At 61.0% G+C, this 56,690-nt stretch carries 52 protein-coding genes and 3 tRNA genes (1 of these 55 running past the window's edge); 18 read left to right on the forward strand and 37 right to left on the reverse strand.

The annotated features are described in order from the left end of the window. Window positions 1-48 precede the first annotated feature (48 nt). From nuoI to VL202_RS02835, 11 genes are all read right to left on the reverse strand, one after another. Window positions 49-540: an NADH-quinone oxidoreductase subunit NuoI gene (gene nuoI / locus VL202_RS02785; protein ID WP_325462653.1), complete on the reverse strand. Its 492-nt coding sequence runs from the start codon at window positions 538-540 to the stop codon at window positions 49-51. Between the two features lie 64 nt (window positions 541-604). Beyond that, window positions 605-1,648: an NADH-quinone oxidoreductase subunit NuoH gene (gene nuoH, locus VL202_RS02790; RefSeq protein WP_325462654.1), complete on the reverse strand. Its 1,044-nt coding sequence runs from the start codon at window positions 1,646-1,648 to the stop codon at window positions 605-607. Between the two features lie 21 nt (window positions 1,649-1,669). Beyond that, window positions 1,670-3,751, reverse strand: a complete 2,082-nt coding sequence (gene nuoG / locus VL202_RS02795) for an NADH-quinone oxidoreductase subunit NuoG (protein WP_325462655.1) — start codon at window positions 3,749-3,751, stop codon at window positions 1,670-1,672. A 103-nt stretch (window positions 3,752-3,854) separates the two neighbouring features. Further along, entirely contained in the window at window positions 3,855-4,457 is a 603-nt protein-coding gene (locus VL202_RS02800) for an NADH:ubiquinone oxidoreductase (protein ID WP_325462656.1), read from the reverse strand. 6 nt (window positions 4,458-4,463) lie between these two features. Continuing rightward, window positions 4,464-5,768: an NADH-quinone oxidoreductase subunit NuoF gene (gene nuoF, locus VL202_RS02805; protein WP_325462657.1), complete on the reverse strand. Its 1,305-nt coding sequence runs from the start codon at window positions 5,766-5,768 to the stop codon at window positions 4,464-4,466. Between the two features lie 11 nt (window positions 5,769-5,779). Then, window positions 5,780-6,934: an NADH-quinone oxidoreductase subunit E gene (locus tag VL202_RS02810; protein WP_325462658.1), complete on the reverse strand. Its 1,155-nt coding sequence runs from the start codon at window positions 6,932-6,934 to the stop codon at window positions 5,780-5,782. A 15-nt stretch (window positions 6,935-6,949) separates the two neighbouring features. Next, the gene (locus VL202_RS02815) at window positions 6,950-7,216 is read right to left on the reverse strand and encodes a hypothetical protein (RefSeq protein ID WP_325462659.1); all 267 of its coding nucleotides are present in this window, start codon (window positions 7,214-7,216) and stop codon (window positions 6,950-6,952) included. Next, window positions 7,216-8,406 (reverse strand): NADH-quinone oxidoreductase subunit D, encoded by a 1,191-nt coding sequence (locus VL202_RS02820; RefSeq protein WP_325462660.1) that lies wholly within the window; start codon window positions 8,404-8,406, stop codon window positions 7,216-7,218. Before VL202_RS02820 ends, VL202_RS02815 begins: the two co-directional genes overlap by 1 nt. A 60-nt stretch (window positions 8,407-8,466) precedes the next feature. Further along, complete coding sequence (locus VL202_RS02825; RefSeq protein ID WP_325462661.1) at window positions 8,467-9,069, reverse strand: NADH-quinone oxidoreductase subunit C; 603 nt, start codon at window positions 9,067-9,069, stop codon at window positions 8,467-8,469. Window positions 9,070-9,087: 18 nt separating this feature from the next. Further along, window positions 9,088-9,666: an NADH-quinone oxidoreductase subunit B gene (locus VL202_RS02830; protein ID WP_325462662.1), complete on the reverse strand. Its 579-nt coding sequence runs from the start codon at window positions 9,664-9,666 to the stop codon at window positions 9,088-9,090. Beyond that, a complete protein-coding gene (locus VL202_RS02835) occupies window positions 9,657-10,022 on the reverse strand; it encodes an NADH-quinone oxidoreductase subunit A (protein WP_325462663.1) in 366 nt (121 codons plus the stop codon). Before VL202_RS02835 ends, VL202_RS02830 begins: the two co-directional genes overlap by 10 nt. A 442-nt stretch (window positions 10,023-10,464) precedes the next feature. Here VL202_RS02835 and VL202_RS02840 point away from each other — a divergent pair, with 442 nt between their 5' ends. Together VL202_RS02840 and VL202_RS02845 are read left to right on the forward strand one after the other, a co-directional pair. Beyond that, window positions 10,465-10,728, forward strand: a complete 264-nt coding sequence (locus tag VL202_RS02840; protein WP_325462664.1) for a DUF982 domain-containing protein — start codon at window positions 10,465-10,467, stop codon at window positions 10,726-10,728. Between the two features lie 240 nt (window positions 10,729-10,968). Further along, entirely contained in the window at window positions 10,969-11,187 is a 219-nt protein-coding gene (locus VL202_RS02845; protein WP_325462665.1) for a hypothetical protein, read from the forward strand. 148 nt (window positions 11,188-11,335) lie between these two features. Here the strand turns inward: VL202_RS02845 and VL202_RS02850 are convergent. Together VL202_RS02850 and VL202_RS02855 are read right to left on the reverse strand one after the other, a co-directional pair. Beyond that, window positions 11,336-11,412: transfer RNA gene (locus tag VL202_RS02850), tRNA-Asp, on the reverse strand. A 52-nt stretch (window positions 11,413-11,464) separates the two neighbouring features. Continuing rightward, window positions 11,465-11,541: transfer RNA gene (locus tag VL202_RS02855), tRNA-Asp, on the reverse strand. 358 nt (window positions 11,542-11,899) lie between these two features. Between VL202_RS02855 and VL202_RS02860 the strand changes: the two genes are divergently transcribed. Next, window positions 11,900-11,975: transfer RNA gene (locus VL202_RS02860), tRNA-Val, on the forward strand. Window positions 11,976-12,213: 238 nt separating this feature from the next. On the opposite strand, the gene VL202_RS02865 is transcribed toward VL202_RS02860, so the two are convergent. From VL202_RS02865 to VL202_RS02885, 5 genes are all read right to left on the reverse strand, one after another. Then, window positions 12,214-14,982, reverse strand: a complete 2,769-nt coding sequence (locus tag VL202_RS02865; RefSeq protein WP_325462666.1) for a glycoside hydrolase family 2 protein — start codon at window positions 14,980-14,982, stop codon at window positions 12,214-12,216. Between the two features lie 117 nt (window positions 14,983-15,099). Then, the gene (locus VL202_RS02870; RefSeq protein ID WP_325462667.1) at window positions 15,100-16,428 is read right to left on the reverse strand and encodes an extracellular solute-binding protein; all 1,329 of its coding nucleotides are present in this window, start codon (window positions 16,426-16,428) and stop codon (window positions 15,100-15,102) included. Between the two features lie 63 nt (window positions 16,429-16,491). Beyond that, window positions 16,492-17,337: a carbohydrate ABC transporter permease gene (locus VL202_RS02875; RefSeq protein WP_325462668.1), complete on the reverse strand. Its 846-nt coding sequence runs from the start codon at window positions 17,335-17,337 to the stop codon at window positions 16,492-16,494. Further along, window positions 17,337-18,227 (reverse strand): sugar ABC transporter permease, encoded by an 891-nt coding sequence (locus tag VL202_RS02880; protein ID WP_325462669.1) that lies wholly within the window; start codon window positions 18,225-18,227, stop codon window positions 17,337-17,339. Before VL202_RS02880 ends, VL202_RS02875 begins: the two co-directional genes overlap by 1 nt. Beyond that, window positions 18,224-19,321, reverse strand: coding sequence for a sn-glycerol-3-phosphate ABC transporter ATP-binding protein UgpC (locus VL202_RS02885; RefSeq protein ID WP_325462670.1), 1,098 nt, complete (start codon window positions 19,319-19,321; stop codon window positions 18,224-18,226). Before VL202_RS02885 ends, VL202_RS02880 begins: the two co-directional genes overlap by 4 nt. 131 nt (window positions 19,322-19,452) lie before the next feature. Between VL202_RS02885 and VL202_RS02890 the strand changes: the two genes are divergently transcribed. Both VL202_RS02890 and VL202_RS02895 read left to right on the forward strand, forming a co-directional pair. After that, entirely contained in the window at window positions 19,453-20,478 is a 1,026-nt protein-coding gene (locus VL202_RS02890) for a LacI family DNA-binding transcriptional regulator (RefSeq protein ID WP_325462671.1), read from the forward strand. Window positions 20,479-20,606: 128 nt separating this feature from the next. Further along, on the forward strand, window positions 20,607-20,861 hold the full coding sequence (locus VL202_RS02895) for a hypothetical protein (RefSeq protein WP_325462672.1): 255 nt from the start codon (window positions 20,607-20,609) through the stop codon (window positions 20,859-20,861). Between the two features lie 42 nt (window positions 20,862-20,903). Here the strand turns inward: VL202_RS02895 and VL202_RS02900 are convergent, their stop codons facing one another. The 4 genes from VL202_RS02900 to VL202_RS02915 all read right to left on the reverse strand — a co-directional run bounded on the left by VL202_RS02900 (window position 20,904) and on the right by VL202_RS02915 (window position 26,823). Then, window positions 20,904-21,281: a CAP-Gly domain protein gene (locus tag VL202_RS02900; protein WP_325462778.1), complete on the reverse strand. Its 378-nt coding sequence runs from the start codon at window positions 21,279-21,281 to the stop codon at window positions 20,904-20,906. A gap of 160 nt (window positions 21,282-21,441) precedes the next feature. Continuing rightward, a complete protein-coding gene (locus tag VL202_RS02905) occupies window positions 21,442-21,840 on the reverse strand; it encodes a (R)-mandelonitrile lyase (RefSeq protein WP_325462673.1) in 399 nt (132 codons plus the stop codon). A 235-nt stretch (window positions 21,841-22,075) separates the two neighbouring features. Then, complete coding sequence (locus VL202_RS02910; RefSeq protein WP_325462674.1) at window positions 22,076-25,546, reverse strand: ATP-binding protein; 3,471 nt, start codon at window positions 25,544-25,546, stop codon at window positions 22,076-22,078. Then, window positions 25,546-26,823, reverse strand: coding sequence for an exonuclease SbcCD subunit D (locus VL202_RS02915; RefSeq protein WP_325462675.1), 1,278 nt, complete (start codon window positions 26,821-26,823; stop codon window positions 25,546-25,548). The genes VL202_RS02910 and VL202_RS02915 overlap by 1 nt, the downstream gene beginning before the upstream one ends. A gap of 206 nt (window positions 26,824-27,029) precedes the next feature. Between VL202_RS02915 and VL202_RS02920 the strand changes: the two genes are divergently transcribed. Continuing rightward, window positions 27,030-27,497, forward strand: coding sequence for a MarR family winged helix-turn-helix transcriptional regulator (locus VL202_RS02920; RefSeq protein ID WP_325462676.1), 468 nt, complete (start codon window positions 27,030-27,032; stop codon window positions 27,495-27,497). A 74-nt stretch (window positions 27,498-27,571) separates the two neighbouring features. Here the strand turns inward: VL202_RS02920 and VL202_RS02925 are convergent, their stop codons facing one another. The 7 genes from VL202_RS02925 to VL202_RS02955 all read right to left on the reverse strand — a co-directional run bounded on the left by VL202_RS02925 (window position 27,572) and on the right by VL202_RS02955 (window position 38,292). Continuing rightward, window positions 27,572-29,764: an esterase-like activity of phytase family protein gene (locus VL202_RS02925; RefSeq protein WP_325462677.1), complete on the reverse strand. Its 2,193-nt coding sequence runs from the start codon at window positions 29,762-29,764 to the stop codon at window positions 27,572-27,574. A gap of 223 nt (window positions 29,765-29,987) precedes the next feature. Then, complete coding sequence (gene hupB, locus VL202_RS02930) at window positions 29,988-30,260, reverse strand: DNA-binding protein HupB (protein ID WP_307229150.1); 273 nt, start codon at window positions 30,258-30,260, stop codon at window positions 29,988-29,990. A gap of 230 nt (window positions 30,261-30,490) precedes the next feature. Next, on the reverse strand, window positions 30,491-32,908 hold the full coding sequence (lon, locus tag VL202_RS02935; protein ID WP_325462678.1) for an endopeptidase La: 2,418 nt from the start codon (window positions 32,906-32,908) through the stop codon (window positions 30,491-30,493). 463 nt (window positions 32,909-33,371) lie between these two features. Further along, complete coding sequence (gene clpX / locus VL202_RS02940; RefSeq protein WP_325462679.1) at window positions 33,372-34,649, reverse strand: ATP-dependent Clp protease ATP-binding subunit ClpX; 1,278 nt, start codon at window positions 34,647-34,649, stop codon at window positions 33,372-33,374. A gap of 303 nt (window positions 34,650-34,952) precedes the next feature. Beyond that, a complete protein-coding gene (gene clpP, locus VL202_RS02945) occupies window positions 34,953-35,585 on the reverse strand; it encodes an ATP-dependent Clp endopeptidase proteolytic subunit ClpP (protein ID WP_062576369.1) in 633 nt (210 codons plus the stop codon). A 274-nt stretch (window positions 35,586-35,859) separates the two neighbouring features. Then, entirely contained in the window at window positions 35,860-37,419 is a 1,560-nt protein-coding gene (locus tag VL202_RS02950) for a phospholipase D family protein (protein ID WP_325462680.1), read from the reverse strand. A gap of 18 nt (window positions 37,420-37,437) precedes the next feature. Continuing rightward, complete coding sequence (locus VL202_RS02955; RefSeq protein WP_325462681.1) at window positions 37,438-38,292, reverse strand: endonuclease/exonuclease/phosphatase family protein; 855 nt, start codon at window positions 38,290-38,292, stop codon at window positions 37,438-37,440. Window positions 38,293-38,497: 205 nt separating this feature from the next. Here VL202_RS02955 and VL202_RS02960 point away from each other — a divergent pair, with 205 nt between their 5' ends. Then, window positions 38,498-39,745, forward strand: a complete 1,248-nt coding sequence (locus VL202_RS02960) for a cytochrome P450 (protein ID WP_325462682.1) — start codon at window positions 38,498-38,500, stop codon at window positions 39,743-39,745. A gap of 62 nt (window positions 39,746-39,807) precedes the next feature. Here the strand turns inward: VL202_RS02960 and VL202_RS02965 are convergent, their stop codons facing one another. The 3 genes from VL202_RS02965 to VL202_RS02975 all read right to left on the reverse strand — a co-directional run bounded on the left by VL202_RS02965 (window position 39,808) and on the right by VL202_RS02975 (window position 42,099). Beyond that, entirely contained in the window at window positions 39,808-40,152 is a 345-nt protein-coding gene (locus tag VL202_RS02965; RefSeq protein WP_325462683.1) for a cupin domain-containing protein, read from the reverse strand. Window positions 40,153-40,202: 50 nt separating this feature from the next. Then, window positions 40,203-41,483, reverse strand: coding sequence for an O-acetylhomoserine aminocarboxypropyltransferase (locus VL202_RS02970; RefSeq protein ID WP_325462684.1), 1,281 nt, complete (start codon window positions 41,481-41,483; stop codon window positions 40,203-40,205). A gap of 187 nt (window positions 41,484-41,670) precedes the next feature. Continuing rightward, window positions 41,671-42,099 carry a CoA-binding protein gene (locus VL202_RS02975; protein WP_325462685.1) on the reverse strand — a complete coding sequence of 143 codons (429 nt, stop codon included), beginning with the start codon at window positions 42,097-42,099 and terminating at the stop codon, window positions 41,671-41,673. A 241-nt stretch (window positions 42,100-42,340) separates the two neighbouring features. On the opposite strand from VL202_RS02975, the gene VL202_RS02980 reads away from it, so the two are divergent. Next, the gene (locus VL202_RS02980; protein ID WP_325462686.1) at window positions 42,341-43,177 is read left to right on the forward strand and encodes an EamA family transporter; all 837 of its coding nucleotides are present in this window, start codon (window positions 42,341-42,343) and stop codon (window positions 43,175-43,177) included. Window positions 43,178-43,234: 57 nt separating this feature from the next. Further along, a complete protein-coding gene (locus tag VL202_RS02985) occupies window positions 43,235-43,408 on the forward strand; it encodes a Txe/YoeB family addiction module toxin (RefSeq protein WP_325462779.1) in 174 nt (57 codons plus the stop codon). On the opposite strand, the gene VL202_RS02990 is transcribed toward VL202_RS02985, so the two are convergent. Then, on the reverse strand, window positions 43,391-44,221 hold the full coding sequence (locus tag VL202_RS02990; RefSeq protein WP_325462687.1) for an enoyl-CoA hydratase: 831 nt from the start codon (window positions 44,219-44,221) through the stop codon (window positions 43,391-43,393). The two genes, VL202_RS02985 and VL202_RS02990, sit on opposite strands and share 18 nt — an antisense overlap. Window positions 44,222-44,384: 163 nt before the next feature. Between VL202_RS02990 and VL202_RS02995 the strand changes: the two genes are divergently transcribed. The 3 genes from VL202_RS02995 to rpsI all read left to right on the forward strand — a co-directional run bounded on the left by VL202_RS02995 (window position 44,385) and on the right by rpsI (window position 45,977). After that, window positions 44,385-44,816 (forward strand): PaaI family thioesterase, encoded by a 432-nt coding sequence (locus VL202_RS02995; RefSeq protein ID WP_325462688.1) that lies wholly within the window; start codon window positions 44,385-44,387, stop codon window positions 44,814-44,816. A gap of 226 nt (window positions 44,817-45,042) precedes the next feature. Further along, entirely contained in the window at window positions 45,043-45,507 is a 465-nt protein-coding gene (gene rplM, locus VL202_RS03000) for a 50S ribosomal protein L13 (protein WP_325462689.1), read from the forward strand. Window positions 45,508-45,509: 2 nt separating this feature from the next. Beyond that, the gene (rpsI, locus tag VL202_RS03005; RefSeq protein ID WP_325462690.1) at window positions 45,510-45,977 is read left to right on the forward strand and encodes a 30S ribosomal protein S9; all 468 of its coding nucleotides are present in this window, start codon (window positions 45,510-45,512) and stop codon (window positions 45,975-45,977) included. 62 nt (window positions 45,978-46,039) lie between these two features. On the opposite strand, the gene VL202_RS03010 is transcribed toward rpsI, so the two are convergent. Beyond that, window positions 46,040-46,501, reverse strand: coding sequence for an Lrp/AsnC family transcriptional regulator (locus VL202_RS03010; protein ID WP_325462691.1), 462 nt, complete (start codon window positions 46,499-46,501; stop codon window positions 46,040-46,042). A gap of 122 nt (window positions 46,502-46,623) precedes the next feature. On the opposite strand from VL202_RS03010, the gene VL202_RS03015 reads away from it, so the two are divergent. Beyond that, window positions 46,624-47,415 (forward strand): phenylalanine 4-monooxygenase, encoded by a 792-nt coding sequence (locus VL202_RS03015; RefSeq protein ID WP_325462692.1) that lies wholly within the window; start codon window positions 46,624-46,626, stop codon window positions 47,413-47,415. A gap of 89 nt (window positions 47,416-47,504) precedes the next feature. After that, window positions 47,505-48,473: an agmatinase gene (gene speB, locus VL202_RS03020; protein ID WP_325462693.1), complete on the forward strand. Its 969-nt coding sequence runs from the start codon at window positions 47,505-47,507 to the stop codon at window positions 48,471-48,473. On the opposite strand, the gene VL202_RS03025 is transcribed toward speB, so the two are convergent. After that, window positions 48,467-50,155 (reverse strand): sulfatase-like hydrolase/transferase, encoded by a 1,689-nt coding sequence (locus VL202_RS03025; protein WP_325462694.1) that lies wholly within the window; start codon window positions 50,153-50,155, stop codon window positions 48,467-48,469. The genes speB and VL202_RS03025 overlap by 7 nt on opposite strands. A 293-nt stretch (window positions 50,156-50,448) precedes the next feature. Here VL202_RS03025 and argC point away from each other — a divergent pair, with 293 nt between their 5' ends. Then, complete coding sequence (argC, locus tag VL202_RS03030) at window positions 50,449-51,381, forward strand: N-acetyl-gamma-glutamyl-phosphate reductase (RefSeq protein WP_325462695.1); 933 nt, start codon at window positions 50,449-50,451, stop codon at window positions 51,379-51,381. A 132-nt stretch (window positions 51,382-51,513) separates the two neighbouring features. Here the strand turns inward: argC and VL202_RS03035 are convergent, their stop codons facing one another. Beyond that, window positions 51,514-52,611, reverse strand: coding sequence for a COX15/CtaA family protein (locus VL202_RS03035; RefSeq protein ID WP_325462696.1), 1,098 nt, complete (start codon window positions 52,609-52,611; stop codon window positions 51,514-51,516). Window positions 52,612-52,792: 181 nt separating this feature from the next. Between VL202_RS03035 and VL202_RS03040 the strand changes: the two genes are divergently transcribed. The 3 genes from VL202_RS03040 to VL202_RS03050 all read left to right on the forward strand — a co-directional run bounded on the left by VL202_RS03040 (window position 52,793) and on the right by VL202_RS03050 (window position 55,173). Further along, window positions 52,793-53,005 (forward strand): DUF2842 domain-containing protein, encoded by a 213-nt coding sequence (locus tag VL202_RS03040; RefSeq protein WP_325462697.1) that lies wholly within the window; start codon window positions 52,793-52,795, stop codon window positions 53,003-53,005. Between the two features lie 17 nt (window positions 53,006-53,022). After that, window positions 53,023-53,766 (forward strand): metallophosphoesterase family protein, encoded by a 744-nt coding sequence (locus tag VL202_RS03045; RefSeq protein ID WP_325462698.1) that lies wholly within the window; start codon window positions 53,023-53,025, stop codon window positions 53,764-53,766. A 138-nt stretch (window positions 53,767-53,904) separates the two neighbouring features. Further along, window positions 53,905-55,173, forward strand: coding sequence for a GNAT family N-acetyltransferase (locus VL202_RS03050; protein WP_325462699.1), 1,269 nt, complete (start codon window positions 53,905-53,907; stop codon window positions 55,171-55,173). Between the two features lie 15 nt (window positions 55,174-55,188). Here VL202_RS03050 and VL202_RS03055 read toward each other — a convergent pair whose 3' ends face one another. Then, a protein-coding gene (locus VL202_RS03055; protein ID WP_325462700.1) for an exopolysaccharide transport family protein crosses the window boundary here: on the reverse strand, window positions 55,189-56,690 show its 3' portion. 640 nt of this gene lie beyond the right edge of the window; the window shows 1,502 of its 2,142 coding nt (coding positions 641-2,142); its start codon lies off the right edge, out of view; its stop codon occupies window positions 55,189-55,191.

Below are 56,690 nucleotides of genomic sequence, written 5' to 3' on the forward strand. Positions count from 1 at the left end.
CTGAATGATGTCCGCCTTGGCTGCGGACGCAATCCCGGCGCAGCGGTCTCAGCGGTAAGGCGAGTCCATTGCGATATTGCGGGCGACTTCCTGCTCCCAACGGTCACCGTTGGAAAGCAGCCGGTCCTTGTCGTAGTAGAGTTCTTCGCGCGTCTCGGTGGCGAACTCGAAGTTCGGACCTTCGACGATCGCGTCCACCGGACAGGCTTCCTGGCAGAAACCGCAATAGATGCACTTCACCATGTCGATATCGTAACGAACCGTGCGGCGGGTGCCATCGTTGCGGCGCGGGCCGGCTTCGATGGTGATCGCCTGGGCCGGACAGATCGCCTCGCACAGCTTGCAGGCAATGCAGCGCTCTTCACCGTTCGGATACCGGCGCAGCGCATGTTCGCCGCGGAAGCGCGGGCTGATCGGCCCCTTTTCGAACGGGTAGTTCAGCGTCGCCTTCGGCGCGAAGAAATAGCGCATCGACAGGAAGAACGCGCCGACGAATTCCTTGAGGAACAGCGAACTGACGGCTTGCGAAAGACTTGCCATCATCAACCTCCAAACGTGCCGGCCTGGGAGACGCCGGCTGTTTTTGTGAAATGGTTTGCGAACATCAGGCCCACACCACCAGTTTCAGCGTAATTGCAACAATGAAGACCATGGCGAGTGACAGCGGAAGGAAGACCTTCCAACCCAGACGCATCAGCTGGTCGTAGCGATAGCGCGGCACGAAGGCCTTCACCATGGCGAACATGAAGAACACCATCGAAGCCTTGAGGACGAACCAGACGATACCCGGGACCCAGTTGAGGAACCAGACATCGACCGGGGGCAGCCAGCCGCCGAGGAACAGGATCGTCGTCAGCGCGCACATCAGGCAGATGGCGGCATATTCGCCGAGCATGAACATCATGTACGGGGTGGAGCCGTATTCGACCATGAAGCCGGCGACCAGTTCCGATTCCGCTTCGACGAGGTCGAAGGGCGGACGGTTGGTCTCTGCCAGCGCCGAAATGAAGAAGACGATGAACATCGGGAACAGCGGCAGCCAGTACCAGTCGAGGAAGGAACCCGGCAGGCCCATCATCGTACCGAGGCCATCGCGCTGCGAATTGACGATATCCGTCAGGTTCAGCGAACCGACGCAGAGCAGCACGGTGACGATGACGAAGCCGATCGAGACCTCATAGGACACCATCTGCGCGGCCGAACGCAACGCCGACAGGAATGGATATTTCGAGTTCGATGCCCAGCCGCCCATGATGACGCCGTAGACTTCGAGCGAAGAGATCGCCAGCACATAGAGGATGCCGACATTGATATTGGCCATCACCCAGTTTTCGTTGAGCGGCACGACAGCCCAGGCCGCCAGCGCCAACGTCACCGAGACCAACGGAGCCAGCAGGAACAGGCCCTTGTTGGCGCCCGCCGGGATGACCGGCTCCTTGAAGACGAACTTCAAAAGATCGGCGAAGGACTGGAAAAGTCCCCACGGGCCTACCACATTCGGTCCACGACGCAGTTGCACCGCCGCCCAGACCTTGCGGTCGGCGAGCAGGACGTAAGCGATGAAAACCAGCAGCGCGACCAGCAGCAGCAGCGACTGGCCGATCATGATGGCCGTTGGCCAGACATAGGTCGAAATGAAAGCGTCCATTGTCGTCTTATTCCTTCGCGCTCATTCCGCCGCAGCTTTGAAATTGTTGCGTGCCAAAGCCGAACATTCGGCCATGACGGCGGATGCGCGTGCTATCGGGTTCGTCAAATAGAAGTCTTTCACCGGAGACGCAAACACCGATTTGGCCATCTCACCGGCTTTTTGTGCGAGTGCGGCAATTTCACCGCTTCCAGCCGGGGCAATCATGTCGACATCGGCGAAATGCGGATGCGCCGCATAGAGCTTGCCGCGCAGTTCGCCAAGCGAATCAAATGGCAGCTTCTTGCCGAGTACGTCGGAAAGGGCGCGGATGATCGCCCAGTCCTCGCGCGCATCGCCAGGCGCAAAGCCGGCCCGGTTGCCCATCTGCACCCGGCCTTCTGTATTGACCCAGATGCCGGACTTCTCCGCATAGGTGGCGCCCGGCAGGATGACGTCGGCGCCATGGGCGCCCTCATCCCCGTGCGAGCCGATATAGACGGTGAAGCCGGCGCTCTTGCCGGAAAAATCCATCTCGTCGGCGCCGAGCAGAAAGAGCACATCCGTTCCATCAAGCATGTCGGCGGCAGTCTTGCCCCCCTCGCCCGGCACGAAGCCAAGGTCGAGGCCACCGACACGCGAGGCGGCGGTGTGCAGGACGGCAAACCCGTTCCAATCGGCGGTCACTGCGCCAACCGCGCCAGCCAGCCTGGCAGCGGCAGCCAGAACCGAGGCGCCATTGCCGACGGAGATCGCGCCCTGGCCGATGAGGATCATCGGACGCTCGGCCTTCTTCAGCACGCTCAGGAACTTGCCCTTGCCGGAAACCAGTTCGGCCAGCGAGTCCGTGCCAGCGCCGAGATACTCATACGAATAGCGCAGCTCGGCCTGTTCGCCGATCACCGCGATCGGGAAATTGGCCATGCGGAACCGCTTGCGGATGCGGGCATTCAGAATCGAGGCTTCGAAACGCGGATTCGAGCCGATGATCAGCAGAGCGTCGGCATTTTCGATGCCCTGGATCGTTGGATTAAAGAGATAGCTCGAGCGGCCAAGCGAAGGATCGAGGGCCGCGCCATCCTGGCGGCAATCGATGTTCGTCGAGCCGAGCGAGGACATCAATTCCTTCAGCGCATACATTTCCTCGACCGAAGAGAGATCGCCGGCGATCGCGCCGATCCGGTCCGGGCTCGTCTTTGCAACGGCAGCCTTGATAGCGGCAAAGGCCTCGTTCCAGCTGGCGGGCTGGAGCCGACCATCGCGTTTCACATAGGGACGATCGAGCCGCTGGGTCTTCAATCCGTCCCAGATGTAGCGGGTCTTGTCGGAAATCCACTCCTCGTTGATCTCCTCGTTGACGCGCGGCATGATGCGCATCACCTCGCGGCCGCGGGTATCGACACGGATCGCCGAGCCGACCGCGTCCATGACGTCGATCGATTCGGTCTTCCCGAGTTCCCATGGGCGGGCCTGGAAGGCATAGGGCTTGGAGGTCAGCGCGCCAACGGGGCAGAGATCGACGACATTCCCCTGAAGCTCGGAGGTCATCGCCTGCTCGAGATAGGTGGTGATCTCGGCGTCTTCGCCGCGGCCAATCAGGCCGAGTTCGGCAATGCCGGCGACTTCGGTGGTGAACCGGACGCAGCGCGTGCAATGGATGCAGCGGTTCATCACGGTCTTCACCAGCGGGCCGATATACTTGTCTTCGACGGCGCGCTTGTTCTCGGTGTAGCGGGTCGAATCGACGCCGAAGGCCATCGCCTGGTCCTGCAGGTCGCATTCGCCGCCCTGGTCGCAGATCGGGCAATCGAGGGGATGGTTGATCAGCAGGAATTCCATCACGCCTTCACGGGCCTTCTTGACCATCGGCGTGGTCGTGAAGACTTCCGGCGTCTCGCCGTTCGGGCCGGGGCGCAGGTCGCGCACACCCATGGCGCAGGATGCGGCCGGCTTCGGCGGCCCGCCCTTCACCTCGATCAGACACATGCGGCAGTTGCCGGCAACCGACAGCCGTTCATGGAAACAGAAGCGCGGAACCTCGGCGCCGGCTTCCTCGCACGCTTGAAGCAGCGTGAAATGATCCGGAACCTCGATCTCTTTTCCGTCGACTTTCAGCTTTGCCATCTTAGTCTCAATCCTGTCTTTCGTTCGCCAGCATCAGCGGCAAACAGATATTATTAGGCACGCCAATCCTTGGACGACGCCATCGCGGCGGCGCCCGAAACTCTCAGTTCCCGCCCTTCATCAGGGCCTTTGCCTGCTCGACCCAGCCGTCCCGCGCGATACGCCCGGAAAACCCCAGATGCTCGTCGAACCGCTGCATATCCTTATCGGTCCACAGCGCGACATCCGCGTAACGCCGCACGCCCATGCCGTTCAGGACCTGCTCCAGCTTCGGGCCGATGCCCGAAATCTTCTTCAGGTCGTCCGCCTTCGTCTCGACCACCCGCGTTGCCGCCTTTTGCCGCTTCGGCCTTGCGACCTTCACTGCAGGCTTGGCTTCCGGTTCGGGCTTGCGCACCGGTGTTTCCACGGGCGCTTGCTTTTCCGTTTCAGCCGACGCCGCCGTCTGTGCCCGTTCCGCCATACCCTGCATCGCCCCGAGCATGAAGCCGGCCACATGGCTGGTCATGCCGATACCGATCGCGGTGGCTGCCGCAAACGCCGCCGCCGGGTGCTGTATCAGCGGATGCAGCTGCACCTTCGGCATATCCTTCAACCATTCGACCATGCCGAATGGATCATTGCCGCCGCCGATCCCGGAAGCGAAGGCAGGACCGGCAGATCCTGCCTCTTTGTCCTTGTCCATTCCGTGATCGGGCTTGGCCATGTGCCCCTACTCCGCCGCCTGAAGCACCGCACCATGCGAGGTGGAGTTGCGGGTATATTCGTCGATCCGCGCTTCCATCTCCGGACGGAAGTTGCGGATCAGTCCCTGGATCGGCCAGGCGGCCGCATCGCCAAGCGCGCAGATCGTATGGCCTTCGACCTGCTTGGTCACATCGAACAGCATGTCGATCTCGCGCTTCTGGGCGCGGCCCTGAACCATGCGTTCCATGACACGCATCATCCAGCCCGTGCCTTCACGGCATGGTGTGCACTGGCCGCAGCTCTCATGTTTATAGAAGGCTGCCAGGCGCCAGATCGCCTTGATGATATCGGTCGAGCGATCCATGACGATGATGGCGGCGGTGCCGAACGACGATTTCACATCGCGCATACCGTCGAAATCCATCGGCGCATCGATGATGTGCTCGGCCTTGACCACCGGGCAGGACGAACCGCCGGGAATGACCGCGAGCAGATTATCCCAACCGCCGCGGATACCGCCGCAGTGACGCTCGATCATTTCGCGAAACGGCGTTCCCATCGCATCTTCGAAGGTCGCGGGACGGTTGACGTGGCCGGAGACCATGAACAGCTTGGTGCCGACATTGTTCGGGCGGCCGATGGCCGAGAACCAGCCGGCGCCACGGCGCAGGATGGTTGGCGCAACCGCGATCGATTCGACGTTGTTGACGGTCGTCGGGCAACCATAGAGACCCATATTGGCCGGGAATGGAGGCTTCAGGCGCGGCTGGCCCTTCTTGCCTTCCAGGCTTTCGAGCAAAGCTGTTTCTTCGCCACAGATATAGGCGCCGGCGCCGTGATGGACATAAATTTCCATGTCCCAGCCGTGCTTGTTGTTGGCGCCAAGGAAACCGGCGTCATAACATTCGTCGATCGCCGCCTGCAGCGCTTCGCGCTCGCGGATATATTCGCCGCGCACATAGATATAGGCCACATGCGCGCCCATCGCGAAGCTCGCGATCAGGCAGCCTTCGATCAGCGTATGCGGATCGTGGCGCATGATGTCCCGGTCCTTGCAGGTACCTGGCTCGGATTCGTCGGCGTTGACGACGAGATAATGCGGGCGTCCGTCGCTTTCCTTCGGCATGAAGGACCATTTGAGGCCCGTCGGGAAGCCAGCACCACCACGGCCGCGAAGACCGGAAGCCTTCATCTCGTTGATGATCCAGTCGCGACCCTTTTCCAGGATCTGCTTGGTGCCATCCCAATGCCCACGGCTGAGCACACCCTTCAGCGACTTGTCGTGAATGCCGTAGATATTGGTAAAAATGCGGTCTTTATCGTCGAGCATGGTTCACCTGTCTATCGCGGCTTCTTGCCGAAAACTCTGATGTATTCGGCTTCGCCGCCCTTGGCCAGCGCCGTGGCCTGCTTGATCCAGTCGTCGCGTTCGATGCGGCCCTTGAAGTTCAGATAGCCGTCCACCCATTCGCGCTCGGCTTTCTTCCAGCCTGCGACCTGCGCAAAGGTGAAGATGCCGAGTTCGTGCAGGGTGCCCTCAATCTTCGGACCAACGCCCGAGATCAGCTTGAGATCGTCAAGAGCGGCCGGCTTTTCGATGCCCGCGGGACGGTTCTTGTCCTCGAGCGACGGCTTTGCGACGGCAGCCGGCTTGCTCATCAGAGCAGCAGGCGCTGCCGCAACGGTCCCGGCATTGCCGCCTTCTGCCTTCGTCTCGCCGGCGATCTTATCGTTGGCGGCGGATTCGGACTTTGCCGTAACTGGGGTCTTTAAGCTTGGATCGGTTTCCGGAGCGTCAGTCTTTGCACGGCCGGCATTCGACGGCGGCACGCTGACGGCAGCTTCATCGGCAACCTTTTTGGCGCGCGGCGCAGCCGGCTTCTTTTCCGGTGTCAGAAGCGTTGTGGGACCACCGACAGGCGCGGAGAAGATACGGTCGATTTGCGGACCGGGCTTAACGTCGCCGCCCTTGCCTGCGTCGAAACGGTCGATGATGTATTCCAGTTGCGGAACCGTCAGGTCTTCATAGGTATCCTTGAAGATCATCACCATCGGTGCGTTGACGCAGGTCCCCTGACACTCCACCTCTTCCCACGACAGCGTGCCGGCTTCGTTGGGTGTCAGCGGATCGGGATGGATGCGCTTCTTGCAGAGGCTGATCAGGTCTTCCGAACCGCGCAGCATGCAGGGCGTCGTGCCGCAGACCTGGACGTGGGCGCGCGTGCCGACCGGCTTCAACTGGAACTGGGTATAGAAGGTCGCAACTTCGAGCACGCGGATATAGGGCATCGCCAGCATATCGGCGACACTTTCGATCGCCGCCTTGGTGACCCAGCCATCCTGCTCCTGCGCCCGCATCAACAGCGGAATGACCGCAGATTGCTCGCGGCCCTTCGGGTATTTCTTGATCGTGGCCTTGGCCCAGACCGCATTGTCCTTGCTGAACGCAAAGGCCGCTGGCTGGACATTTTCATCGGCTAGTCGACGAACGGACATTCTTCCGGCACCTTATCAGTTAATCGAACCACACCGCGATTTCGTCAGGGAGACGAATTCGCAGGCATAGGCCGACTGGTCTTTTTGCACAAATACGATGTAGCGCGTGCCATTTTGCACTGCAGCCTTGATTTCATACCCCCTGGACAGCAACTGTCCGAGGCTGCCGCCGGACGAACCGCCAGCAACATTCGGATCATCGGACTTCTGCTCGGCATCCTGCGCCAAGGCCGGTCCGCAAGCCGCCAGCAATCCCAACAATCCGAAGGCCGCCGCGCGCATCAACGATCTACCTCGCCGAACACGATATCCAGAGAGCCGAGAATGGCGGATACGTCCGCCAACTGGTGGCCGCGACAGATGTAGTCCATCGCCTGCAGATGCGCATATCCCGGGGCGCGGATCTTGCAGCGATACGGCTTATTGGTGCCGTCCGAAACGAGATAGACGCCGAACTCGCCCTTCGGGGCCTCGACCGCGGCATACACGTCGCCTTCCGGCACGTGATAACCTTCGGTGTAAAGCTTGAAGTGATGGATCAGCGCTTCCATCGAGCGTTTCATCTCGCCCCGCTTCGGCGGCACGATCTTGCCGTCGAGTGACGAGACCGGTCCGATCTTGGCATCGCCCAACAGGCGATTAACGCACTGGCGCATGATCTTGGCCGATTCACGCATCTCGATCATGCGGATCAGGTAGCGATCGTAGCAGTCACCATTCTTGCCGATCGGAATGTCGAAATCCATGTCGGCATAACATTCGTAAGGCTGCGACTTGCGCAGATCCCAGGCCGCACCCGATCCACGCACCATGACGCCCGAAAAACCCCAGGCCCAGGCGTCGTCCAGCGTAACCACGCCGATATCGACATTGCGCTGCTTGAAGATGCGGTTTTCCGTCAGGAGCTCATCGATATCATCAACGGTCTTCAGGAACGGATCGATCCACTTGCCGATATCCTCGACGAGTTCTTGCGGCAGATCCTGATGCACGCCGCCGGGCCGGAAATAGGCCGCGTGCATGCGCGATCCCGAAGCGCGCTCATAAAACACCATTAGCTTTTCGCGCTCTTCGAAACCCCAAAGCGGCGGCGTCAGCGCTCCGACGTCCATGGCTTGCGTGGTCACGTTCAGGAGGTGCGACAGGATACGACCGACTTCCGAATAGAGGACACGGATCAGCTGGCCGCGAATCGGAACTTCCGTCTTCGTCAGCTTTTCGACCGCCAGCGCATAGGCATGCTCCTGATTCATCGGCGCGACATAGTCGAGCCGGTCGAAATAGGGCACCGCCTGCAGATAGGTCTTGGTCTCGATCAGCTTTTCAGTACCGCGATGCAACAGGCCGATATGCGGATCGACGCGCTCGACGATTTCGCCGTCGAGCTCCAGCACAAGACGCAACACGCCGTGCGCCGCCGGATGCTGCGGGCCGAAATTGATGTTAAAATTCCGGACGTTATGTTCGTTCATGCCGCTTGCTCCGAGCCGGGACACCTTCACGATAAGCGTAGGTGCCGGCCTTCCTTGTTCTTACTGCTTTGCCTTCTCGTCGCCAGGCAGAACGTAGTCCGTTCCTTCCCAGGGCGACATGAAGTCGAAGTTTCGGAATTCCTGCTTCAGTTCGACGGGCTCGTAGACGACACGCTTGACTTCGTCATTGTAGCGAACTTCGACGAAACCGGTCGTGGGGAAGTCCTTGCGCAGCGGATAGCCTTCAAAACCATAGTCGGTCAGGATGCGCCGCAGGTCCGGATGGCCGGTAAAGAGGATGCCGTACATGTCATAGGCTTCCCGCTCGAACCAGTCGGCGCCTGGATAGACGGCGCAGGCTGACGGCACCGGCTGATCTTCGCCGGTCGCGATCTTAATGCGGATGCGCAGGTTCTGCTTCGGCGACAGGAGGTGGTAGACGACGTCGAAGCGCTCGGCGCGCTTGGGCCAGTCCACACCGCAGATATCGACGAAATTGACGAAGCCACAGCGGGCGTCATCGCGCAGGAACGTCAGGAGTTCGATCACGTCGTCGGCGGTCGTGGTCACCGTCAGCTCGCCAAAATTGACGGCAGCATCGGCAATCAGCGCACCGCGCGTTTCGCGCAGATAGGTTGAAAGGTCGTTCAGGGCTTCACTCATTGATCAGGTCCCCTGCCCTTACCGTTCGATCGTGCCGGTGCGGCGGATTTTCTTCTGCAGCAGGAGCACGCCGTAAAGCAGCGCTTCTGCCGTGGGAGGACAGCCCGGCACATAGATATCGACCGGCACCACGCGGTCGCAGCCGCGCACCACGGAATAGGAATAGTGATAGTAGCCACCGCCGTTGGCGCAGGAGCCCATCGAAATGACGTAACGCGGCTCGGGCATCTGGTCATAGACCTTGCGCAGCGCCGGCGCCATCTTGTTGGTCAGCGTGCCCGCGACGATCATCACGTCGGACTGGCGCGGTGAAGCGCGCGGCGCGAAGCCGAAACGCTCGGCGTCATACCGCGGCATCGACATCTGCATCATTTCGACAGCGCAGCAAGCAAGACCGAAGGTCATCCACATCAGCGAACCGGTACGGGCCCAGTTGATGAGTTCGTCGGTCGAGGTGACCAGAAAACCCTTGTCGGCGAGCTCATTGTTGATCTCGCCGAAAAACTTGTCGTTGCTGCCGACCGGCTTGCCAGTGGAGGGATCGATGATCCCCTTTGGCGCCTGGGATACGGCCGGCATGTTGGTTGCTACTCCCATTCGAGCGCTCCCTTTTTCCATTCATAGATGAAGCCGATGGTCAGCACTCCGAGAAATGCCATCATCGACCAGAAACCGAACCAGCCCATCTCCTTGAAGGAAACGGCCCAGGGAAACAGGAACGCCACTTCGAGGTCGAAGATGATGAAGAGAATCGACACGAGGTAGAATCGGATGTCGAATTTCATGCGGGCATCGTCGAATGCGTTGAAGCCGCATTCGTAAGCCGAGAGCTTTTCATCGTCCGGCGCCTTGTAGGCGACCGCAAACGGCGCCACCAGCAGTGCAAGGCCGATAACCAGCGAAATACCGATGAAAATCGCAATCGGGATGTAGGAGCCGAGAAGGTCTGTCATTGTATCCGTCCCTGCCTGCGAGGCGCGCTGGAGAAGCGCAGAAAACAAGGCTCACAGGCCGAAAAATATGTTGCAACGCCAACGTGGTTAGCGCAGGCAGCGCCGCTGTGCAAGTCTTCAGAACGGTTTTCACCCCCTTGTATGGCCGGAATGAAGACCGGGCAAAATCTAGCATCTCCGGCAGCCCGGCGCAAATTGCCGCAAACCTTTGCAAAGGCGGGCACTACCGTGCGCCAGCCCTTTTGCCGCCGTTCTCGCGGACATATGGTCGCGCCGGCTAAAATCGATTGAAATGCCCCATGGCAGACACGGCAAGGCTGCAGGCGGTCCTTTCGAGATACGGCATCGCTGCATGGCCAGCATCCGCAATTTGCATGGCTTGCGGCACGCAATCGTGACGCAAGCTTGATTGCGTAAAGTAGCGCTAATGGAGTATTGCCTCATGGATGACATTATTTGGCATGAGAGTGTTTTGTTCGAACTGAACGACCGTCAGGATGTCATCACCGTGGCGAGTTCGCTGCAGGCGGCAGACCTGCTCCTCAACAAATGGCCGAAAAAACGCGGGCCGAGCTACAAGCTCGCCGTTTTGACCTGCCTTGATTCCTTTCGGGGAAAGCAGCCGCCGGAACTCGTTCGGCAGGACCTGATCGCCGCCGCCATCGAAGCGCATATCTACGTCAAGCCGCAGCCAGCCCGCACCTGACGGCCTGACGCGCCGCCGACACATAGGAGTGACAGGATGCCTCCAACGGCGTGAGTCTCAGTCTTCGCATGTCAAGGGCTCTTGCGAGCCGTGATCGTGTGAAACGGAGCGGCGAAAGGTCCAGGTGCCATGAGGAAGATTGCTCGCCATCGACATGCCCTGCCCTCTCGCATGCGATCGCCAGCCGCATGGGACATTCTTCATGACGAGGCATGTCGCTCCGGCAAGGGAATAACCTTTATGCCGATCATGGTGCGGCTCTCGGCCCTGCATGCGGGTTCTTGCGACGGCGAACCGCAATTCATGACAGCGAGTGACCTGCGCGAGGCGCTGATTCTCGCCTTGGGCGCGGACGAAGCCAGGATCGACTTCGTTTGCCGTCAGGTGGAGGAAGCCGGAAGCTGCGAACTTGGTGACGACCAGTCCACCTACCGCTTTGAGAAAGTCCTGCACGCCTGATCGTGCCGCGGCATCGACCGTATACCATTCCAACGAGAGCCAAAGGAGAAGCCTGGAAGCGCTGCAGGTGAGATCAGGCTGGGGGAATCACATCAGCGGCACAAAAAACGGTGCGCTGAAATCGAGGACATTTCCCATGAGACGAAAATGGCGCGAGTGACGGGGCTCGAACCCGCGACCTCCGGCGTGACAGGCCGGCACTCTAACCAACTGAGCTACACCCGCGCATTTATCGTGTAAAAATTCCGGATCCTGGCAGAACCAGTTATTCTTGAAATGGCGCGAGTGACGGGGCTCGAACCCGCGACCTCCGGCGTGACAGGCCGGCACTCTAACCAACTGAGCTACACCCGCGCATTTCATTTCAAGTGATCCGGATGCTTTTACATCCGTTCGAACCGGCTTGGCCGCTTCGATGAGCGGCTAACTACGAGGTTCATCTTTGGGTGTCAAGCAGGTTTGCAGACAAAACCGTGACAGTCAGTGAATTGTTTCCACAGGCCTGAAAGAACAGGATGAAAAGTCCATGGCATGGACCGGCGGCGCCTTCCCTGCTGTCGGCTTTTCCACATCCGATTTCTCCCGCCACCACCGAAGTTGTCGAGGCCTTGCAAAAAAATCAGAAAAATCTGAGTTTACGCTCTTGCGGTTTTTCACCGATACGCATAGATCACGGCCACCGACGCGGTGGACATTGCTTCTGCTTCGCGAAGGGCGATTAGCTCAGTTGGTAGAGCGCCTCGTTTACACCGAGGATGTCGGCGGTTCGAGTCCGTCATCGCCCACCATTTTCCTTTTTCGGTTATCCTGTCTTCAGCCCCTGTGTCGGCGTTCTGCAGTATCTCGAGCGCGGTGACGGTGCGCAACTGTCCAATCGCTTTCAAACGCAATTGTTTTCACTAGCCCTGAGGCAAGGATGCGGCTGTCGGGCGGATCGTGCCGCCGCCGGTTTTCCAATGGCAAGGCCGCGCAAGAATGAAATTTTGCGCGGCCCTGGTACGGCAGAACGGACCCGTGCAGATCAGCTCACTGGCGTCTTGCAAGCACCAGCAGACCGTCATAGAGCGCTGTTGCCAGAGGATCGGCGTCGGGCGCCTGCTGGTTCAGCCTGAAGGTCGTCGCCACCAGCTTGCCGCGACCGAGCCGCTTCTCGATGATGAAGGCAGCGGGCTTGTGGACCCAGCCGATGACGACGCCGGCATGGACGCGCCCCTGGAATTCCCAGGGCCGGAAACCGCTCATCACCTGCAACGGCACGACATCGGTGAAGGACAGGTCGAACAGCGGACCACCAGGCACATGGGCGAAGGCGCCGTCGCGCCTGAGCCAGGAGAAATTACCCACCCAGTCGCCGCGCCAGATCGACTTGTGGCGGTTGACCAGATTGTAGCCGGGGAAACTGAAATAAGGCCCGGAAATCATGCCTCCTGCTCCCGGGTCGATCTCGATCGACATCGGACCATCGCGCGGGGCCAGATCGTCCCGCAGGCGACCAGGCTCCTTGTCGACGATTTGCAGGACGCGCTCGCCCGAGTGGATCGCTTCGACGCGCCCGGCATCGAGATCATGGGTCACGAACACATCGGCTTCACCCCGCGCGACGCTGAGATGACCCAGCGCCGTCAATCGCTCGGAAATGTCGTCATTGTCCGAGGCGAATCGAATCGGCGCCAGGGCGTCACGCTTGCCGTAGACGGCGATGTTTTCAGAGTTGCGCGACAGCACGGTGCCATCCGGCGCGACGAGGCTGAAGCTTGCCTTGCGGATTTCGGATGCCGAAGCCGGTACGGCGACCGGAACGATCCTTGCGTCATGCACCTGCATCGGCGTGACAGGCGGCAGCGCCACCTCGCCCCTCTCCGCGCCGAACTCCCAGGTCAGCCGGCTGCCTTCGGGAAGCGTGTCGCCGCCGGTCGAGACCTTGATATCGAACGGGACCTCGTCGCCGCCATGGACCGCGTGGCGGGAAGCGCCCGGCGCAATGACGATGTCCGAATTGACGGCCGGCAGGGCCTGCGCGAAGGGGCGCGGGTTGCGCGCCATGTCCATCAGACCGTTGCCTTCCCAATGCACGTCGGTGAACTCGGTGATAACGTAACCACCGATCGGAGCGTGGCTGCGGATGACCTCGATCTCATATTTCAGGTTCATGTACTGATACCACTGCACCTGCTCGATGAACTGGCCGACCGTGCCAAAAACCTGACCAAGGCCGAGTTCGCGAAAGCGTGCCTCGATGCCCTGCGGCAGCGCCGCACCATCGGCCCAGGTCGCGCCATAGGCCATCCACCAGGGATCGCGGCCGGTCTCGTCGCGCAGAAGGGCCGGATCGGGCAGGCCCCAGACGCCGAATTCGGAGAGAATCAGCGGTTCCTTGCGGGTGCGCACGGCTTCATTTTCGGTCGAGAAGGTCCAGTCGGCATTACCGGCAAATTCCCGGCAGAGCGTGTCCCATTCTTCGCGGCGGTCAACCGCCGTGCGGTAGAAATGATAATCGTTGATGTCGGTCTTGACGTGCACGTTCGGGAAGCAGGCGGAATTGTCGACGACAAGACGCTGCGGATCCTCCGTGCGCAGCCAGTCGACCATGTCGGAAATCCACTGGCGCTGCTCGGCCGATTCGCGCAACCGGGTGCCCCAGTCCTCGTTGATCAGCGTCCAGATGACGATCGAGGGATGGTTGCGGTCGCGAGCCAGAATACCTTCCATCGTCGTGCGAAGCCGCCGGGCGGAGGCTGGGGTGAAGGTTTCGATATTGGGAATTTCAGTCCAGATCAGCATGCCCAGACGATCCGCCACCTCGTAATAACGTGGATCCGGCACCTTGATATGGCACCGCAGGCAGTTCAGCCCCATCGCCTTGGCCTTGCGCAACTGGTCCTCCAGCAGGTCCAGCGAAGGCGGCGCGCCAAAACCGTCGGGGTAATAATCCTGATCGAGGGCGGCGCGCAGATAAAGCGGCTGGCCGTTGAGATGGAGAAAACCGTCCTTCGCTTCGAAGCGGCGGAAGCCGAAGGCCTCCTGCCGGCTGTCGATCTCCCGGCTGTCGACAATCAGCGTCGCGCGGATCGTATAGAGGTTCGGCCTGTCCGGCGACCAGGCCTGGACGGCATCGAATTGGACCGCATGGTCGAGGGTCGTGCCGCCAACCGGCAGCGTGCCGGAAAAGATGGATGCGTTGTCCGGGCCGGTAATATCGATTCGCAGCAGACCGGTGACGTCTGTCGTCAAGCCGGCCTTGATTTCCAGACGGCCTTCCGGCCAGACCGGGTCGAGGCGCAGGGAGACGATGTGCCTTGAATCGCGCGCTTCAAGTCTCACCGACTGCCAGATGCCGCCCTGCGGGCCGTACCAGCTTTGCTTGCCGTGCGGGATTTCGGCAAAATCGGTGTCGTGTTCCTTGCGATGCGCATCCGGCAGGACAGCCACGACCTCGACCGTGTTGTCGGCCTTCAGCAGGCCGGCGGGAATGACGAATTCGAAAGGAAGATAACCGCCCTCGTGACGACCGATCTCCGTGCCGTTGATCGAAACGATCGCGAGATCGCTGACCGCGCCGAAGCAGATGGCGATTTCCCGGTCACCCCAGCCGGTCGGCAGCGCGAACGTCCGACGGTACGTCGCGGATCCGAAGCTGACGGCGAGATCCTCGAAGCAGGACTGCCAGTGTGCCGGCACTTTTGCTTCACGCCAGTCGCCATCGCTTTCGTGACGGAACTGCCAGAGGCCATCGAGAGAGTGCAGCGCACGAAGCGGCGTGCTGGATGTGGCTGACGTGCGGGAATGCGCATTCATCGGATCGTCCTTGGATCGGTTCTTATGGTCAGGTCGGCAACAGTTCGAGGTCCGGGACACGCGCCGCAAAGCGCGTATCCCGGTGGGAGGCCAGCCCCGAGGGGCTGGGTGGAGGCTTTAGCGGTTGCGACGCAGGATGCGCTCGACGCCGGCCTGCATGGCATCGACCGCCGTCTGCGGATCGGTGCCGGTCAGCCACATGGCGTTGAGATCGGTGGTCATCGCGTTGTAGACGGCGCGCTGGTTCTGGATCTGCGGCAGCGCCGTGGCATTCTTGGTCGTATCGGCAAATTCCGCGCGGTGCGGCAGCGCCTTGAATTCTTCCGAATCGAGGACCGACTGTCGAACCGACAGGTGACCGGTTCGCGACCATTGGAAATTGTTGTCGTTGAGGAATTTCAGGAAGGCGAGTGCCGCCTCTGTCTTCTCGGCGCTGCGGGCGTCATCCTTCGGGATCACCCACATATGGCTGTCGGCCCAGACCGCCGGCTTGGAATAGATCTGCGGGACGTTGGCGACGCGGTAGTCCTTGAGCGCCACCTTGCCGCTCTTGGCCTGGGTATCATAGTTGTCGACGCCCCAGGTGCCGTTGATCAGGATGCCGGTTTCACCGTTGAGGAAGGCCTGCTCGGACCCCGGATAATCGAGCGCCGAATTGATCAAGCCTTCGGAATAGAGCGACGAGATCAGCTTGGCGGCGTTCAGGCCTTCCGGCGTGCTGATGCTGGCGGTCTTGCCGTCAGCGGCGAGGACGTCGACGCCCTGCTGCCACATCAGCGTGTCGAAAACGCGAACCATCATGCCCTCGGAACTCTGCGATTCCGAGCCGATGTAATATTTGCCAGTCGCGTCCTTGAATTTCTTGCCCTGTTCGAGCATCTCTTCCGGCGACGCCGGCAGGATGAGGGAGCCGTCCGCATTGACGAGGCCGGCCTGCTTCATCAGGTCCATGTTGACATGGAACAGGAGCGCGTGAAGGTCGTAGGGAAGCGCGTAGACTTCATCTTTCGCCGATGCGTTCTTCAGCGCCGCGGGAACGAAGTCGTTCGTATCGATGCCAATATCCGCCATCGGCTTGGTCAGCGGGGTCAAAAGATCGCGATCGGAGAAATTCGGCATGACCGAGGCATGCATGACGGCGACGTCGGGGATGTTACCGGTGGAATAGGTCGCGGTCAAAAGGTCGTAATAGGCGCCCCAATCGACCGTCTGGGTGACGACCTTGGCGCCGATGGTGTTTTCAGCATTGAACTTGTTGGTCAGCGCCGTGATGATGCCGCACTCGCCGTTGGCCTTGGCCATATCCGTCACGTCGCCATATTCGGTCTTGCAGTCGCCGAAGAAGCGGAAAAACGAGATGTCGACGGCATTGGCGGAACCGGCCCAGAGCGTGGTCATCAGTGCCGTGGCAAGAGCCAGGCGTTGCAACGTTTTCGTCTTGTGCATCATATCCTCCTTGTCGATGCGGGTATTCTCATGCCGTCCCGGCCTCCGCCGGGGCGTCGTCGTCTACTTGCCGGCGCTCATGGCGACACCCGCCACGATGAAGCGCTGGAAGATCAGGAAGAGAAGAACGATGGGCAGGCTGGCGAAGACCGCCGATGCCATGACCGCGCCCAGCCCCTCGGAGAAGGCGAAGTTGCTCTGGATCGAGGCCAGGCCAACCGTGACCGTGTACATGTCGGCCTTGGTTGCCGAGACGAGCGGCCAGAGAAAGTCGTTCCAGGCGAAGATGAAGGTGAACAGGCCGAGCGTCGTCAGCGCCGGAACCGACAGCGGCAACATGATCTTCAGGAAGATCGTCAGCCGCGAGGCATGGTCGATCGCCGCCGCTTCCTCGAGTTCCTTGGGAACGCTGCGGAAGAACTGCATCATCAGGAAGACGCCGATCGGCACCGCCACACGCGGCATGACCAGTGCGAAATGCGTGTTGTGCAGCCCCCAGCCGGACACCATCGTATGCAGCGGAATGAACACCGCCTGTTCCGGCACCATCAGCCCGGCGACCATGAGCATGAACAGCGTCTTCTTGAAAGGAAATTCCAGCCGGGCGAACGCGTAGCCGGCCATGGACGAGACGACCAGCACAAGGCAGGTCATCGTTACCGAGACGATCAGGCTGTGCATCAGCCAGCGCGGCACGGTATCGAGCTTCAACAGGCCGATATAGTTGTCGAGCGTGAAGGGCACCGGGAGGAAACCCGCGGTCGAGCGCATCAGCTCGGCATTCGGCTTCAGCGACATGGCGACCACCCAGATGACGGGCAGAAGCCAGAGGATCGCGAAGGCGACGGTTGCCCCCAGGATCAGCAGGTCGGTGACGCGGCGCAGGCCGTTCGTGCGTGCGCTTGCCATCACTCGTCTCCCTTCCGTCCGAGCCAGAGCTGCAGCATGGTAAACCCCAGCATCAGGATGAAGAGTCCGAAGGACATGGCCGTGGCATAGCCGACCTGCCAATCGCGGAAGCTCGTTTCATAGATGTACTGGACCAACGTGCGCGTACGGTTGGCCGGCCCGCCCTGCGTCATCAGGTGCGCCTGACCGAAGATCTGGAACTGCCCGACGATCTGCAGCACCAGCACCAGCAGCACCGTGTGACGGATCGAGGGCAGCGTGATGCGTCCGAGCACGGTGAACCGGCTGGCATGATCAAGCTCGGCCGCCTCATAGAGTTCTCCCGGGATCTGGCTGAGCGCCGCCAGGAACAGGGCCATCGGCAGGCCGACACCCCACCAGAGCGTCGTCAACGCGATCGACGGCATGGCGAGCGTCGGGTGGCCGAGGAAATTGACGGGCTTCATGCCGATGAAATGGAAGAACGGCACCAGCAGGCCATTGTCCGCCGACAGCACCATCGACCAGACCAGCGTCACCACCGAGACCGAAAACACGCTCGACATGAAGAACACGGAGCGCAGAACGCCCTTCAACCGTCCCTGCCCGAAAACCGCGAGCGCCAGGACCAGCGCCAGGGCGGTCATCGTCGGCACGGTCATCGCCACGAAGGTCAACGTATTGCCGACGGCCTTCCAGAAGATCGTGTCGGTCCACAGGTCCTGGTAGTTCAGGAAGCCGATATATTCCCGATAGCTGCCGGCGAGTTCCCAGTCATGCAGGCTGATCCACAGTCCCTTGAAGAAGGGATAGACGAGAAACACAAGGTAGATCACGGCGAACGGAGCGAGGAAGAGATAAGCGGCAAGCGCGTCGCGCCTGCGGGCGGCGATCAGGCTGCTGGCGCTCATGCCCCGCCTCCCGAATACTGGGTGATCGACAGCGTTTCGGCGTCAAAGACATGGCGCGTGCCGTTGCCTATGGCGAAGCGGGCGATCGAACCGATCACCGGCGCTGTGCCGCCGCGCAGTTCCGAGACTACCGAGGTCCCGTCCGCCAGGGTCGCATAGACCAACTGCATAGAGCCCAACTGCTCGACGACATCGACGGTGCCGCTCAGCGCACCCTCGTCTGTGGGGGACAGAATTTCCGGCCGCAGCCCCACTGTCACCTTGTCGCCAGCTTTTGCGGAACCGGCCCGCACTTTCGTGGTCAGCCTTGCGTCACCCGGGCAGACCAACTCGACCACATCGCCATCAACAGCCGCGACCGTCGCCGGGATCAGGTTGATGCGCGGCGCGCCGAGAAATCCCGCAACGAAGGCATTGACCGGGCGCTCGTAAAGTTCGATCGGCGCTCCGACCTGCTCGATCTGCCCTGCTCTCAGCACGACGATACGGTCAGCCATGGTCATGGCCTCGGTCTGGTCGTGGGTCACATAGATCATGGTTGCGCCGAGGCGGTGGTGCAGCTTGGCGATCTCGGTGCGCATCGAGACGCGCAGCGCCGCATCGAGATTGGACAATGGCTCGTCGAACAGGAACACATCCGGCTCGCGCATGATGGCGCGGCCGATCGCGACGCGCTGGCGCTGGCCGCCGGACAGGGCGCGCGGCTTGCGGTCGAGATAGGGCTCCAACTGCAGGATGGCTGCGGCCTTGTCGATCCGCGCGGTGATTTCCGCCTTGGGCGTGCCGATATTCTTCAGGCCGAACGCCATGTTTTCCCGCGCGGTCATGTGCGGGTAGAGCGCGTAGTTCTGGAAGACCATCGCGACGCCACGGTCACGGGCGGCCATCTCGTTGACCCGATCGCCGCCGATCAGCACGTCGCCACCGGTAATGCCCTCGAAGCCGGCGATCATCCGCAGCAGCGTGGACTTGCCGCAGCCGGACGGCCCGACGAAGACGACGAACTCGCCATCATTGATGGTGAGCGAAACGTCACGAATGACATTCACCGCGCCATAGTTCTTGGACACTCCCCCGAGCGTTACCCCTGCCATGCACTCCTCCCAGAGTGATTAGTTATATATTACTTGTTATAACTAAAATTATTAGCACGCAAGCCTCATCGGGGCTTTTGCGTTCACAAAACTTCGTGCTAATCGGAAATCCAGTCTTCCAAGGGGTTCGCGTGTCCAAGAAGCCAACCATGTCCGACATCGCCACCGCCTGCGGCGTCTCGCAGGCGACCGTGTCGCTTGTGCTCAACAATGCGCCGGGGACACGCATCTCGGCGACCACACGCGAGGCTGTTGTGAATGCCGCGGCGAAAATGGGTTACAGCACACCGGCACGCCATATCGACCGGCGGCCGCTTCTCGCCATGATCATCAACGAGGTGACGAGTTCTCCGCATGTCGCCGGTCTGATCGATGGCGCAGCGGAAGCGGCCAATGAGCTCGGTTATCTGCTGGCGGTGATGCCGACGGCGGCGGACGAGGAAGCGGAACAGTCCGCACTGGAAAGCCTTGCGACATTGTCGGTCGCCGGCGTGATCTATACGCGATTGATCACACAACAGGTGACGACACCGCCTCAACTCGGCGACCGGCCGACGGTCCTCCTGAATTGCTATGCGGTGGACAAGCCCCTGCCCAGCGTCGTTCCCGGCGACCTTTCGGCAGTGATGAATGCGACGCTATCGCTGATCGAGGCCGGGCATACGCGCATCGCCTATATCGGCGGCGAGGATTCGATCGAAGCCTCCCGGGAGCGTATCAAGGGCTATCGCCGGGCGCTGACGATGCACGACATTCCAGTGGACAATCACCTCATCATCAAGGGGCGCTGGACCATTCAGGGCGGTTACGCCGCCTTCAAGCGGTTGCAGACGCTGGCCGAGCCGCCGACGGCGATCTGCTGTTTTTGCGATCGCATCGCCATGGGCGTCTATGAGGCTGCGAAGGAAGCGGGCCTGAAGATTCCGCAGGATCTTTCCGTTATCGGTTTTGACAACGAATCCTATTCCGGCGACATGCTGCCACCGCTGACGACCATGCAACTGCCGCATGCCGACATGGCCCGTTATGCGGTCGAAAAGCTGGCTGAAATCATCGCCGCACCGCGCGCGCGCCACGAAAACCACAAGATGAAACTGGAATGCGAGATGATCGTGCGCCAGTCCGTCGGGCCGTTGAACCAGCGGGATTCGCAATAGCCTGCAGGCGCGGCCTGACGAGAGTCATGTTGACAGAGGTCTCCCCCTCTTGCCATTCGGCCGCCACATCGCCATGTGATGCCAGCAAAATCGCGCGCCCGCTCGGCGGCCGAAACAGGGGACCTCAGATGAGACTTGCACTTTTGGCCATAGCCTTCGCCTCCGGTCTCTCCGCCTGTTCCATCCCCGAGATCGAAGCCATTCCGGGCAGCATCACCTACAAGGGCCAGCCAACAACCAAGCTGACCAAGGCGCCGGTCGGCAGCACCTTTCATCATAGGCTGAACGACGAGTATGGCCGCCCCGCCGAGGAAACCTACATCATCGAACCGGACCGGACCCTGAGGCTGGTGCGGCGCGAGCAGATCATCGACCCGAACTGAGCCGGAAAGGCGCCAAGGCACCGTTCGGGCCGGACAAATTCCTCAGACGTCTTCCTTTTCGCGAACCGGCGCCTTGCGCTTCGGCTCTTCCGGCGCCTCGGGCATATAGGGCTTCTCGCCTTTCGGCGTCGGCGCCAGCAGGTTTTTCAGGGCTGAAAGACGGTCCTTCAGCAGCGGCCGAAACCGCGTGGCGCGGTAGGGCATATCGGCGGCGCCGTAGCCTTCCGGGCCATCATCATCGCCGCGATAAATTTCCGCCAGCTTGACGCCGATGAACTCTCCGTCGATATAATGCTTGTACGGACCGACCCAGCGGATCGTGTAAATCTGCCCCTTGCGGATACCCTGGTCGATCGAGACATGCTTGAACTTGTCATCGATGCAGACGACTTTCTGCCCCACATGAAAATTGTACATCAGCCAAACCTCTGAGCAGCAGTCCCGGTACAATCGAGACCGGTAAATCCGATGTCATCAGATAGCGGTCTTGCCAGTCCCATGGCAACGGATAATACCAAGGATCCATGATGGAAACCCATGGGTCCCATCATGGATCCTTGGTACAATATCAGCACAAGCCCTATTGTCCCTGATACTGCCCGTCCGTCACCTGCTCCAGCCAATCGACCGCCTTGCCGTCGAGCGCTTCCTGGATGGCGATATGGGTCATGGCGGTGGTCGGCGCGGCGCCGTGCCAATGCTTTTCGCCCGGCGGAAACCAGACGACATCGCCGGCCCGGATTTCGCGGATCGGCCCGCCCCAGCTTTGCGCCAGCCCGCTGCCTGAGGTGACGATCAGGGTCTGGCCGAGCGGATGGGTGTGCCAGGCCGTCCGCGCACCCGGTTCGAACGTGACGGAAGCACTGCGGATGCGGGCTGGTTCCGGGGCATCAAAAAGGGAATCCAGGCGAACATTGCCGGTGAAATAATCGGCGGGCGGGCGAACTGACGGGCGAGACCCGCAGGCTTTGATTTCCATGAAGATGGCTCCTTGGCATGGGCGCCCGGCTGTTCAAACAGCAGCGCGACTGGAAGAGACACATAGCGTGGCTCCGGAGAAAGTCCCGTTTTCGGCAACCTGAATGTGAACCGCGCCGTCCACTGCATAATTCCTTAAATCGGAATCGATTTAAGGATAAAATCATGCAGCAAATTTCAAGTGTTACAGCGACCTTTGCGCGTCATATTTGACGCGCGGCGCTGTAGCGCAACGGTCAAAGCGTATGGATCGTCACGTCCGGACAGGCTTTGCGGGCGATGTCGCAGAGATGCTGGTGATGGGTCAGGTAGATCACCTGCCCCACCCGTGCCATGTCCGCCATCAGCGAGAAGGCATGCCCGGCCCGGCCGTCGTCGAAGGTCTCCATGATGTCGTCGGCGATGAACGGCAGCGATTCGCGCGTGGCGGCGATCTCGTGATAGCCGGCCATCCGCAGCGCCAGATAAAGCTGGAAGCGCGTGCCCTTCGACAGGTCGCGCGCCAGCTTCGAGCCACCAGCGGCCGCATTGGCGATCAAAAACTCCTCGCCCTTCTCCGCTTGCGTCGCCAAGCCATTGTACTCGCCGCCACTGATGACGCTGAACGCCGTCGATGCGCGGCGCATCATGGCGCTGCGGTGACGCTCTCGATAGAGCCGAAGTGCCGTTTCGCCGGCGAGAATGCCCATGCGCAGCCTGAGATAGGCGGTGGCCCGCTCCTCGATCTCCGCCAGCACCGTGCGCCGTTTCTCGTCGATATGGGCCACCGCATCGCTGCCGCCGATGGCCGCCATGGATTTCTCGGCATCGCGGCGCTCGCCGTTGAGTTCATCCACATCCTTGTCCGCCTGCTCCAGCCGCGTTTGCAGCGCCGCCATGTCCAGCTTCAGGCCATCCGCATCAACGGCGCTCAACAGCATTTCCGCCTCGTCGGCCCGCCCGACGCCAAGGCGCGTTGCGAGATCCGCCTCCGTCTCGGCGATGCGTTCCCGCAGGCGTTCGCGCGCCTTCGCCATCTCCAGATGAGAGGAGACGTCCATCAGCGTGGCGCATTCGAACAGGTCGAGCATGCCGCGCTTCTGTGCGTCATGGCGCTCGCGCGTTTCCATCAGGGTCCGGCTTTCCGACAGGCGTGCCTCGTTCTCCTGCGACAAGCGCAGGAACAAAGCCTCTTGCCGTTCGGCCGCGGCGAAACGCTCGCGGATCGCCTGAAACGTCGCCAGCGGATCGTCACCCGATGGCATGGCAAGCCGTGCGGCAAGCACGCCGACCGTCTGTGCGAACGCCACCTGATCCTTGCGCATGCCTTCAATGCGATGATCGAGATCAGCCTGGCGCTGGATCAGTTTGTCGAGGTCCTGCAGGGCCGCCAGAACCGGGATGATTTCCTGCGGCGAAACCGCCCGGCCATCACGCCCTGTCAGCCAGGTGCCGCTGACGGCCTCCTCCCAGCGCCTGATCCAGTCCGCGATATCGGCCTCGGCGGAGGTCCACGCGGCGGTTCTTGCCCGCAACGCCTTTTCCGCCCGCTCCACCGCCTCAAGCGCCGCAGCATGGGCGCGATGGCTCGATTGCAAATCGTCGACGATGCGACCGGCAAAGGTTACCGCATCCTCGAGCCGCACCGGGATGGCGTCCGTCACGCCTCTCTCCTTCAGCGCGCGCGTCAGACGCTCCAGTGCCTTCTCCTCATCCGCCACGGCAAGCCGCATCTCCTGCCGAGCGGCACGAAGCTGCGCGCGGGCTTCCAGCGCCGTAACGCGCTTAGCAAGCCAGGCGACCAACTGATTGAGCTTTGTCTCCTGCGAAAGTCCGCAACGCTCGGCCGCCGCCGAAATCTCGCTTCGGAGCCCGGCAATCTGTGCCATGGCCGCCTCATTCTGCCCGCGAAGCGCCGACAGCCGACCGTTGCGCTCGGCGACGGAAAGCGACAGCCCCCGCGCCTGTGCAAGGTCCTGCGATCGCGCCAGTCGCAGGGCCGTCGCCTCGTCGTCCTTTTGCAGCGCCGTCTCGAAAGCCCGCGCGGTCTCGCCATCCAGCTTGCCGGCATGGGCCTGCCAGGCGCGGTCGCGCTCCTGCCGGAGCGTCAGGGCGGCATCATCGGCGGCAAAACCGCCGGTGCGCGTCAGCTCTTCCAGCCTGGCTTCTTCCGCGGCAACCAGCGCTGCTTCGTCGGCGATCCGGTCGTCGAGCCGTTTTACCTGTTCCGTCAGGTTCGACCGCCGCGTCGTCCATTCGGAAATCTCGGCATCATCGGGAACAGAGAGCGCGGCCAGATGGTCGGCATCCGCTGCAAACGGCGCCAATGCCGCCAGCTTGTCGGCAAGTTGATCATTCAGCACGACAAGCTGCCGGTTCGCCGCCTGCTGGCGCAGCAGGCAATCATCCTGCCGCAACTGCTGCAGCACATTGGCCAGCAGCGTCGGATCGGCCAGGCCGTCGGCAATTGCCAAGGCGCCCCGCGCGCGCAAGGCCTCGGTGCTCTCTTCCTCGGCGCGCACCTTTTCCTGGGCGGCAGCCTGCAACCGCTCCTTCAGCGCGGAATGGTTCTGCGCCAGATCCTGCAGACGTCCGGCCACCGCCGCCGGCAGCAGAAGCGTTGCGGCATCCGAAATATCAGCGCGATCGAGGCGGCCCAGACGTGCGGCGATATCGGCGGCAATCTTGGCGCGGTCGTCGAGGCGCGTCGGCATGTCGCGCGCTGCCGTCCTGTAACGGGCTTCAAGCTCGGAACGTTCGAGGTCGCCGATATCGCCGAGGATGCCGATCGCCGCGCTGTCCCGCTCGATGCCGGCAAGCTCCGTCGCCCGGCGCTCGATATCAGCATCCAACTGTCCCAGCCGGGCTGCGATATCCGTTTCGTCGCGTATCAATTGCGGCAGCTGGGCGTACCAGGCGGCCGGCGGCTCCGGCAGGTCGGCGAAGGCGGCAAGCTCCGAGCGCAAGCCGCGCAGCCTCGCCATAAGCGGCAGGCCATCGATGCGGGTGCGCGCCTGATCGAAGGAGACGCGGAGTTCCGCGCGTGTCTTCACGGCCGCTTCGTGCCGTTGCGCGGCTGCATCCCGCGTCTTGCGCAGGCTGGCGAATTCGCGGGCGTTGACATCGATCGCCGCCTTTTCATCCTTCAACGCGTCCAGCTCGGCCTTCAGTTCGGCCAGTCGATGCTTGCGGCCCTGCGGTTTGTAGAAGGAATCCGCCTTCGCCTTGAGGCCTGACAGGATGGCGCTGCTGTCCGGCAGGCCGGAACTCGCTGAAAACAGCAGCGCGCCGAGTTCGCCCTCGCTCTTCAGGATACTTTCGCCGCCTTTCTCGATACTGTCGTCGTCGAGCGAAAACATCATCTGGTAAGTGGTCCGGTCGATCGATCCGAGTGCGGCGGAAAACAGATTGTCCGGCAGCGGCTGATCATCGGCATCCAGCAGCGAATTCTGGTTGCGCTTCACGCGGGAGACCGTGTGCACCCTGCCGCCGGTCTCGATCATGCCGCCGACGCGCATCGTCGTGTAGGGATGGAGAAATCCGTAGCTGCTCAGTCGTTCGATGCCGAACAGCAGATCGAGGAACGCCGAGAACAGCGTCGATTTGCCCGCCTCGTTCGGCCCGTAGACGAGATGGAAATCCGGGCTTCCCAAGCGCGGTTCGCCGAAATCCAGGCTGCGGCCGGTGAACTTGCCATAACGAACGAGGTCGAGACGGTTGAGGCGCATCAGCGATCCGCCTCCGTATCGCCGCCATGCAGGTAGGCGAGGACGTCGTCGCTGCCGGTGAGCGCCATCGATTCCGCCAGCGCGGCAGCGGCCTGTTCGTCGCGGGCGAGGCTGTCGCGCAAGTCGCGCGGCAACTGCTGTAGCAGTTCGTCGAGGATGCCGGACGCCTCCTGGCGAAAGGCATGGGACGACAGGACGTCGGAGCGGATGAGGCTTGCCAATTCCTCGACGGGATCGGGGCCGGACAGGGAAGCGCTGGCTTCAATGCCACGGCAATCGATCTCGATCTTTTCGATCCAGCATCCCTTGAGACCGGCGGCGAGATTGCCGAGTTCGGCGAACAGGAAATCGGGATCGCGACGAAGCTTCCATGCCAGCGATGTCGCCCCGGTCAGTGTCAGCCGCACGATGAGATGATCCGCGGTCGCGGCGTCTCGCAGGGCGGACACGCCATGCCCCACGGCCTCAAGCATCTGGCGCCAGTCCTCGACGCCGGCGAGATCGATGCTCAGGCGCTCGAACACCGCCTGACCGATCGCATGCTCGACATGGGCAAGCACACCGTCATCACCCACGGTGACCAGCGTGACCGTCTTCGGGCCGGCCTCATTGATGTCGCGCCCCTGCGGCATGCCCGGCATGACGATCAGCGGGGTTTCGGAATGCACCTGGCGAAGATGGACATGGCCGAGCGCCCAATAGTCGAAACCGTGCCCGGCCAGATCGGCAACGCCGGTCGGCGCGTAGGGATCGTGGCCCGGCGTGCCGGCGAGGCTCGTATGCAGCATGCCGATATTGATCGCGTCAGTGACCGGTGCCTGAAAGGATGGCAGCAGACTGTCGGGCGCGTGCGGATTGGCAAAGCTGATGCCGTGGACATGCACCGCGCGTCCATCCCCCAGCATCTTGGCGAGCACGGATTTTGCCCGGCCGGAAAAGACATGGACATTGTCCGGAAAGGTAAGCTCGCGCGTCATCGTCGACTGGGAATCGTGATTGCCGCGAATGAGGAAGACCCGGATGCCGGCCGCCTCCAGACGGCGCATCTCGCTCGCGAGAAAAAGCGCGGTATTCATCGAGGTCTGCGAACCGTCATAGAGATCGCCGGCCACCAGCAGCGCATCGACATTTTCGGTTATGCAGAGATCGACGATCCGTGTCAGCGCCGTTCGGGTCGCGCCGCGCACCAGTTCGGCAAGCTCGGGATTTTTCAACGCGAGACTGCGCAAGGGGGAATCGAGATGGAGATCGGCGGTGTGGACAAAGCGGAACGGCATGTCCGACAATGGCCCGCGCTCACCGTCCGCGTCAATGCCGGCGAGGCCCTGCCCCCATCTCTATTCCCCTATGTCTATCCCATGTTTTGCTGCGCGGAATTTCGCAGTTTGGAATATTACATCAGAACAGATGCCGTCGGCACTTGACAATGACAGCGCCAACAACGCCATTTGACAGCGAAGCTCATAATATCCATATAAAACCCATGAAATCCACATTCGAAGTCTCGGACAAGCTCTTTGAACTCTATCACCGTGTTCACCGCCTCATCAACGAGTCGATGACCGAGGAAGGCGTGTCCCTGGCGCGCAGCAAGTTTCTGTTTTTCCTCAGCAAACTCGGCCCCTGTCGATCGACCGATATTGCCGGCGCGCTGAATTTCGCACCGCGCACGGTCACCGAAGCCATCGACGGGCTGGAGCGCGACAAGCTGGTCATGCGCAAGCCTGATCCGGAAGACCGCCGCGCCAAGATCGTCTCGATCACCGATGTCGGCCGCGTCGTCCTGGAAGCGGCTGAACATCCCCGCAAACAGTTGATCGAGGAAATCTTCTCGGCGCTGGACGACCGGCAGCTGGATCAGATGCACGAGATCGTCAGCCGTCTGGTGGCCAAGGCCGAAGAGATCCGCAAGCGCAAGGAAGACGGCGTGGAAGACGCCGCCGCCGAATAGGCCGCTCTCAAATTCCAAAATAGAAAAGGCCGGACATCATGTTCCGGCCTTTTCCGTTATCGGTGATCGTTCGCTTACATCGCGTTCATCGTACCGATCGGGAAGAACAGCGTTTCACCCGAGGAATCATCGACGCCGTCATTGTCGGTGACGACATAGCCATTGCCGGCGGCATCGACCGTGAAGCCTTCGACCTTGTCGACAACGTAGCCGCCGAGCGCCTTGAGGTCAGGCAGCAGATCGCGGACCTCTTCCTTCTTGACGACAGGCAGTTCGCCGCCAAGCTTGGCGGGCTTCAGGTCGGAGAGAGCGACGCGGTAGATCTTCTTCAGCTTGGCGGCCTGACCGATCAGGTTGTCGCGCTCGATGATATAGGCATAATCGCCGCTTGCCGTGATTTCGGAAAGGCCGACCCAGCCAGCTTCCGTCTTCTCGAGTGGATAGCGCACGGCGCCCCACTCTTTCGACGAAGGCTTGTAGGAGACGAGCTTCACAAAGCCCTTCTCGTCATCGCCCCATTCACGCTGCATGGCCATCCAGAGCACCTGCTCATCGCCTTCGCCCACACTGGTGATGCCCTCGAAGCCGAAGCGTTTTTCGCCGGCGCGCAGTTCGGCCGGGATGGCGATTTCCTTCTGGATCTCGCCCTTCTCGTTCACGTGGATGATGGCATGGGAATAGAGCTTGTCCGCATCGCCCTCGTTGGCAAGCCAGAAACCGCCTTCGCCGTCCGGCGTCAGGCCTTCGCTGTCGAGTTTCTGTGCGGCGGCGCCGTTGCGCGTGATGCGCAGGGCGTCAACGATCTTTGCCGGCTTCTGGTTGGCGTCGATCGTGAAGATCGTCGGCTGCGAGGCGTAGAAGCTATCGTTGACGGCATAGAGCATGCCGGCCTGGTCCTTGACCGGAGCCAGCCCCGAAAGCGCGCCAAAGCCGATCAGTTCGCCGTCCTTCTCGGTGGAGACGATCTGCGGATAAGCAGCTTCACCCTCCGCACGCTCATAGATCATGACATGCGAACGTGCGCCGCCGTCTTCTACGAGGTCGGTTTCGTTGGCGGTCACGAAGAGGTTGCGGCCCGGAATGGCCACGGCGCCCTCCGGACCGAGACCCGACGGCAGAAGCTGCAGAAGCTGCGGCTCGGCACCGGTATCCTTGTAGACGCCGACGATCGAAGCGCGCTCGGCCAGCACGAAGAACAGGTTGTCATCACCGAACTTGGCGGCTTCCAGACCTTCAGGCTCGACGCCCTTCTTGTTGCGCTTGTCGGGATAGTGACCGATCTTCGCAATCGCGCGCTCGAAGCCGGCGCCATTCTCGTAAAGCACCTTGCCGGTCTTGTCGAAGATGGTGAAGCCGCGTGTCCCGCCCTTCCAGTCGCCTTCGTTGGCGACGACGAGGCGGTTGTCATCCAGCCACTTCACGGCGTCCGGCTCGCGAGCCACGTCCTTCAGTTCGCCGGTGAACGTCAATGCGCCGTCCTTCTTGGTATCGATGCCTTCGAGGCTGACGCTGCCGGCGGAAAAATGGGACTTCACCGCGCCGGTCTTGCCGTCGATGATGACGATCGTGTTGTTTTCCTGCAGCGTCAGGGCAATTTCGTCGAGGCTGTTGAAGGACACGAACTCCGGCTCCGGATCGTCACCGGCAACGTCGGCGAGGCCGGTCAGCGTGACATGCTTGATCGAACCGCAATCGACGACGCCATCCTTCAGCGACAGAAGCACGAGATCGCCGGCCGGCATCTGCGGGATGTCGCCGTCATTGACCTCCTCGTCACGCTCGTTCTCGATGGCGATGGCGGCGATCGTCTTGTCCTTGTTGAGCGCAATCGAGTCCGGCTGGCCGCCGAGATCGCAGGTCGTATCGACGGTCTTCGAGGCCAGATCGACCTGGGCGAGGATACCCGACGGCTTGACGAAACTTTCACGCGTGTTGACCGCGACAAGGGCCTTGCCCGCGGCGATCGTGACCGAGGTGGGCTCACCGTTAAAGGAAACCGCGCCGCCGGCCTTCGGGGCCTTGGGATCGGTGATGTCGACCAGGCCGATCGCCTTGCTCGGGCTGTCGGAATAGACGAGCATGTTGCCGTCTTCGGTCGCGGCAATGATTTCAGCCGATGTCGTGGTCTTCTTGTCGGCGTCGGCCGGCAGGTTGTCGGCAACGGCGAAGGATGCAACGCGGTTGAAGACCGGCTCGGCCAAAACGCTGGTGGCGGTGGACGCGGCGAGCACGGCTGCAAGCGCCGCGGTCAATGACAATGTTTTCATGGGAAACCCCTCCTGATGAACAGAATACGAGGGGGTTTTGACCATGCAATGTAACACCCGCATGACAGGCACGGCATATTAGAAGAGGGCTGCAGCTTGGACATTATCCGTGCCGCCGGAATGGCCAAACGAAAAGAGGCCCGGGACGGACCCGGGCCTCCAATTCAACCTGCTATCGAACCGACGGCGTCTCCGCCCCGGTGCTGCAGATGAAACATGAAACTTAGTTCACGGCGTCCTTCAGACCCTTGCCGGCCGAGAATTTCGGCACGTTGCGGGCCGGAATGTCGACTTCCGCACCGGTGGACGGGTTGCGGCCCTTGGATGCTTCGCGGCGGCTAACCGAGAAATTGCCGAAGCCGACGAGACGAATGTCGCCGCCATTCTTCAGTTCTGCCTGGATGACGTCGAAGAGTGCATCAACTGCAGAAGATGCATCAGTCTTCGAGAGTCCGGCCTTCTCGGCAACTGCGGACACGAGCTCATTCTTGTTCATGTTTCCACCCCTTTCAATACTGGTTCGAAACGACTCAATTTTCAAGCCGGGGGCAGCATACGCAAGACCCTCGCCTTGGCAAACCCAATCGCTCCGAATCCCCCAGAATGCAAGGCTTTGAGGGGCGTTTTACATAAAAAAGACCGGCAAAAATGCCGGTCTTCCACTGTTTCCGTTGCAAATCAGTGCACCCTTCGGGGGACGCACTGATTGGCAGTCAGGTCAAGCGCTTAATGCGCGATCGTCGCCCCAGCGTCGTCGGCATCGACCGAAGTGACCGGAGCCGGGTGCTTGGACGGGTCCCATTCGATCGCCACCGGCACCCGCGTCAAGGCGTGTTTGAGCACTTCACCGATATGCGAGACCGGAATGATCTCCATGTTGTTCTTCACGTTGTCCGGAATATCCGCCAGATCCTTGGCGTTCTCTTCCGGGATCAGCACCTTCTTGATGCCGCCGCGAAGCGCTGCAAGCAGCTTTTCCTTGAGACCGCCGATCGGCAGAACGCGGCCGCGCAGGGTGATCTCGCCGGTCATCGCGACATTCTTGTCGACTTCGATGCCGGTCATGATCGACACGATCGCCGTTGCCATGGCAACGCCGGCCGAGGGCCCATCCTTCGGTGTCGCGCCTTCCGGCACGTGCACGTGGATGTCGCTCTTGTCGAACAGCGGCGGCTCGATGCCGAAGTCGATCGCCCGCGAGCGGACATAGGATGCCGCCGCCGAAATCGATTCCTTCATCACGTCGCGCAGGTTGCCGGTGACCGTCATGCGGCCCTTGCCCGGCATCATCACACCTTCGATGGTCAAAAGCTCGCCACCGACTTCCGTCCAGGCAAGACCGGTGACGACACCGACCTGGTCGGTGCGTTCAGCCTCGCCATGGCGATAGCGCGGAACACCAAGATAGTCGTTGATGTTCTCGGCAGTCACCTCAACCTTATCGGTGCGACCCTTCAGGATTTCCGTGACGGCCTTGCGGGCAACCTTCATCAGTTCGCGCTCAAGACTACGCACACCGGCTTCGCGGGTGTAGGTCTGGATGATCGCCGACAAGGCTCCGTCAGTGATCGAGAACTCCTTCGGCTGAAGCGCATGGTCGGCAATCGCCTTCGGCAACAGGTGCCGCTTGGCGATTTCCAGCTTTTCCTCTTCGGTATAGCCGGCGATCCGGATCACTTCCATGCGGTCCATCAGGGGTGCCGGAATGTTCAGCGTGTTCGCCGTGGTGATGAACATCACGTTCGACAGGTCGTATTCCACTTCGAGATAGTGGTCCATGAAGGTCGAGTTCTGTTCCGGATCCAGCACCTCGAGCAGAGCCGAGGACGGGTCGCCACGGAAATCCTGGCCCATCTTGTCGATCTCGTCGAGCAGGAAGAGCGGGTTGGACTTCTTCGCCTTCTTCATCGACTGGATGACCTTGCCGGGCATCGAGCCGATATAGGTGCGGCGGTGACCGCGGATCTCGGCCTCGTCGCGAACGCCGCCAAGCGCCATGCGGATATATTCGCGGCCGGTCGCCTTGGCGATCGACTTGGCAAGCGACGTCTTGCCGACGCCCGGAGGACCGACGAGGCACAGGATCGGCCCCTTGATCTTCTGCGAACGCGCCTGCACGGCCAGATATTCGATGATCCGTTCCTTGACCTTGTCCAGGCCGAAGTGATCGAGTTCCAGCACCTTTTCGGCATGGTTGAGGTCGGTCTTGACCTTGGATTTCTTGCTCCACGGAATGCCAAGCAGCCAATCCAGATAATTGCGTACGACGGTGGCTTCCGCCGACATCGGGCTCATCTGCCGCAGCTTCTTGACTTCCGCATCGGCCTTTTCACGGGCTTCCTTGGAGAGCTTGGTCTTGGCGATGCGATCTTCCAGTTCGGCCATCTCATCGCGGCCTTCCTCGCCGTCGCCGAGCTCCTTCTGGATCGCCTTCATCTGCTCGTTCAGGTAATATTCGCGCTGGGTCTTCTCCATCTGGCGCTTGACACGCGAGCGGATGCGCTTTTCCACCTGCAGAACCGAGATTTCGCCTTCCATGAAGCCAAGCGCCTTTTCAAGGCGCAGCTTGACGCTGGTCGTCTCAAGCATTTCCTGCTTTTCGACGATCTTGATGGAGAGGTGCGAGGCAACCGTATCGGCGAGCTTCGAATAATCCTCGATCTGGCTGGCGGCGCCGACAACTTCCGGCGAAATCTTCTTGTTGAGCTTCACATAGCTTTCGAACTCGGAAACCACGGAGCGGCTGAGCGCTTCGATCTCGACCGGATCATCTTCCGGTTCGGCCAGCGGATGCGCCATGGCCTCGTAGAATTCCTCGCGGTGCGTATAGCCGTCGATCTCGGCGCGCGCACGACCTTCGACCAGAACCTTGACGGTACCGTCCGGCAGCTTCAGCAGTTGGAGCACGTTGGCGATCGTGCCGATCTGGTAGATCGCGGATGACTCCGGATCATCGTCACTGGCGTTGATCTGGGTCGCAAGCATGATCTGCTTGTCGGTGCCCATGACTTCTTCCAGCGCGCGAATCGATTTTTCACGGCCGACAAAAAGGGGCACGATCATGTGCGGGAAAACCACGATGTCGCGCAGTGGCAGCACCGGATAAGTCGCACTCTCGATTGCCGGAGACGTTTTGCTCGTCATGTCATTTCCTTTCCGTCCCGTTTCCGGGCGCGTTACCCGAAGCGTTCAAGGGCGCTTCCGGTCCTCATTCTTTCCACTGTCAGGTGGAGTGTGTGACGTCTGTTTTCAACCCTTTGCCGACTACCGAACCGGGAGGAAGGCGTAGTCGGATATTAAACGGCATCTGACTGGCGCGGACCTTGCCGCAAAACTCAACACGCACACGTCGTATCAGCGTCAACCGACACAGAATCACCGCATAATCGCGTTCTTGCCCTGGCTTGGCAATCGCGGATTCTACGCATGGCCGACGCGCGGACAATTCGCGCTGCCGAGCAACCGCGGCATGGGAACCATGCGGCAGGCGCATAGTTCCCGCGACCGGCCGAAGGACGGGCGCGCCCCGGACTTGTGTCATACTGGAAGCCTGCGCCACAAAAAAGGCCCGCGCATGGCGGGCCTCGATTGTATCCGGTCACTGCGATCAGGCCGAAACGTTGGCTTTCTCTTCCGAGCGCTCCGAGTAGATGTAGAGCGGACGGGCGGAACCCTTGACCACCTCGTCGGAGATGACCACTTCGCGCACGCCTTCCAGCGTCGGCAGTTCGAACATCGTGTCGAGCAGGATCTTCTCCATGATCGACCGCAGGCCACGGGCGCCGGTCTTGCGGATGATGGCGCGCTTGGCGATTTCGCTCAGCGCATCCTCGTGGAAGGTCAGTTCCACATCTTCCATCTCGAACAGGCGCTGGTACTGCTTGATCAGCGCGTTCTTCGGCTCCGACAGGATCTGGATCAGCGCCGGCTCGTCGAGATCCTCAAGCGTCGCCAGAACGGGCAGACGGCCGATGAATTCCGGAATGAGACCGAACTTGACCAGATCTTCCGGCTCCAGTTCGCGCAGGACTTCGCCGACGCGGCGATCTTCCGGCGACTTGACGGAGGCACCGAAGCCGATCGAGGTCTTTTCGCCGCGGGCCGAGATGATCTTGTCGAGACCGGCGAACGCACCGCCGCAGATGAACAGGATGTTGGTCGTGTCCACCTGCAGGAATTCCTGCTGCGGATGCTTGCGGCCGCCCTGCGGCGGAACCGAAGCGACGGTGCCTTCCATGATCTTCAGAAGCGCCTGCTGTACGCCCTCGCCTGAAACGTCCCTCGTGATCGAGGGATTGTCGGACTTGCGCGAAATCTTGTCGACTTCGTCGATATAGACGATGCCGCGCTGGGCGCGCTCGACATTGTAGTCGGCCGCCTGCAGGAGCTTCAGGATGATGTTCTCGACGTCCTCGCCGACATAGCCGGCTTCGGTCAGCGTCGTGGCATCCGCCATGGTGAAGGGCACATCGATGATGCGCGCCAGCGTCTGCGCCAGATAGGTCTTGCCGCAACCGGTCGGACCGACGAGCATGATGTTGGATTTCGCCAACTCGACGTCGGTCCCCTTGGCGGCATGAGCCAGGCGCTTGTAATGATTGTGGACCGCGACCGACAGGATACGCTTGGCCTGCTGCTGGCCGATGACGTATTCGTCGAGGACCTTGATGATCTCCTGGGGCGTGGGCACGCCATCGCGGGACTTCACCATCGAGGTCTTGTTCTCTTCGCGGATGATGTCCATGCAGAGTTCGACGCATTCATCGCAGATGAACACCGTCGGTCCGGCAATCAGCTTGCGGACCTCGTGCTGGCTCTTTCCGCAGAAGGAGCAGTATAGGGTATTCTTGCTGTCACCGCCGTTGCTACCGCTGACCTTGCTCATATCACTTTTCCTTCCAGCACGCCGAACACCCTCGACAAGGTGAAACGGACTACTCAACCCGCCCCGCGATCCTTTCCAGCGTTATGCGAAAAGATGCAGCGCTTTTGGGAGTACGAACCGGCCTCAAACACCCATGTTTGACGTCCGGCAGCAACGAATCTCCCACCGAATACCGAATGCTAGGACTTCAAACTTCAACATAGCATTAACGGTCGATATTAACGTCTTTGGTCTGCGGATAAAGCCCCATGACGATTACATTTGTGTCACAAATGCACCTATCCGCACACAAAAGCTTGAACCTTACGCGTCAGACGCGCTTTCCATCGCTTCGCGCGAGGTGATCACCTTGTCGACGACACCCCAGCTCAGAGCTTCGTCCGCAGTCATAAAGTGGTCACGATCGAGCGTCTGTTCAACCTCTTCATAAGTCCGGCCGGTGTGCTTGACATAAACTTCGTTCAGGCGGCGCTTCATCTTCAGGATGTCGCGGGCATGACGTTCGATGTCCGAAGCCTGGCCCTGGAAGCCGCCGGAGGGCTGATGCACCATGATGCGGGCGTTCGGCGTGGCGAAGCGCATATCCTTGTGGCCGGCGGCCAGAAGCAGCGAGCCCATGGAAGCGGCCTGACCGATGCAGAGCGTCGACACGGCCGGCTTGATGAACTGCATCGTATCGTAGATCGCCATGCCGGCAGTGACGACGCCACCCGGCGAATTGATGTAGAGAGCGATTTCCTTCTTGGGGTTTTCAGCTTCGAGGAAAAGCAACTGGGCGCAGATCAGCGTCGCCATGTGGTCTTCCACGGGCCCCGTCAAGAAGATGATGCGCTCCTTCAGGAGACGCGAAAAGATATCGTAGGAGCGCTCGCCGCGATTGGTCTGTTCAACGACCATCGGCACCAGAGCCATAGCGGTATCAACGGGATTTCTCATGTCAAACCTTTGTCTTGCTGGCATGCAAACCCTGTTGCACACCGGGAATCATCGGGAATATCTCTTGTCCATACATAGAGTGTGCCAGTACCCCACTTCAAGTCGCGAACTCTGCATAACGTTAATACGACGTCCGGTGCGATTCAGTTGTCTTCCGGGCCAGATGTAGCGGTGACCTGTTAACGGGTTCTATCGGAGTTTTCTTGCGTGGAGCGCACGTGCGCGTCTGCCCACAGGCATTCGGGCGCGGACGGTGAAAAATCGGTAAATCCGTTCAGAGCTGGGACTCGATCGGCAGGATGCTGATGATGCCGGCGAGCAACCGGCGCAGGAAACCGGCCTCCGGCTCGTGTTTCAGAACACGCGGCCTGCTGTCGTCGTGGTCATGCCAGCGCAACCGATTCCCGTCGAGAGAGAGCCGGAAGCTGTTCACCGGTCTCGTTTCCTCTTCGAAGATCGCGTCCACTTCCGCAACCAGCGCCGGATGTGTAAACAGCACGCCCATTTCCGTGTTCAGCGATGCCGAACGCGGGTCGAAATTCATCGACCCGACGAAACCGGACGTCCCATCCACCGTGAAGGCCTTGGTGTGCAGGCTGGCACCCCGCGAGCCGAACAACGACATGCGCTGCGGATCGCCCGTGTCATGCACGGCCTTGAGCTCGAACAGCGCCGTACCGCCCCTCAACAATGCCTTGCGGTAGTTGGCATAAGCGCCATGGACAGCGGCAACATCCGTCGCGGCAAGCGAATTGGTCAGCACCGCGACCTTCACCCGACGCTCCACCAGCTTGCCGATTTCTGTCGTGCCGATCGTGCCGGGGATGAAATAAGGCGAGATGACGCGGACATCGCGATCGGCGGAGGTCAAGACCGGCATGAGTTCCCGCATGATCGAATGGCTGCGTTTCTGCAGGAACGCCTTTTCCGGCGGATCGGCAACCAGCCGTGCATCGCCGGTCCAGTGAGGCGTGACGCCGGCCGGCAGGAGCCCACCCGCGTTCATGACCTTCTCGACATGGGCAAGATAAAACCGCCCGCCCTTCGTCGCGGCGATCTTCTCCAGCTTGGTGCGGAAGTTCGGCAGATAATGTTTGCGCGGTGTCCGCAGCGAGCCGATCGGCACGACCACCGGGCTGTTCCAGTAACGATCGAACACGGCCGCAGCATCGTCGGCGACCGGACCCAGCATCCAGACATCGAGATCCCTGAAATTCGACTGCTCGTCGGCATCGAAATAAGCGTCTCCGATATTGCGTCCGCCGGCAATCACCAGACGGCCGTCCGCGATCCACTGCTTGTTGTGCATGCGCCGCGTGGCACGAAGCGGCCGCAGCATCATTTCGAGGCCGCGCTTGAAACGGTCGGTGCGCGCCCGGCTGGGATTGAACAGGCGCACCTCGATATGCTCATGCGCATCAAGCGACAGGCACATGCGATCATGCAGGCCGGCATTGATGTCATCGAGCAGCAGGCGCACCTGCACGCCGCGATCGGCGGCAGCCAGAACCTCCCGCGCCAGCATGCGTCCCGTCAGATCGTTCTTCCAGTAGTAATATTGCAGATCGAGACTCCGCCCCGCTTTTCGAGCGGAAGCGGCGCGAACAGCGAAAGCGTCCGCGTTGTCCGCAAGCAGCGTGATCGCGTTCTGGCCCGGATGATCGTAAAGCAGCGGGCCTGCAAGCCGGTCGATCTCCGTCTGGTCCGGCACCGGCTGGACGGCGCTGGACCAAGGACCATGAACCCGGCGACCGAAGCGGCCATAGACATAGACGACAGCAAGCGCGACCAGGCCGGACGCAAAAACATACAGGGCAATGAGGGAAGCGCGCATGAAACGTCGACCCGTCTGTCAGGTTTGGGCAGCGGAAACCGCTCCGGCCGCCTTGTCTTCAAGTCCCGCCAGCGCCGCCTTCAGATCGACGAACGCCTTGATCGGCAGGTGATCGGAAGCAACGCGCGACAAGGGCGTGTTATGAACCTCAACGGCGGTGACGAGATTGTGCGGGCTGCCCATCACCCGATCGAGGGCGAGCAGCGGAAAGCGTGACGGGAAGCTCGGCACCGCCGTTGCGGCATGATCGAAGACCGGGCTCAGGAAGCTGAGGGCCGAGCGGCGGCCCATCCGCCATTCGTTGAGATCGCCGATCAACAGCGTCGGCCGCTTTTCCGCACCCTGGATTGCGGCCAGGATCGCCGCCGCCTGCTGCGCCCGGGAATGACGCAAAAGCCCGAAATGTGCTGCAACAATGCGCAGCGGCCCCGTCTTGAGATCGAGATCGACCACCAGCGCGCCACGAGGCTCGACCCCCGGCAGCTTCAACTGATGGACCTTGGCCACGGCGCCCTCGCGCAACAGCAGCATATTGCCGTGCCAGCCATGCCCCTTGGGCGAAAATGCCGCGACCGGCACCGCGATGAGATGACACTCGCGATGCAGCCGTTCGAGATCCAGCAGCCCCGCCCGCTCGCCAAACCGCTGGTCTGCCTCCTGCAGGGCAATGATATCGGCGTCGATTTCGGTGATCACCTCGGTGATGCGGCCGGGATCGAAACGCTTGTCGGTGCCGATGCATTTGTGGATGTTGTAGGAAGCGATGACGGTGTCGCCGCGTTCGCCGGCCGCATTCCTGCCTGCGAGCGAAACACGCTTTCCACGGAGAGCGGCAAGAATGCCGGCTGACAGGCTGGTATGCGATGAAGCCATAGTCTCTCTCTGGTCGGTGCCTTTCATCGTTCATGAAATAGACATGTCGCATCGCAAGGCAAGGCGGCATGTGAGATTGTCGCGCGGAAAACGCCGTTTTCACCTGGCGATATTTTGCCGGTATCAGACAAGCGTCTTGTCGGACCTGCCGTTACCATTCTAGATCAGGAAAGTACCCGAATTTTCTTCAGCGAGAATGCCGTCCATGCCCTCCACCTCTGCCCTCTCCCTCGATCCCGCAACGCGCCGTGCCTCCATCGACATCCGCAATCCGGCCTTCTACCGGGATCCGCTTGCGACCTATGCGGCGCTGCATGCGGAGAGCCCGGCCTTCTTCTGGGAAGAACAGCAGAAATGGTTCTTCGCGGGCTACGACCAGGTGAACGGCCTCTTGCGCGACCGCCGTTTCGGCCGGCAGATCCTGCATGTCGCGAGCCGTGAGGAACTCGGCCTGCCAGAGCCGAAGGCGCATCTTCAGGACTTCGACCGGCTCGAGGCCTATTCGCTGCTGGAACTGGAGCCGCCGGCCCATACGCGGCTGCGCACGCTGGTCAACCGGGCCTTCGTCTCGCGCCAGATCGAACAACTGAAACCGGAAATCGCAGCCCTTGCCCATTCCCTCATCGACGGCTTTGAAAAGGATGGCGAAGTCGAACTGCTGAAAGCCTATGCCGAAATCATCCCGGTCACCGTCATCGCCCGCATGCTTGGCGTATCGGTGGATATGGGACCGAAACTGCTCGACTGGTCGCATCGCATGGTGCGGATGTACATGTTCAACCCGTCGCTCGAGACCGAACTCGACGCCAACAAGGCCTCCGCCGAATTCGCCGACTACCTGAAAAGCATCATCGACTGGAAGCGGGACAACCCATCCGATGACCTGCTGACCCACATGATCGCGACGGAAAAAGACGGCGAGCGGCTATCGGACGACGAACTGATCTCGACCGCCGTACTCCTGCTCAATGCCGGCCATGAGGCGACGGTGCACCAGCTCGGCAATGCCGTGCATGCCCTGCTCAAAACCGGCACGTCCATCGAGACAGCCTTCGCCAGCGACCTGGCGACCGAGCGGACGATCGAGGAATGCATGCGCTACGCGGCGCCTCTGCATGTCTTCCAGCGCTATGCGCTCTCCGATCTGGAACTGGAAGACGGCATCGCGCTGAAGAAAGGTGACAAGATCGGCCTGATTCTCGGCGCCGCCAATGTCGATCCGCAGAAATTCTCCGATCCGCTCACCTTCCGGCCGGACCGCAACGAAGGCGCCCATGTCTCATTCGGCGCCGGTCTGCATTTCTGCATCGGCGCGCCGCTGGCGCGGCTGGAGCTGAAACTCTCCCTGCCGATCCTCTTCGAACGCCTGCCCGGCCTGCGCTTCAGGAATGAACCGCAGATCAAGGACAGCTATCACTTCCATGGTCTGGACCAGTTGGAACTCGCGTGGTGAGGCAATCTCGCGGTTAAAGCGGTATGGAAGGCGACGAATTCCCTCGTTCGCCTTCGCCTGCATCACAGCCGGATCACATAGTCCTTGCGGGTCGTTTCAATCACTTCCCAGGTTCCCTTGAAGCCGGGTCTCAGGATCATGCTGTCGCCGGCTTTCAGATGGGTTTCCGCGCCGCCCTCTTCCGTGACGATGGAAACGCCGGAGAGGATGTGGAAATATTCCCACTCCTCATAGGCGATGTGCCATTTGCCCGGCGTCGCCTCCCAGATGCCGGCATAGATGCCACCGGCGGCTTCCTCGAAATTCCAGCTTCGAAAATGCGGATTGCCGGAGATCAGCCGGTCTTCCGGCGGTGCGGCAAGTTCCGGCTCGACGGAGGACGGATCGAAGGTCAGGGCATGTTTCATGGGGCCTCCGCGAGGATGAGATGGCCGGCTGACCGGCCATCGGATGCATGTCAGGCCTTGGCGAGCGACTGCTCGAGATCGGCGATGATGTCACTGACATCCTCGAGGCCGACCGACAGGCGAACGACTTCCGGGCCGGCACCGGCCGCCGTCTGCTGCTCGGAGCTCAACTGACGGTGGGTGGTGGACGCCGGGTGAATGACCAGCGAGCGCGTGTCGCCGATATTGGCGAGATGCGAGAACATTTCCAGGCCTTCGACGAAACGCTTGCCGGCCTCGTAGCCGTCCTTCAGCCCGAAGGTGAAGACGGCGCCGGCGCCCTTCTGCGAGTAACGTTGCTGGAGGTTGTGGTTGGCATTGTCCGGCAGGCCGGCATAATTGACCCAGGCGACCTTGTCATGGGTGCTGAGCCAGGTGGCGACGGCAAGCGCGTTGTCGCAATGGCGTTGCATGCGCAGGGGCAGGGTTTCGATGCCGGTCAGGAGAAGGAATGCGTTGAACGGCGAAATCGCCGGCCCGAAATCGCGCAGGCCGATCACCCGGCAGGCAATGGCAAAAGCAAAATTGCCGAAGGTCGCGTGCAGCACCATGCCGGCATATTCCGGGCGTGGCTCCGACAGGACCGGATATTTGCCGGACTTCGACCAGTCGAACGTGCCGCCATCGACGATCACGCCGCCCATGGAATTGCCGTGTCCGCCCATGAACTTGGTCAGCGAATGGACGACGATATCGGCACCGTGCTCGATCGGCCGGACGAGATAAGGCGTCGCCATGGTGTTATCGACGATCAGCGGCAGGCCGTGTTTCTTCGCCACTTCCGAGATCGCGGCAAGATCGACGAAAGTCCCGCCGGGATTGGCGAGGCTTTCGACAAAGATCGCCTTGGTGCGGCTGTCGATCTGGCTTTCGAAGGAGGCGATGTCGGCCGTATCGACCCAGCGGACCTGCCAGTCGAAGGACTTGAAAGCGTTGCCGAACTGGTTGACGGAGCCGCCATAGAGCTGACGCGCCGCCAGGAAATTATCGCCGGGGCTCATGAGCGCGTGGAACACCAGCAGTTGCGCCGCATGGCCCGACGCGACGGCGAGCGCCGCCGTCCCGCCCTCGAGTGCCGCGACCCGCTCTTCGAGCACCGCCTGAGTCGGGTTCATGATTCGTGTGTAGATATTGCCGAAGGCCTGCAGGCCGAAGAGCGAGGCGGCATGATCGGCATCGTTGAAGACGAAACTCGTCGTCTGATAGATCGGCGTTGCGCGGGCACCCGTCGTCGGATCGGGCTGGGCGCCTGCGTGGATCGCAAGGGTGTTGAAACCTGGATTGTTCTTCATCGGCATATCCTCCCGTGGCCAAGACTGGCGCACTATTTCAGAGGGGACACCCAGCGGTCAAAGACTGTTTTGCCAATTTGCACGGGAAGCGTCCGGATGCCGCACGCATCACTGCCTAATTCCTTAAATCGGAATCGATTTAAGGAATTAGGCACCATATTTAAAGTGTTACAGCGACCTTTGCACCTCAGCCGACCAGGCGCGGATATTCGATTGCCGGGCAGCGGTCCATGACCACATGGATGCCGCTCGCCTCCGCCTTTTCCGCCGCCTTGTCGTCGCGAACCGACAATTGCCCCCAGATTGCCTTGGGGAGCACCTTGAGGGCGAGGACTTCATCGACGAGCGCCGGCAGCGCGGCAGCCGCGCGGAAAACATCGACCATATCGATCGCTTCGGGAATATCGGCCAGCGTCGCATAGACCCTCTGGCCCTGGATTTCCTTGCCGGCCTGGCCGGGATTGACGGGAAAAACCGTGTAGCCCTTGCGCAGCAGGAAGGCCATCACCCGGTGGCTCGGCCGCTCCGCGTTCGGCGACGCCCCGACAAGGGCGATGGTCTTGGTCGATCGCAGGATGTCAGCGATGTAATAGTCGGGATACACGTCATGGTTCATTTTCGAGATCCGCGTTCTGCACTGGTCGCGTGTGATAATTGGGACAGCCATCGTTGCTGTCAACCGATCTCCGGCCGGTCGGTTTCACAATCCTTAGGCAAGACCACTTTTTTGGTAAATCGCTGTCGGACGTCGCCAAATCTGGCATTTTCGGCGATAGCGGATTGCTTTTCACGCTGTCGAGGGTCAGAAAACACAATCAACCATCCTTGCCACACCCGCCCGCCCCCGAAGGTTCATCTTGCCCCTAGACGTCATCGCTCTCGTCCTGTTCGGAGCGTTCCTGCATGCGACCTGGAACGCGCTGGTGAAGGCCGGGTCGGAGAAATCGCTCGATGCGGCGATGATCGCGCTCGGTGCCGCTGTCGTCGCCCTGCCCCTCCTGCCCTTCATGCCGCTGCCGCATCCGGATGCCTGGCCGTTCATCCTGCTGTCGGCGCTGTTTCAATTCGCCTATTTCCAGCTGGTGGCCGCCGCCTATCGCGCCGGCGATATCGGACTCGTCTATCCGTTGATGCGCGGTGTCGCGCCCCTTCTCGTTGCGGCGACGAGCGGCGCCATCATCGGCGAGAACCTGACCCAAGGCGCGATCGCCGGTGTGCTGACGATCTCGACCGGCGTGCTGACGCTCGCATTCGAGGCGCGCAACGGCGGCAAGCGCGCCATTCTGCTGGCGCTCGCCAATGCCGTGGTGATCGCCAGCTATACCTATGTCGATGGCATCGGCGCCAGAGTTGCACTCAATCCGATTTCCTACACGCTCTGGATGGCACTTCTGCCGCCGGTCCTGCTGTTTTCCTGGGCCTTTGCCAAGCGCGGATTTGCACCAGTCCTGTTTCATGTCCGGCATCAATGGTGGCGCGGCCTGATTGGCGGCGGCGGCTCGATCGGCGCCTACGGGCTGGCGCTATGGGCAATGACCAAGGCGCCGGTGGCAACCGTCGCGGCTTTGCGCGAAACATCAATCCTGTTTGCCATCGTGATTTCGATCGTCTTCCTCAAGGAACGCGTCAGCGTCTTCCGCATTGCGGCCGCTTGCCTGATCGCGCTTGGCGCATTGATGCTGAAGCTGGCTTGAGAAAGCAGGCGAAATGATCCATCTACAAGACTACGTACAGAGGATCTGCCCCTCCGTCTGAACACGCTGATCGAAGAGTGTCTACGCACGCCTTTCTCGGGACTGGGCAAACCAGAGCTGCTGCGCGGCGAATTGCGTGGTTTCTGGTCCCGGCGGATAACGGATGGAGATCGCCGGGTTTACCGTGTCTGCGGCACAGCCGAGACGCAGACCTTAGAAATCATCGCCTGACTTCCACTCAGGCGTCCGCTTGCTTAGCACGGCGCCAATCCCCTCCTCCGCATCTGATTTCAGCATGTTTTCAACCATCACCCCCGTGGCGAAATCGTAGGCCTCAGTGATGCCCATTGATGCCTGCCGGTAAAAAGCCTGCTTGCCGATCTTGAGTGCCTGCGGTGATTTCGAGGCGATGACGGCGGCGTATTTGTTGACCACCTGCTGCAGATACTGCTTTGGCACGATGCGGTTGACGAGCCCGAAATCCTTGGCGGTGGAGGCATCGATGGTCTCGCCGGTCAACAGCATTTCCATCGCCTGTTTGGGATGGGCGGCGCGCGACACCGCGACCATCGGTGTCGAGCAGAACAGGCCGATATTGACGCCCGGCGTGCAGAAGGTCGAGCTATCCGTGCAGATGGCGAGGTCACAGCTTGCAACCAGTTGGCAGCCTGCCGCCGTCGCCAGACCGTCGATTTCGGCGAGAACGGGCTGCGGCAGATGGTTGATCTTCAGCATGAGATCGGCGCACAGCCGGATGGTTTTTTCGAAAAAGGCCCTGCCATTGTCTTCATCGGCGCGATGCTGGGTCAGTTCCTTGAGGTCATGCCCGGCGGAGAACAGCGCGCCGGATGCAGCGAGGACGACGACGCGGATCTCCTCGGATCGGGCAACCGCATCCAGCTCTGCCATCAGCGTCTCCATCAACGCGACGGACAGCGTGTTGGCCGGAGGATTGTTGAGCGTCAGGCGCAGCACGCTTCCGGAAATCTCGCGCAAGACGAGGCCACGGGGCTCTTCCTTATGCAGGGGAACGATGTCCGCCATGTTTTTCTCCTCTACCGTATGTCTTCGCGGTGGAATCCGGATCCGTGTTTGGTACGCTGCCGCAACCACCGTTTCAAGCACCGGCGGAGGACGCTAGACTTTCTTCCAGCTTGCCTCGACGGTCTGATGGCATTCTAAACAGACAGCCATGCGGGAGAAAACAATGACTCTGGAACCGATCCTGACCGTCGCCGACCTCAACCGGTTCCTGGATACGGATTTTTCCGAGGTTCATACCGACGGCAAGGTTTTCGAGGTGATCGCCACAGGACCCGGCTTTGCGACCATGCGGTTCGATCCAAACGAGAAACACCTGCGTCCGGGCGGCACTGTCTCCGGACCGGCACTGTTCGCGCTCGCCGATGTCACCGCCTATATCGCGCTTCTTGCCCATATCGGTCCGGTGGCGCTTGCCGTCACCACCAATCTCAACATCAACTTCCTCAGGAAACCCCGGCTCGGCGCGCTCGAATGCACCTGCAGAATTCTCAAGCTGGGCAAGCGACTGGCGGTCCTCGATGCCGCGATTATCGAGCAGGGCGGAGAGGAAATCGTCGCGCACGCCACCGCGACCTACTCGATTCCGCCAGGATAATTTGTGGTAGTATAATACCTCAATATCAAATCATTGTTTTTACTTAATAATTTTTACGAACCCACAAAACAGCGATCTTGACCGCATTTCATCGCTTGCGTATAAGCCGCAGCAGATCGCGGTCCCTTGGGGCCGCCTTCATTTTTGGCCGATTGATACCTGCCAAATTCAAGCAACAAGAAACGCCCGGCGGCAACGCATCGGGTTCAAACGAAAGAGTTTCAATATGTCAACCTTCGTTCAGAAGCCTGCAGAGGTGGAGAAGAAGTGGATCCTCATCGACGCCGAAGGCCTCGTTGTCGGTCGCGTCGCTTCCATCATCGCCAACATCCTGCGCGGCAAGCACAAGGCAACCTATACACCTCACGTTGATGATGGCGATAACGTCATCGTTATCAACGCGGAAAAGGCTGTCCTGACCGGCAAGAAATACACCGACAAGAAGTACTACTGGCACACCGGTTACCCGGGTGGCATCAAGGAACGCACCGCGCGTCAGATCATCGAAGGCCGCTTCCCGGAGCGCGTTCTCGAGAAGGCTGTCGAGCGCATGGTTCCGCGTGGTCCGCTGGGCCGTCGCCAGATGAAGAACCTGCGCGTATACGCCGGCACCAACCATCCGCATGAAGCACAGCAGCCGACCGTCCTCGACGTCGCCAAGCTGAACAGCAAGAACGTAAGGAGCGCCTAATCGTGGCTGATCTCTCTTCTCTGAAAGACCTTGGCACGGCCACGGAAGCTCAGGCTCCGGCACGCGTCAAGAAGGTCGATGCCCAGGGCCGCTCCTACGCGACCGGCAAGCGCAAGAACGCCGTCGCCCGCGTCTGGGTCAAGCCGGGCTCCGGCAAGATCACCGTCAACGGCAAGGAATTTGCGGCCTATTTCGCCCGTCCGGTCCTGCAGATGATCCTGCGCCAGCCGATCGTCGCTGCTGCCCGTGATGGCCAGTTCGACATCGACGCAACGGTTGCCGGCGGCGGTCTCTCCGGCCAGGCCGGTGCTGTTCGTCACGGCATCTCCAAGGCCCTCACCTACTTCGAACCGGGCCTGCGCTCGGTCCTGAAGAAGGGCGGCTTCCTGACCCGCGACTCGCGCGTCGTCGAGCGCAAGAAGTACGGCAAGGCCAAGGCCCGCCGTTCGTTCCAGTTCTCGAAGCGTTAATCGTTTCAGGCTCTATGCATTCGGAGAAGGCGGGCTTTGTCCCGCCTTTTTCTTTGGGTGCCTCAAAGAGGCAATTCCGTTGAGAATTTGAGTTCGCGAAGCACGAAGCTCGACACCACCGTGCGCACATGCGGATTGCGCATCAGATAGCGGGTCATGAACGCCTCGTAGCTTTCGACATCGCTTGCCCTGATCTTCAGCATGTAATCGAAGGCGCCCGACAGGGCGTAGCATTCCATGATCTCCGGACGCTCCAGCACCACAGAGGCAAACGAGGCAACGGCCTCTTCGTGGTGATCCTCCAGCGTCACATGGGCGATGACGCACAGCTTCAGATCGAGTTTGCCGGGGTCGAGCAGCGTCACGCGTTTGCGGATCACGCCATCGGTTTCCAACTCCTGGATCTTCCGCCAGGCCGAGCTTTGCGACATGCCGGCTTTTTCCGCCAGTTCAGCCAGCGACAGGCTTCCATCGGCCTGAACCAGTTGCAAAAGCTTGCGGTGAAAATTCCCGGTTTCTTTCATGTTTTGCACCATCTCCGGAAAATCCCACCAAGACTATCGTGTCTGGCAGGATAAAAGGAAGAAAAATCCGCTGTTCCGGGAGCATAATTGCCGAATACGTGCAGTCCCTGCGGAGTAAAGGCATGACCAAGGAAAGCAGCTACGTCGCAAAACTACCAGGCCCGGACGGGATTTATCCCTACACCTCCGAAGAGGATGCAATCTGGGGCGAACTCTACCGGCGTCAGACGGCCCTGCTCGCCACCATGGCCTGCCGTGAATATCTGGATGGCGTGAACACCCTTGGCCTCACCGCCGACAAGGTGCCGCAACTTGTCGATATCGATCGCCGCCTGCACGAGACAACCGGCTTCGGCGTCGAGGGTGTGCCCGCACTCATCCCGCCCTCGCGCTTCTACGAACTGCTGAGCCAGGGAAAATTTCCGCTCGCGACCTTCCTGCGTCGGCGTGAGCATATCGACTATATCGAGGAGCCGGACCTGTTCCATGAGGTGTTCGGCCATTGCCCGCTGCTTACCAACCAGTCTTACGCCAATTTCGTCCGTCATTTCGGTGAAACCGCCGCCCGTCTCGGCAAGGGCTATTCCTGGCACCTCTTCCGCATTTTCTGGTTCACGGTGGAATTCGGCCTGATCAACACGCCTGAGGGCCGGCGCTGCTTCGGTGCGGGCATCGTATCGTCGCCGAGCGAGGCAAAGGCTGCGATGGACGGCAAGAGTTGCGAATTCCGGCCCTTCGACCTGCTCAGCGTGCTCAGAACACCCTATCGCATCGATATCGTCCAGCCGATCTATTATGTCATCGACAGCTTTGCAGACCTTGAGGCGATCGTCGAACAGGACATCGAAGGCATGATCATCAAGGCGAAGACGCTCGGAGACTTTGCCCCGGCATTCGAAGCCAAGGCGTCCTGAAACTGATTATCGCCGAGGCTTTCAACAGAGGTCTTGCCTTCCGTCAAGCGATTGTCCAACGTCTGGTCATCCAACAGACGGGACAAGTCATGGCCAACAAGACGATCGACCACGCGATCACCGCAACCTCGCTGAAGAGTGCGGCGACGGACCCGACCCATGCGGGTATTCTCTCCTTCATGCGGCGGAAATATACCAAGAATCTCAAAGGCGCCGACGCCGTCGTCTGGGGCATCCCCTTCGATGCCGCGACATCCAACCGTCCCGGCGCGCGCTTCGGACCGCAGGCGATCCGCCGCGCATCCGCGATTTTCGACAACGATCCGCAATATCCCTTCGACCGCGACCTGTTCGCCCATATGGCGACGATCGATTACGGCGATTGCCTGCTCGACTACGGCAATCACGGCAAGACGCCGGCGACGATAGAGCGGGAAGCGGCAAAAATCCTGAAAAGCGGCGCCTTCCTTTTCACCCTCGGCGGCGATCATTTCGTCACCCTGCCCTTGCTTCGTGCCCATGCGGCAATCCACGGCCAGCTGGCGCTGGTCCAGTTCGATGCCCACCAGGACACCTGGGCGGATGAAAAAGGCCGTATCGACCATGGCTCCTTCGTCGGACGCGCTGCCCGGGAGGGACTGATCAATACCGCCGGCTCGATCCAGGTCGGTATCCGCACCCATGCGCCGGAGGATTGCGGCATTCGTATCCTATACGGCTATGACGTCGAGGAGATGAGCGCCGCCGAAATCGCCGATGTCATTCTTCATCACGTCGGCGATCGACCTGCCTATGTCACCTTCGACATCGATTGCCTGGATCCGGCCTATGCTCCGGGCACCGGTACCCCGGTGGCAGGCGGACCGTCGAGCGCCAAGATCCTCTCCGTCCTGCGCAAGCTTGGCGCCCTTCGGATCAAGGGAGCGGATGTCGTCGAGGTCGCTCCCGCCTACGACCATGCCGACATCACCGCCATCGCCGGGGCGACGGTGGCGATGTACATGCTGGGGCTACACGCGGAAGAATTGGCCGAACGGGAACCGGCGGGTGGTCAATAGAGCCTGAGCAGGCCGGCATCGGAGCGCTGCTTCAGATGCGCATCGACCTTATCTCGGTCGCGGCATTCATGGTAGCGGCCGCCGCAGGCGTCACGAAGCTCCGCCAGCGAACGGAACATCGGCGAGGTCGGCAATCCAGCCGCCTCGACCAGACTGGCGGACAGGAAGCCCACATCCATCGGCAGGGAAAGCGGCTTCATGTCGAGCGTCCTGCCGTAGCCGTGAACCGAGAAATAGGTGCGGTAAGCCAGGGAATGCAGGTCCGCGAAGATATTCAAGCCGTTTTCACCCTGCGGCAGATAGGGCTTCGTTGCCGTCGCCTGGTGGTCACCATATTCGAGGACGACGGAGCCCGATCCTCCCGGCACTGCCTCGCGTTCCTTCAGGAAAGCCTGAAAGTCCCGCTTCGAGACGGCGATCCGGCGCAGATATTCGTTCGCCTCCGCGTCGGCTGCGTATCGCGGCTCCGGCGGCAATTCCGATTCACCTACCAGGGAACGGTCGTAAGGGCCATGCGGGAACATCGTCTGAAGCGCCAGGAACAGCGGACGGCTGTCGGTTCGACGGTGCTCCCGGATCAGCTTTTCCGCCACATCGAAATAGAACTGGTCTCGGACGAAGTGATCCTTCGGAGCCATGGCCTGATAATCGACAACGTCCTGGAAGCCGAGCGACTTCAGGAAAGCTCCCTCGTTCACGAAGGAAAAGTCCATCGGCATGATGGCAACCGTTCGATAGCCGCAACGCGCCAGAAGTTCCGGGAAGCTTGCGCGCACGCGGCTTTCCATCATCTGCGTGACATAGGGGCTCTGCCAGCCGAAATCGGAGCCCGAAAGCCCGGTCATGACGGAGAAATTCGTCACCCAGGTTCCGCCGCCGAAGGTCTCGACATACATCGGATGAACCTTGCCATCGTCGGATTGAAACACCTTGGCCGTGGCATCGGGAATTGCGACCTGCGGAAAGTTCGCCGGATCGGTGTGGCTCTCGGAAAGCACGAAGAACACGTCCGGGCGCGCCGTCATGTCGCCACAGGTGACATCATTCGTCATCCGGCCCTTGGCAGGGGCCGCTTCGACCACGTCCACGAGGGTTATCTGACCGAAAGGCAGATGCAGGTCGCCGAGCGACACGAAGAACGAAGATGCGTTGTAGCCAGAAATGTAGTGAATATAACTCGGCTCGCCGGGCCTGTGGGGATAGGCCATGACTGCGGCGCCCACGGCAACGCCCGTCAGGCCGGTCTTCAGCCACCATGGCGACCGGATCACGCGATCGCCCTTGAACAACATGACGAAGAACACACTGACGGCCGCGAGTGCTGCCAGGCCCGCGACCAGCAGGTGAAAATAGGACCCTGCCAGAAACTGCAGCGCCGACGCATCGAGCCCGGTAAAGGCGAGGTCGAACACATGCAGCGAAAAGCCCTTCAACTGAAACTTGGCTTCCGACATGGCGCCGATCAAGACGACAGTCGTGACAGCCACATAGGCAGAAAAGACCAGCCGGCGTGACAGAAGAAACAGCACTGAGGTTAAAGCCGCCATGATCGTGACGAGGAACGGCACGAAGGCCCAACGCGTATCGAAATGATGCAGGGCAAGGAGCGCACCGACGAAAATCGGAGCCGCGATGACTGGATGTGCCAGCCAGGCCACCCACCGTCCAAAAATCCTTTTCATCCCGCCACTCCCGATCGTGAAACTTTCATGACAAAATCTCACCTGCTCCCCTCGAAAACAAGGCAGCGAGCCGGAAACCTTAAAGTGCCGTTAACGCGCATGGTTAAGAAGCGGTGACGCTGCGCGGTAGCCGACCCACGGTCATTGCGATGACCGCAGCCAAAGTATATATGCTCTGGGCATTCGCCCTCGCCTCCGCGTGGGCCGGCGAAATGCAGTTGAGACATTGAATCAGGGCGATCCGAAACTGAGTCGGGAAATTTGCCCAAGCCTTTGAAAAAGCGGGATTACCCATGAAACCGAAGATCTTCATCGATGGCGAGCACGGCACGACGGGGCTGCAGATCCGCACCCGCATGGCTGGGCGCTCGGATGTGGAACTTCTGTCCATTCCGGAAGCGGAACGCCGCAACGCCGCCATCCGCGAGGATCTGCTCAACAGCGCCGATATCGCCATCCTCTGCCTGCCGGACGATGCCTCGAAACAGGCGGTCGGCATGCTCGAAGGCAACAACAAGGTGCGTATCATCGACACCTCGACGGCCTATCGCATCGCGCCCGACTGGGCCTACGGTTTCGCCGAAATGGACACGGCGCAGGCCGCCAAGATTCGCGACGCACGGCTCGTGGCCAATCCCGGTTGCTATCCGACGGGCGCCATCGGCCTCATTCGTCCGCTCCGCCAGGCGGACATCTTGCCGGAAAACCATCCGGTAACGGTCAATGCGGTCTCCGGCTATACCGGCGGCGGCAAGCAGATGATCGCGCAGATGGAAGACCCGCAGAACCCCGATGCGATCACCTCCCCGCATTTCCTCTACGGCTTGACGCTGAAACACAAGCATGTGCCGGAAATGCAGATCCATGGCCTGCTTGATCGCGCGCCGATCTTCTCGCCGTCGGTCGGCCGTTTCCCGCAGGGCATGATCGTCCAGGTGCCGCTGTTCCTCGATCAGTTGAATGACGGCGCGACGCTGGAAAGCATCCATGCCGCGCTGGCCAGCCACTACGCCGGACAGTCGATCGTGACCGTGGTACCGCTCGAAGAGAGCGTCAAGGCCCCGCGCATCGATGCCGTCGAACTCGCCGGCCGGGACACGATGAAGCTGTTCGTCTTCGGCTCGCACAGTGGCGAGCAGGTCAATCTGGTTGCCCTGCTCGACAATCTCGGCAAGGGCGCCTCCGGCGCCGCGGTCCAGAACATGGATCTGATGTTGTCGGCGTGAATGCCTATCGTGACAAATGGTAGGCATCGGCCATTTGGGGCCTGTCAAAAGTGTCGCAGGGGCACTCCGCCTGCCCGAAATGTCTGCGCCTGATGCACATCGACACCGAACGCTTTCGCAGAAGAAGTCAGCCTATGTTTCGATCGCCAGCGGACGTGGGTATTCCCCGATGAAGCCGCGCCAATGGGCGATGGCGAAGCCGAGCACGACCAGCGCGCCGCCCTGATGGGCCACGCCCCAGCCGACCGGGACCTGCAAAATCAGGGTGGTGATGCCGATCAGGGCCTGGAGCGTCACGAGCGCGAACAGGAGGACCGAGCGACGCGCGTGGGTCGTGTCCGATGCTTTGCGCAGCGAGGCGATCATGTGCATCAGGGCGAAAGCCCAGAGCACATAGGCGCCGATCCGATGGATGAACTGCACGGTCTTCGGGTTTTCAAACAGGTTGACCCAGAAAGGTTGCTGGACGAACAGATCTCCCGGCACCAGCGATCCGTCCATCCGCGGCCAGGTATTGTAGCTCAGGCCCGCATCGAGGCCGGCGACCAGCGCGCCGAGGTAGATCTGGAACAGCGCCATGCAGGCGATGATCGCAGCCATTTTCCGCGAGCGCGCGGTCGGCGCCGCATCATCCGCATGTGGCGCAAGGCCGCGTCCGATCCAGATGCAGGACATGAAGATGAGACAGGCGATGACGAGATGGGTCGCCAGCCGATACTGGCTGACCTCGGTGCGCTCGGACAGGCCCGACGACACCATCCACCAGCCGATGAAACCCTGGAAACCGCCCAGCGCCAGGATACCGATCAGCGGCAGTTTCAGGCGCGGTTCGATCTGGCCCCTGATCCAGAACCAGGCAAGCGGCAGCGCGAAGATGATCCCGATCGAACGGGCCAGCAGCCGATGCGCCCATTCCCACCAGAAGATCGCCTTGAAGCCTTCGACGGTCATGCCCTGGTTGATCTGCTCATATTGCGGAATCTGCTTGTAAAGCTCGAACTCTTCCTGCCATTCGGCATCGTTGAGCGGCGGGATGACGCCGTGGACGGGCTTCCACTGGGTGATCGACAGCCCGGATTCGGTGAGCCGCGTCGCGCCGCCCACCAGCACGAGCGCAAACAGGGCCAGCACGACGATGCCGAGCCAGATCCGGATATGGGTCCGGTTGCGGCTGATCATATCGATCTCGCCGCGAAGCTGCTGTTCCCGCGCCAAATCCGCACTCGCCATCACGGCCTCCGTGTTCTTCAAAAGCATGTCCGCCCGCTTTTGGGCGATTTGTCTCTAGACGCATCCGTCAAAACCGTTGATTTGCACCAGAGCGGCATGCAAAACAAGACTTACCCCTTTGCGGCATGCCGTCGCGGCCAAGCGGCTGAGCGGCGAAAACCCGCCAACTTGAAAGACTGCAATGCCCGTACGCCTCAGAAAACTGACCGGCACCGTCCTGATCATCATCCTCGTCATCGTCTATGCGCTGGCGGCCACCACCTTTGCATCGCTGTTGCTTGGAGCATCACCCTGGTGGGTGCATCTCCTCTACTTTTTCTTCACCGGCCTGCTGTGGGTGCTGCCCGCCATGCTGATCATCAAGTGGATGGAAAAGCCGGCCAAGCCGCGCTGAACATGGGATAAGCCCGGATGAGAGTAGCAGTGATCGCCGATATCCACGGCAACGACCTGGCGCTTGAAGCGGTGCTCGCCGATATCGATGCGCAAGGGATCGACGACGTTATCAATCTCGGCGACCACCTGAGCGGCCCACTCAATGCCGCGCGCACGGCAGATCTTCTGATCGCCCGGAATTTTCCCTCGATCCGTGGCAATCACGACCGTTGGCTTGTCACCCGCGCTCCCGCCGAGATGGGTCGTTGGGACCGCGCCGCCCATGACGAATTGCAGCCCCGCCACCTCGACTGGCTGCGCACATTGCCGCCAACGCTGGTTTATCGCGACGAACTCTTCCTCTGCCACGGCACGCCGCATGACGACCTGGTCTACTGGCTGGAAGACCTGACGCCGGAAGGTATCGTGCACATGTCGGCGCGCGAACGTATCGAAACTTTCGCGACAGGAATCGATTATCCGGTCATCCTCTGTGGCCATACCCATATTCCCCGAACTGTCCGGCTTGCGGATGGCCGTCTGATCGTCAATCCCGGCAGCGTCGGCTGCCCCGGCTATGACGATGACGAACCGGTATTCCACAAGGTCGAAACCGGATCGCCGGATGCATCCTATGCCATCCTGTGCAAGACCGGCGACCTGTGGGACGTGACCTTCCGACGCCTGCCCTACGATCACATGGCCATGTCTCGCCTCGCTTATAGCCGGGGTGACAGGGAGTGGGCGAACGCCCTCGCCAACGGATGGGTCACCGACTGAAATCCGGCTTTATTCTTTCGGTAACCGAATTTGCCGAAATCGCGCAGAAGCATAAGCGGACCCGTCCAATTTAAATGAAAGTAAGGGCATGTTCGGGCTAGATGCGATTGTCAGCAGCATTCGGAAAACCAGGCGAACATGACGGACGTGGACTTCAACTTGATGCCCGTGAACGAGGCGCGCCGCCGCGTCTGGCATGCGCGCCGCGAAAAGACGCAGGACATCACGGTTGCGCATGACCTCAAACTGTCCGTTCACGTCAGTATGGAAGCCCTCGAAGCCGACTGGCGCGTGCTGGAATCATCCGGCGCCACCTCGCTGCATCAGGGCTTCGACTGGTGCAAGGCCTGGGCCAGGACCCATGACAACCAGATTCTGCTCGTGCGCGGCAGCGTCGACCAGCGGACGGTGTTCATCCTGCCGCTGGAACTGGTCCGCGGCCGGTTCTTCCGCGCCGCGCGCTTTCTCGGTTCGCCGCACAGCAATATCAACACCGGCATTTTCGCCGAGGATTTCGATCCCATTTCCTGCAAGAAGCTCGCTGCTGCGCTGATCGCCGATCTGTCGGCCAAGCTGTCGCGCATTGCCGATATCGTCACTTTGGAAAAAATGCCGTTCGACTGGCGCGGTGTGCGCCATCCGTTGGCGTCCCTGCCCGCCGTGCGCAATCAGAATTCTTCGTTTCAGCTGCCGCTTCTCGACAGTTTCGAAACGACACTGTCGCAGATCAACGCGAAGCGACGTCGCAAGAAATTCCGCGTTTCGGAAAAACGTCTGGAGGCGCTTGGCGGCTACGACCACATTGTAGCCACGACCGAATTGGAACGCCGCCGGATCCTCGATCTGTTCTTCGAGCAGAAGGCCATCCGCTTCAAGGCGCTTGGCTTGCCCAACGTTTTCCAGGACAGCGAAACCCAGGCCTTCTTCCATGCGCTCGCGGCACTCGGGCCGACACAGAATGGGCAGCCGCTGGAGTTGAACGCCATTCGCCTCAAGGGCGAGCATGCAGGACGCATCGTCGCTATCGCCGGCCTCTCGCGCAAGGGTGACCATGTCATCTGCCAATTCGGCTCGATCGACGAAGATGTCGCCGCCGACAGCAGCCCGGGCGAATTGCTGTTTTATCTGATGATCCAGAAGTGCCATGCCGACGGCGTCAAGATTTTCGATTTCGGCATTGGCGACCAAGCTTACAAACGCTCCTGGTGCACCACGGAGACGATCCAGCGCGATATCGTGCTGCCGCTCACCTTGCGGGGGCGACTGGCGGCGGGCGCACATCGCGCCGTCGTTCGCGCCAAGGCCTCGATCAAGAAGAACAAGCGCGTCTATGCGTTCCTGCAGCGTGTGCGCCAGCAGCGGCAGGCGCCCGGAATGCAGCCGCCGGCCGAAACAGACGCTGACTAAACCGGCGTCGTGTCCTCAGGCCGCCCACCGTCCTGAATTTCCCGACTGCGGATACCCCGTCCCCGTCATCAGCACGATATCGCCGAAACCGGCCTCGCCGAAGCCCGTGATGAGGTCGATGATTTCCTCGTTGGCGACGGACGGCGCGGAGATGATGATTTCGGCATCCTTCGTCCGGTTTACCCGGCGAACCGCGTCAATATCGGCCGGTCCGCACTCGATCAGCACCGTATCATAGGCATTGGTGAGCGCATCGATGATCATCTGCAACCGCTCGATGCCGCGCATGGCAAGTGCCGGATCGGCGTCGCCCTGCGGAATGACATGGGCGTCCGACAGACGGTCGGCATGGATCGTTTCGGTGAAGGGCACTTCGCCGACGAGCAGATTGGTGATGCCCGCGAGACCCGGAGCCTGCGCCATCAGACGGCTCGGATAGGCCGAGCCGGTGAGATCGATCAGGACGATCTTGCGCCCCTCCTCCGCCACCAGCCGCGCCAGCATGACCGTATGCATCGAGCCCTTGTCACCAGCCGGAGACACGGAGATCGCCACGCGGATATCATTGCCACACAGATGATCGGCAACGGATGCGATCGAGAAATCGTCCCCGGTTTCCTCAGGGCTCTCAACGGATGCTGCCTGCGGTTCAACAGTCACCCGTTCGGTGGCGGGAGCAGGCTGCGCCTTGACAGGCATTGCAGCGGGCGTGCGCTTCTCTTCTTCCACCAAAGGCTCTTGCGCCACGCCGACCGGACGCAGCGCACGGCCGCTGAACAATTCGGACAGCATGATGACGACGCAGCTAACGAGGAAGCTCGCGAAGGCCGCGACGATGGTGATCGGCAGAACTTTCGGGAATTGCGCCTCGGTCGGCACGACGGCCTGCGAAATGACGCGGGCATCGGCGGGCGCCGCATCCGCTTCGCTACGCGACGTCGCCTCGCGATAGCGGGCAAGATAGGTTTCCAGGAGCTGGCGCTGCGCAACCGCTTCGCGCTCCAGGGCGCGCAGGCCGACCTCGTCCTCTCCGGCCTTGGCCGATCTTGCCTTCAGCGTGTTGAGCTGGGCAACCAGCTGGCGTTCGCGCAGCTGCGAGACGCTCGCTTCGTTTTCCAGGCTGCCGAGGATCTTCTTCGTCTCGCTGGTGATCTGCGTCCGGATGCCCTGAAGCTGCGCCTTCAGCGCCTTCAGCCGAGGATGGCCGTCGAGCAGCGTCGTCGACAGATCGGCGACCTGTCCCTGGACGTTCGATTCGGTTTCCTTGAGACGCTGGATCATCGGCGATGCGACGATGTCGTTCAGCGTATCGACGGCCCGCCCGTTGGCAAGTGCCGTGCGCACGCCCTCGGCACGCGCTTCCGCATTGGCGCGTTCACCGCGCACGCGGGCAAGCTCGGTCGAAATGTCGTTCAGTTGCTTGGTCGCGAAGGTGCCGCCGGTCTCCCCGGTCAGCAGCAGATCCGACGATCCCCGGTATTCAGCCACCTTGGCTTCGGCGTCACGCACCTTTTCAC

Origin of the sequence: Pararhizobium sp. (genome assembly GCF_035497515.1) — a bacterium.
In the GTDB taxonomy this organism is placed as follows: Bacteria; Pseudomonadota; Alphaproteobacteria; order Rhizobiales; family Rhizobiaceae; genus Pararhizobium.

What these genes read in the sequence shown, in the direction of transcription:
- clpP (WP_062576369.1), bottom strand. Translation starts at nt 35,585, where the DNA reads ATGAGAAATCCCGTTGATACCGCTATGGCTCTGGTGCCGATGGTCGTT.
- clpX (WP_325462679.1), bottom strand. Translation starts at nt 34,649, where the DNA reads ATGAGCAAGGTCAGCGGTAGCAACGGCGGTGACAGCAAGAATACCCTA.
- nuoG (WP_325462655.1), bottom strand. Translation starts at nt 3,751, where the DNA reads ATGGCAAAGCTGAAAGTCGACGGAAAAGAGATCGAGGTTCCGGATCAT.
- VL202_RS03050 (WP_325462699.1), top strand. Translation starts at nt 53,905, where the DNA reads ATGACGGACGTGGACTTCAACTTGATGCCCGTGAACGAGGCGCGCCGC.
- VL202_RS03045 (WP_325462698.1), top strand. Translation starts at nt 53,023, where the DNA reads ATGAGAGTAGCAGTGATCGCCGATATCCACGGCAACGACCTGGCGCTT.
- VL202_RS02990 (WP_325462687.1), bottom strand. Translation starts at nt 44,221, where the DNA reads ATGGCGGACATCGTTCCCCTGCATAAGGAAGAGCCCCGTGGCCTCGTC.
- speB (WP_325462693.1), top strand. Translation starts at nt 47,505, where the DNA reads ATGGCCAACAAGACGATCGACCACGCGATCACCGCAACCTCGCTGAAG.
- VL202_RS02820 (WP_325462660.1), bottom strand. Translation starts at nt 8,406, where the DNA reads ATGAACGAACATAACGTCCGGAATTTTAACATCAATTTCGGCCCGCAG.
- VL202_RS03040 (WP_325462697.1), top strand. Translation starts at nt 52,793, where the DNA reads ATGCCCGTACGCCTCAGAAAACTGACCGGCACCGTCCTGATCATCATC.
- rplM (WP_325462689.1), top strand. Translation starts at nt 45,043, where the DNA reads ATGTCAACCTTCGTTCAGAAGCCTGCAGAGGTGGAGAAGAAGTGGATC.
- VL202_RS02875 (WP_325462668.1), bottom strand. Translation starts at nt 17,337, where the DNA reads ATGGCAAGCGCACGCACGAACGGCCTGCGCCGCGTCACCGACCTGCTG.
- VL202_RS02880 (WP_325462669.1), bottom strand. Translation starts at nt 18,227, where the DNA reads ATGAGCGCCAGCAGCCTGATCGCCGCCCGCAGGCGCGACGCGCTTGCC.
- VL202_RS03035 (WP_325462696.1), bottom strand. Translation starts at nt 52,611, where the DNA reads ATGGCGAGTGCGGATTTGGCGCGGGAACAGCAGCTTCGCGGCGAGATC.
- lon (WP_325462678.1), bottom strand. Translation starts at nt 32,908, where the DNA reads ATGACGAGCAAAACGTCTCCGGCAATCGAGAGTGCGACTTATCCGGTG.
- VL202_RS02905 (WP_325462673.1), bottom strand. Translation starts at nt 21,840, where the DNA reads ATGGAAATCAAAGCCTGCGGGTCTCGCCCGTCAGTTCGCCCGCCCGCC.
- VL202_RS02910 (WP_325462674.1), bottom strand. Translation starts at nt 25,546, where the DNA reads ATGCGCCTCAACCGTCTCGACCTCGTTCGTTATGGCAAGTTCACCGGC.
- VL202_RS02845 (WP_325462665.1), top strand. Translation starts at nt 10,969, where the DNA reads ATGCCGATCATGGTGCGGCTCTCGGCCCTGCATGCGGGTTCTTGCGAC.
- VL202_RS02810 (WP_325462658.1), bottom strand. Translation starts at nt 6,934, where the DNA reads ATGTCCGTTCGTCGACTAGCCGATGAAAATGTCCAGCCAGCGGCCTTT.
- VL202_RS02885 (WP_325462670.1), bottom strand. Translation starts at nt 19,321, where the DNA reads ATGGCAGGGGTAACGCTCGGGGGAGTGTCCAAGAACTATGGCGCGGTG.
- VL202_RS02865 (WP_325462666.1), bottom strand. Translation starts at nt 14,982, where the DNA reads ATGAATGCGCATTCCCGCACGTCAGCCACATCCAGCACGCCGCTTCGT.
- VL202_RS02800 (WP_325462656.1), bottom strand. Translation starts at nt 4,457, where the DNA reads ATGGCCAAGCCCGATCACGGAATGGACAAGGACAAAGAGGCAGGATCT.
- hupB (WP_307229150.1), bottom strand. Translation starts at nt 30,260, where the DNA reads ATGAACAAGAATGAGCTCGTGTCCGCAGTTGCCGAGAAGGCCGGACTC.
- VL202_RS02835 (WP_325462663.1), bottom strand. Translation starts at nt 10,022, where the DNA reads ATGACAGACCTTCTCGGCTCCTACATCCCGATTGCGATTTTCATCGGT.
- VL202_RS03010 (WP_325462691.1), bottom strand. Translation starts at nt 46,501, where the DNA reads ATGAAAGAAACCGGGAATTTTCACCGCAAGCTTTTGCAACTGGTTCAG.
- VL202_RS02925 (WP_325462677.1), bottom strand. Translation starts at nt 29,764, where the DNA reads ATGAAAACATTGTCATTGACCGCGGCGCTTGCAGCCGTGCTCGCCGCG.
- VL202_RS02915 (WP_325462675.1), bottom strand. Translation starts at nt 26,823, where the DNA reads ATGCCGTTCCGCTTTGTCCACACCGCCGATCTCCATCTCGATTCCCCC.
- VL202_RS02995 (WP_325462688.1), top strand. Translation starts at nt 44,385, where the DNA reads ATGACTCTGGAACCGATCCTGACCGTCGCCGACCTCAACCGGTTCCTG.
- VL202_RS02955 (WP_325462681.1), bottom strand. Translation starts at nt 38,292, where the DNA reads ATGGCTTCATCGCATACCAGCCTGTCAGCCGGCATTCTTGCCGCTCTC.
- VL202_RS02960 (WP_325462682.1), top strand. Translation starts at nt 38,498, where the DNA reads ATGCCCTCCACCTCTGCCCTCTCCCTCGATCCCGCAACGCGCCGTGCC.
- VL202_RS02830 (WP_325462662.1), bottom strand. Translation starts at nt 9,666, where the DNA reads ATGGGAGTAGCAACCAACATGCCGGCCGTATCCCAGGCGCCAAAGGGG.
- VL202_RS02970 (WP_325462684.1), bottom strand. Translation starts at nt 41,483, where the DNA reads ATGAAGAACAATCCAGGTTTCAACACCCTTGCGATCCACGCAGGCGCC.
- argC (WP_325462695.1), top strand. Translation starts at nt 50,449, where the DNA reads ATGAAACCGAAGATCTTCATCGATGGCGAGCACGGCACGACGGGGCTG.
- VL202_RS03015 (WP_325462692.1), top strand. Translation starts at nt 46,624, where the DNA reads ATGACCAAGGAAAGCAGCTACGTCGCAAAACTACCAGGCCCGGACGGG.
- VL202_RS02840 (WP_325462664.1), top strand. Translation starts at nt 10,465, where the DNA reads ATGGATGACATTATTTGGCATGAGAGTGTTTTGTTCGAACTGAACGAC.
- nuoF (WP_325462657.1), bottom strand. Translation starts at nt 5,768, where the DNA reads ATGCTCGACGATAAAGACCGCATTTTTACCAATATCTACGGCATTCAC.
- VL202_RS02950 (WP_325462680.1), bottom strand. Translation starts at nt 37,419, where the DNA reads ATGCGCGCTTCCCTCATTGCCCTGTATGTTTTTGCGTCCGGCCTGGTC.
- VL202_RS02975 (WP_325462685.1), bottom strand. Translation starts at nt 42,099, where the DNA reads ATGAACCATGACGTGTATCCCGACTATTACATCGCTGACATCCTGCGA.
- VL202_RS02965 (WP_325462683.1), bottom strand. Translation starts at nt 40,152, where the DNA reads ATGAAACATGCCCTGACCTTCGATCCGTCCTCCGTCGAGCCGGAACTT.
- VL202_RS02895 (WP_325462672.1), top strand. Translation starts at nt 20,607, where the DNA reads ATGAGACTTGCACTTTTGGCCATAGCCTTCGCCTCCGGTCTCTCCGCC.
- VL202_RS03025 (WP_325462694.1), bottom strand. Translation starts at nt 50,155, where the DNA reads ATGAAAAGGATTTTTGGACGGTGGGTGGCCTGGCTGGCACATCCAGTC.
- VL202_RS02920 (WP_325462676.1), top strand. Translation starts at nt 27,030, where the DNA reads ATGAAATCCACATTCGAAGTCTCGGACAAGCTCTTTGAACTCTATCAC.
- nuoH (WP_325462654.1), bottom strand. Translation starts at nt 1,648, where the DNA reads ATGGACGCTTTCATTTCGACCTATGTCTGGCCAACGGCCATCATGATC.
- VL202_RS02825 (WP_325462661.1), bottom strand. Translation starts at nt 9,069, where the DNA reads ATGAGTGAAGCCCTGAACGACCTTTCAACCTATCTGCGCGAAACGCGC.
- nuoI (WP_325462653.1), bottom strand. Translation starts at nt 540, where the DNA reads ATGGCAAGTCTTTCGCAAGCCGTCAGTTCGCTGTTCCTCAAGGAATTC.
- VL202_RS02815 (WP_325462659.1), bottom strand. Translation starts at nt 7,216, where the DNA reads ATGCGCGCGGCGGCCTTCGGATTGTTGGGATTGCTGGCGGCTTGCGGA.
- VL202_RS02870 (WP_325462667.1), bottom strand. Translation starts at nt 16,428, where the DNA reads ATGCACAAGACGAAAACGTTGCAACGCCTGGCTCTTGCCACGGCACTG.